The organism is Empedobacter sp. UBA2044 (assembly GCF_002333005.1).
Classification (GTDB): Bacteria; Bacteroidota; Bacteroidia; order Flavobacteriales; family Weeksellaceae; genus Empedobacter; species Empedobacter falsenii_B.
This window is the reverse complement of sequence record NZ_DDBA01000062.1, coordinates 1-51,906: the sequence shown is the minus strand read 5'-3', so window position 1 is coordinate 51,906 and position 51,906 is coordinate 1. Positions and strand designations below refer to the sequence as shown.

Annotated in this window: 54 protein-coding genes, 1 tRNA gene and 1 riboswitch; of the genes, 23 read left to right on the top strand and 32 right to left on the bottom strand. The window is 31.6% G+C overall.

Annotated features, from left to right (window positions below):
• Positions 1-104: 104 nt before the first annotated feature.
• Positions 105-2,513: a TonB-dependent receptor gene (locus B4E59_RS11430; protein ID WP_291053103.1), complete on the bottom strand. Its 2,409-nt coding sequence runs from the start codon at positions 2,511-2,513 to the stop codon at positions 105-107.
• A 302-nt stretch (positions 2,514-2,815) separates the two neighbouring features.
• Here B4E59_RS11430 and B4E59_RS11425 point away from each other — a divergent pair, with 302 nt between their 5' ends.
• From B4E59_RS11425 to B4E59_RS11400, 6 genes are all read left to right on the top strand, one after another.
• Positions 2,816-3,580 carry a Rossmann-like and DUF2520 domain-containing protein gene (locus B4E59_RS11425; RefSeq protein ID WP_291053100.1) on the top strand — a complete coding sequence of 255 codons (765 nt, stop codon included), beginning with the start codon at positions 2,816-2,818 and terminating at the stop codon, positions 3,578-3,580.
• Entirely contained in the window at positions 3,577-4,101 is a 525-nt protein-coding gene (locus B4E59_RS11420; RefSeq protein WP_286479257.1) for a KdsC family phosphatase, read from the top strand. The genes B4E59_RS11425 and B4E59_RS11420 overlap by 4 nt, the downstream gene beginning before the upstream one ends.
• Positions 4,102-4,112: 11 nt before the next feature.
• The gene (locus B4E59_RS11415) at positions 4,113-4,697 is read left to right on the top strand and encodes a Maf family nucleotide pyrophosphatase (RefSeq protein ID WP_291053095.1); all 585 of its coding nucleotides are present in this window, start codon (positions 4,113-4,115) and stop codon (positions 4,695-4,697) included.
• A gap of 75 nt (positions 4,698-4,772) precedes the next feature.
• Positions 4,773-5,339 (top strand): nicotinate (nicotinamide) nucleotide adenylyltransferase, encoded by a 567-nt coding sequence (nadD, locus tag B4E59_RS11410; protein ID WP_291053093.1) that lies wholly within the window; start codon positions 4,773-4,775, stop codon positions 5,337-5,339.
• A gap of 15 nt (positions 5,340-5,354) precedes the next feature.
• Positions 5,355-5,870 carry a hypothetical protein gene (locus tag B4E59_RS11405; RefSeq protein ID WP_291053091.1) on the top strand — a complete coding sequence of 172 codons (516 nt, stop codon included), beginning with the start codon at positions 5,355-5,357 and terminating at the stop codon, positions 5,868-5,870.
• Positions 5,845-6,285, top strand: coding sequence for a GNAT family N-acetyltransferase (locus B4E59_RS11400; RefSeq protein ID WP_286495147.1), 441 nt, complete (start codon positions 5,845-5,847; stop codon positions 6,283-6,285). The genes B4E59_RS11405 and B4E59_RS11400 overlap by 26 nt, the downstream gene beginning before the upstream one ends.
• On the opposite strand, the gene B4E59_RS11395 is transcribed toward B4E59_RS11400, so the two are convergent.
• From B4E59_RS11395 to pth, 3 genes are read right to left on the bottom strand one after another with little or no spacing between them, the layout of a single operon-like run.
• Positions 6,282-6,512 carry a DUF3820 family protein gene (locus tag B4E59_RS11395; RefSeq protein ID WP_038336390.1) on the bottom strand — a complete coding sequence of 77 codons (231 nt, stop codon included), beginning with the start codon at positions 6,510-6,512 and terminating at the stop codon, positions 6,282-6,284. The genes B4E59_RS11400 and B4E59_RS11395 overlap by 4 nt on opposite strands.
• Positions 6,512-6,925 carry a rhodanese-like domain-containing protein gene (locus B4E59_RS11390; protein WP_291053088.1) on the bottom strand — a complete coding sequence of 138 codons (414 nt, stop codon included), beginning with the start codon at positions 6,923-6,925 and terminating at the stop codon, positions 6,512-6,514. Before B4E59_RS11390 ends, B4E59_RS11395 begins: the two co-directional genes overlap by 1 nt.
• Positions 6,915-7,481 carry an aminoacyl-tRNA hydrolase gene (gene pth, locus B4E59_RS11385; RefSeq protein ID WP_291053084.1) on the bottom strand — a complete coding sequence of 189 codons (567 nt, stop codon included), beginning with the start codon at positions 7,479-7,481 and terminating at the stop codon, positions 6,915-6,917. The genes B4E59_RS11390 and pth overlap by 11 nt, the downstream gene beginning before the upstream one ends.
• Positions 7,482-7,593: 112 nt before the next feature.
• On the opposite strand from pth, the gene B4E59_RS11380 reads away from it, so the two are divergent.
• The 3 genes from B4E59_RS11380 to B4E59_RS11370 all read left to right on the top strand — a co-directional run bounded on the left by B4E59_RS11380 (position 7,594) and on the right by B4E59_RS11370 (position 11,277).
• A complete protein-coding gene (locus tag B4E59_RS11380) occupies positions 7,594-8,109 on the top strand; it encodes a TlpA family protein disulfide reductase (protein ID WP_221855624.1) in 516 nt (171 codons plus the stop codon).
• A gap of 184 nt (positions 8,110-8,293) precedes the next feature.
• Complete coding sequence (gshB, locus tag B4E59_RS11375; RefSeq protein WP_084106936.1) at positions 8,294-9,274, top strand: glutathione synthase; 981 nt, start codon at positions 8,294-8,296, stop codon at positions 9,272-9,274.
• A complete protein-coding gene (locus B4E59_RS11370; protein ID WP_291053079.1) occupies positions 9,271-11,277 on the top strand; it encodes a flavohemoglobin expression-modulating QEGLA motif protein in 2,007 nt (668 codons plus the stop codon). Before gshB ends, B4E59_RS11370 begins: the two co-directional genes overlap by 4 nt.
• Positions 11,278-11,315: 38 nt before the next feature.
• Here the strand turns inward: B4E59_RS11370 and B4E59_RS11365 are convergent, their stop codons facing one another.
• From B4E59_RS11365 to B4E59_RS11345, 5 genes are all read right to left on the bottom strand, one after another.
• Positions 11,316-12,602, bottom strand: a complete 1,287-nt coding sequence (locus tag B4E59_RS11365; protein ID WP_219033802.1) for an APC family permease — start codon at positions 12,600-12,602, stop codon at positions 11,316-11,318.
• Positions 12,603-12,671: 69 nt separating this feature from the next.
• Positions 12,672-15,059 (bottom strand): TonB-dependent receptor plug domain-containing protein, encoded by a 2,388-nt coding sequence (locus B4E59_RS11360; RefSeq protein WP_221855632.1) that lies wholly within the window; start codon positions 15,057-15,059, stop codon positions 12,672-12,674.
• A gap of 53 nt (positions 15,060-15,112) precedes the next feature.
• Positions 15,113-15,216: riboswitch (SAM riboswitch) on the bottom strand.
• Between the two features lie 58 nt (positions 15,217-15,274).
• A complete protein-coding gene (locus B4E59_RS11355; protein WP_114998715.1) occupies positions 15,275-15,874 on the bottom strand; it encodes an aminotransferase class IV in 600 nt (199 codons plus the stop codon).
• The gene (locus tag B4E59_RS11350; protein ID WP_221855634.1) at positions 15,858-16,817 is read right to left on the bottom strand and encodes an aminodeoxychorismate synthase component I; all 960 of its coding nucleotides are present in this window, start codon (positions 16,815-16,817) and stop codon (positions 15,858-15,860) included. The genes B4E59_RS11355 and B4E59_RS11350 overlap by 17 nt, the downstream gene beginning before the upstream one ends.
• A gap of 15 nt (positions 16,818-16,832) precedes the next feature.
• The gene (locus tag B4E59_RS11345; protein WP_291047797.1) at positions 16,833-17,594 is read right to left on the bottom strand and encodes a DUF2189 domain-containing protein; all 762 of its coding nucleotides are present in this window, start codon (positions 17,592-17,594) and stop codon (positions 16,833-16,835) included.
• Between the two features lie 72 nt (positions 17,595-17,666).
• On the opposite strand from B4E59_RS11345, the gene B4E59_RS11340 reads away from it, so the two are divergent.
• Both B4E59_RS11340 and B4E59_RS11335 read left to right on the top strand, forming a co-directional pair.
• Positions 17,667-18,239 carry a nitroreductase family protein gene (locus B4E59_RS11340; protein WP_291047799.1) on the top strand — a complete coding sequence of 191 codons (573 nt, stop codon included), beginning with the start codon at positions 17,667-17,669 and terminating at the stop codon, positions 18,237-18,239.
• A 109-nt stretch (positions 18,240-18,348) separates the two neighbouring features.
• Positions 18,349-19,182, top strand: a complete 834-nt coding sequence (locus tag B4E59_RS11335) for an alpha/beta hydrolase (RefSeq protein ID WP_291053075.1) — start codon at positions 18,349-18,351, stop codon at positions 19,180-19,182.
• A gap of 50 nt (positions 19,183-19,232) precedes the next feature.
• Here B4E59_RS11335 and B4E59_RS11330 read toward each other — a convergent pair whose 3' ends face one another.
• Positions 19,233-19,730 (bottom strand): GNAT family N-acetyltransferase, encoded by a 498-nt coding sequence (locus B4E59_RS11330; RefSeq protein ID WP_114998707.1) that lies wholly within the window; start codon positions 19,728-19,730, stop codon positions 19,233-19,235.
• A 32-nt stretch (positions 19,731-19,762) separates the two neighbouring features.
• On the bottom strand, positions 19,763-20,224 hold the full coding sequence (locus tag B4E59_RS11325) for a DinB family protein (RefSeq protein WP_038336414.1): 462 nt from the start codon (positions 20,222-20,224) through the stop codon (positions 19,763-19,765).
• A gap of 134 nt (positions 20,225-20,358) precedes the next feature.
• Here B4E59_RS11325 and B4E59_RS11320 point away from each other — a divergent pair, with 134 nt between their 5' ends.
• The 3 genes from B4E59_RS11320 to B4E59_RS11310 all read left to right on the top strand — a co-directional run bounded on the left by B4E59_RS11320 (position 20,359) and on the right by B4E59_RS11310 (position 22,645).
• A complete protein-coding gene (locus B4E59_RS11320) occupies positions 20,359-21,459 on the top strand; it encodes an Mrp/NBP35 family ATP-binding protein (protein ID WP_114998705.1) in 1,101 nt (366 codons plus the stop codon).
• Positions 21,460-21,474: 15 nt separating this feature from the next.
• On the top strand, positions 21,475-21,765 hold the full coding sequence (locus B4E59_RS11315; RefSeq protein WP_114998704.1) for a NifU family protein: 291 nt from the start codon (positions 21,475-21,477) through the stop codon (positions 21,763-21,765).
• 109 nt (positions 21,766-21,874) lie between these two features.
• A complete protein-coding gene (locus B4E59_RS11310) occupies positions 21,875-22,645 on the top strand; it encodes a DUF3108 domain-containing protein (RefSeq protein WP_114998702.1) in 771 nt (256 codons plus the stop codon).
• Between the two features lie 40 nt (positions 22,646-22,685).
• Here B4E59_RS11310 and aat read toward each other — a convergent pair whose 3' ends face one another.
• The gene (gene aat / locus B4E59_RS11305) at positions 22,686-23,318 is read right to left on the bottom strand and encodes a leucyl/phenylalanyl-tRNA--protein transferase (protein ID WP_114998700.1); all 633 of its coding nucleotides are present in this window, start codon (positions 23,316-23,318) and stop codon (positions 22,686-22,688) included.
• Positions 23,319-23,400: 82 nt separating this feature from the next.
• Positions 23,401-23,772, bottom strand: a complete 372-nt coding sequence (locus tag B4E59_RS11300) for a DUF3127 domain-containing protein (protein WP_019976879.1) — start codon at positions 23,770-23,772, stop codon at positions 23,401-23,403.
• Positions 23,773-23,888: 116 nt separating this feature from the next.
• On the opposite strand from B4E59_RS11300, the gene B4E59_RS11295 reads away from it, so the two are divergent.
• Positions 23,889-23,970, top strand: a tRNA-Leu gene (locus B4E59_RS11295).
• A gap of 413 nt (positions 23,971-24,383) precedes the next feature.
• Here B4E59_RS11295 and B4E59_RS11290 read toward each other — a convergent pair.
• The 14 genes from B4E59_RS11290 to B4E59_RS11225 all read right to left on the bottom strand — a co-directional run bounded on the left by B4E59_RS11290 (position 24,384) and on the right by B4E59_RS11225 (position 38,572).
• Positions 24,384-25,508 (bottom strand): GNAT family N-acetyltransferase, encoded by a 1,125-nt coding sequence (locus B4E59_RS11290; protein ID WP_291047809.1) that lies wholly within the window; start codon positions 25,506-25,508, stop codon positions 24,384-24,386.
• 46 nt (positions 25,509-25,554) lie between these two features.
• The gene (locus B4E59_RS11285; RefSeq protein WP_286495691.1) at positions 25,555-26,076 is read right to left on the bottom strand and encodes a DUF4833 domain-containing protein; all 522 of its coding nucleotides are present in this window, start codon (positions 26,074-26,076) and stop codon (positions 25,555-25,557) included.
• Between the two features lie 48 nt (positions 26,077-26,124).
• Positions 26,125-26,727 (bottom strand): hypothetical protein, encoded by a 603-nt coding sequence (locus tag B4E59_RS11280; protein WP_125349578.1) that lies wholly within the window; start codon positions 26,725-26,727, stop codon positions 26,125-26,127.
• 3 nt (positions 26,728-26,730) lie between these two features.
• Positions 26,731-27,369, bottom strand: a complete 639-nt coding sequence (locus tag B4E59_RS11275; protein WP_114998694.1) for a VTT domain-containing protein — start codon at positions 27,367-27,369, stop codon at positions 26,731-26,733.
• A 50-nt stretch (positions 27,370-27,419) separates the two neighbouring features.
• Positions 27,420-28,091, bottom strand: a complete 672-nt coding sequence (locus tag B4E59_RS11270; RefSeq protein WP_180905395.1) for a DedA family protein — start codon at positions 28,089-28,091, stop codon at positions 27,420-27,422.
• A 9-nt stretch (positions 28,092-28,100) separates the two neighbouring features.
• A complete protein-coding gene (locus B4E59_RS11265; RefSeq protein ID WP_114998692.1) occupies positions 28,101-28,466 on the bottom strand; it encodes a YraN family protein in 366 nt (121 codons plus the stop codon).
• Positions 28,467-28,475: 9 nt separating this feature from the next.
• Complete coding sequence (gene upp, locus B4E59_RS11260; protein WP_180905396.1) at positions 28,476-29,111, bottom strand: uracil phosphoribosyltransferase; 636 nt, start codon at positions 29,109-29,111, stop codon at positions 28,476-28,478.
• Positions 29,098-30,054: a S66 peptidase family protein gene (locus B4E59_RS11255; RefSeq protein WP_291047815.1), complete on the bottom strand. Its 957-nt coding sequence runs from the start codon at positions 30,052-30,054 to the stop codon at positions 29,098-29,100. Before B4E59_RS11255 ends, upp begins: the two co-directional genes overlap by 14 nt.
• Positions 30,055-30,135: 81 nt before the next feature.
• A complete protein-coding gene (locus B4E59_RS11250; RefSeq protein WP_291047817.1) occupies positions 30,136-32,652 on the bottom strand; it encodes a TonB-dependent receptor in 2,517 nt (838 codons plus the stop codon).
• Between the two features lie 466 nt (positions 32,653-33,118).
• Entirely contained in the window at positions 33,119-33,982 is an 864-nt protein-coding gene (nadC, locus tag B4E59_RS11245) for a carboxylating nicotinate-nucleotide diphosphorylase (RefSeq protein ID WP_291047819.1), read from the bottom strand.
• The gene (locus tag B4E59_RS11240) at positions 33,982-34,872 is read right to left on the bottom strand and encodes a hypothetical protein (protein WP_291053071.1); all 891 of its coding nucleotides are present in this window, start codon (positions 34,870-34,872) and stop codon (positions 33,982-33,984) included. Before B4E59_RS11240 ends, nadC begins: the two co-directional genes overlap by 1 nt.
• A complete protein-coding gene (gene nadB / locus B4E59_RS11235) occupies positions 34,872-36,437 on the bottom strand; it encodes an L-aspartate oxidase (protein ID WP_291053067.1) in 1,566 nt (521 codons plus the stop codon). The genes B4E59_RS11240 and nadB overlap by 1 nt, the downstream gene beginning before the upstream one ends.
• Positions 36,437-37,441, bottom strand: a complete 1,005-nt coding sequence (nadA, locus tag B4E59_RS11230) for a quinolinate synthase NadA (protein WP_291047825.1) — start codon at positions 37,439-37,441, stop codon at positions 36,437-36,439. The genes nadB and nadA overlap by 1 nt, the downstream gene beginning before the upstream one ends.
• Positions 37,442-37,453: 12 nt before the next feature.
• Positions 37,454-38,572 (bottom strand): C1 family peptidase, encoded by a 1,119-nt coding sequence (locus tag B4E59_RS11225; RefSeq protein ID WP_291047827.1) that lies wholly within the window; start codon positions 38,570-38,572, stop codon positions 37,454-37,456.
• Between the two features lie 126 nt (positions 38,573-38,698).
• Between B4E59_RS11225 and B4E59_RS11220 the strand changes: the two genes are divergently transcribed.
• Both B4E59_RS11220 and B4E59_RS11215 read left to right on the top strand, forming a co-directional pair.
• Positions 38,699-39,163, top strand: a complete 465-nt coding sequence (locus tag B4E59_RS11220) for a hypothetical protein (protein ID WP_286495705.1) — start codon at positions 38,699-38,701, stop codon at positions 39,161-39,163.
• A 159-nt stretch (positions 39,164-39,322) separates the two neighbouring features.
• Positions 39,323-40,678, top strand: a complete 1,356-nt coding sequence (locus tag B4E59_RS11215) for an orotate phosphoribosyltransferase (protein ID WP_286495706.1) — start codon at positions 39,323-39,325, stop codon at positions 40,676-40,678.
• 73 nt (positions 40,679-40,751) lie between these two features.
• Here the strand turns inward: B4E59_RS11215 and B4E59_RS11210 are convergent, their stop codons facing one another.
• Positions 40,752-42,203 carry a M20/M25/M40 family metallo-hydrolase gene (locus B4E59_RS11210; protein WP_291053063.1) on the bottom strand — a complete coding sequence of 484 codons (1,452 nt, stop codon included), beginning with the start codon at positions 42,201-42,203 and terminating at the stop codon, positions 40,752-40,754.
• Between the two features lie 95 nt (positions 42,204-42,298).
• Positions 42,299-42,976, bottom strand: a complete 678-nt coding sequence (gene trmB, locus B4E59_RS11205) for a tRNA (guanosine(46)-N7)-methyltransferase TrmB (RefSeq protein ID WP_291053060.1) — start codon at positions 42,974-42,976, stop codon at positions 42,299-42,301.
• A 135-nt stretch (positions 42,977-43,111) separates the two neighbouring features.
• Between trmB and B4E59_RS11200 the strand changes: the two genes are divergently transcribed.
• Together B4E59_RS11200 and B4E59_RS11195 are read left to right on the top strand one after the other, a co-directional pair.
• Complete coding sequence (locus B4E59_RS11200; RefSeq protein WP_125349592.1) at positions 43,112-43,525, top strand: hypothetical protein; 414 nt, start codon at positions 43,112-43,114, stop codon at positions 43,523-43,525.
• 180 nt (positions 43,526-43,705) lie between these two features.
• Positions 43,706-44,179, top strand: coding sequence for a DUF6702 family protein (locus B4E59_RS11195; protein ID WP_291053057.1), 474 nt, complete (start codon positions 43,706-43,708; stop codon positions 44,177-44,179).
• Between the two features lie 48 nt (positions 44,180-44,227).
• Here the strand turns inward: B4E59_RS11195 and B4E59_RS11190 are convergent, their stop codons facing one another.
• From B4E59_RS11190 to B4E59_RS11180, 3 genes are read right to left on the bottom strand one after another with little or no spacing between them, the layout of a single operon-like run.
• Positions 44,228-44,716, bottom strand: coding sequence for a D-alanyl-D-alanine carboxypeptidase (locus tag B4E59_RS11190; protein WP_291053054.1), 489 nt, complete (start codon positions 44,714-44,716; stop codon positions 44,228-44,230).
• A gap of 24 nt (positions 44,717-44,740) precedes the next feature.
• Positions 44,741-45,484, bottom strand: coding sequence for a D-alanyl-D-alanine carboxypeptidase (locus tag B4E59_RS11185; RefSeq protein ID WP_291053052.1), 744 nt, complete (start codon positions 45,482-45,484; stop codon positions 44,741-44,743).
• A complete protein-coding gene (locus B4E59_RS11180) occupies positions 45,484-46,386 on the bottom strand; it encodes a mechanosensitive ion channel family protein (RefSeq protein WP_291053048.1) in 903 nt (300 codons plus the stop codon). Before B4E59_RS11180 ends, B4E59_RS11185 begins: the two co-directional genes overlap by 1 nt.
• 178 nt (positions 46,387-46,564) lie before the next feature.
• On the opposite strand from B4E59_RS11180, the gene B4E59_RS11175 reads away from it, so the two are divergent.
• The 4 genes from B4E59_RS11175 to B4E59_RS11160 all read left to right on the top strand — a co-directional run bounded on the left by B4E59_RS11175 (position 46,565) and on the right by B4E59_RS11160 (position 51,633).
• The gene (locus tag B4E59_RS11175) at positions 46,565-47,866 is read left to right on the top strand and encodes an OmpA family protein (protein ID WP_291053045.1); all 1,302 of its coding nucleotides are present in this window, start codon (positions 46,565-46,567) and stop codon (positions 47,864-47,866) included.
• A gap of 111 nt (positions 47,867-47,977) precedes the next feature.
• The gene (gene tgt / locus B4E59_RS11170; RefSeq protein ID WP_291053041.1) at positions 47,978-49,108 is read left to right on the top strand and encodes a tRNA guanosine(34) transglycosylase Tgt; all 1,131 of its coding nucleotides are present in this window, start codon (positions 47,978-47,980) and stop codon (positions 49,106-49,108) included.
• Between the two features lies 1 nt (position 49,109).
• Positions 49,110-50,204, top strand: coding sequence for an LptF/LptG family permease (locus B4E59_RS11165; protein WP_291053039.1), 1,095 nt, complete (start codon positions 49,110-49,112; stop codon positions 50,202-50,204).
• Positions 50,205-50,382: 178 nt separating this feature from the next.
• The gene (locus B4E59_RS11160) at positions 50,383-51,633 is read left to right on the top strand and encodes a T9SS type A sorting domain-containing protein (RefSeq protein WP_286495714.1); all 1,251 of its coding nucleotides are present in this window, start codon (positions 50,383-50,385) and stop codon (positions 51,631-51,633) included.
• The last annotated feature ends 273 nt before the right edge of the window (positions 51,634-51,906 follow it).

Below are 51,906 nucleotides of genomic sequence, written 5' to 3'. Positions count from 1 at the left end.
TTTCAGGACGGGACAATTAATTCAAAAAAAAAGAGTTCCAAAAAATATTGGAACTCTTTTTCGTTTTAAGAATATTTAAATAAATGAAGAATACATTTTATTAATTAGAAACCAACTCCTCCTGATTGCTCAGATTTGTTTTGTTGAGCTTCTGCACGATTTCGTACTTTTCCACCGAAATTATACGTAAATCCGATGTTCATTGTATGTGCTTCCCAACGGAATTTTCCTGTTGCTCTATCTGGATTATACATTTCTAAACGTCCATAAAATGTTCTGAAAATATCACTTACACGTGCACTCAAACTTGCTTTTCCTCCCATAAATGTGTAACGCGCTCCTAAATCCATACGCCACATATCGCGCATTTCTCCTTGGATAAATTTGTATTTCCCTTGATACATAAAGAAATGTTGTAAACTGATAGCTTTCGAAACTTTGAATGTATTATTCATACGAGCTGTTAAACGATTTGCATCAATCTCGACAAAGTATGGAACTTTAACCCCATTTTCTTCTTTCTCTTGTTGAACAACCATTGTGTTATGTGTATAATCTCCACTGATATTAGATGACCACCATTTTGTTGGCACAAGATTAAATGCTAATTCAAAACCATATGCATCTACTTTATCATAGTTTAGATAATTCTGAATATATGCTCCATAAACTTCTTCGTTTCGTAAAACATTTCTAAAAATATTGTCTTTAATATGTCTGTAAAACACATTCGCAGAAATAGAATTTTTACCAATTCGTTGTAAATATCCAACTTCGAAATTATCTGTATATTCTGGTCTTAATGCTGGATTTCCGATACTTGACATCATTGGTGTCGACCATTCTGGCACTGGAGATAATTGCCCAATTCCTGGGCGATCAATTCTACGGCTATAATTTAATGACACTTGTCCTTTTTCGGTAACATCATATGTTAAGAAAGCTGATGGAAAGAAATCTAATTTATCTTGTTCAATTTTTCCTTCTTCATTTACATTAACAACGAAATCTCCTTTGTCTCTAAACTGTTCTGCACGTAAGCCTAACTGCATTCCAAATTTCCCAAATTTTTGACCATAATTTACATATGCAGAAAAGAAATCTCGTGTAAAATTAAAATCTGTACTTGGATTGTATGTTTCACCTTTTACAATTATTCTTCGGTCTGTTAATAAAATATTATCGTTATCTTCTCTTCTAAATTGTAATCCAGCCTCTATTTTTCCACCATCTTTGATTTGATTCGTATAATCTAAATTAACACGAATGTTATTTGTTCTATCATCACGATCTTCATAATATTTTACTTCATCTGGATAAAAATTATGCATGTTTCGTAAATCTACACTTTTAGCTCTAGAGAAAAATGCGTCCAAAACAATGTTGTGATCTGCTTTATCAAAATCACGTTTGAAATTCAAACTATAATCTTGACTTCTCCAATCTCCATCAAAATTCGAATTATTGGGATAAAACTCTTGTGTTTTGGTATTCACCATATCCGATCCAATTAATCCATTTCCTTTTCCAAACCATTGATTTGTATAAATCGTCAAAGCTGTTTTGTCGTTGATGAACCAATCGAAACCAATTTTACCTGCTTGGCTTTCGTCATTGTTTAAAATATCTATTGCACTTTTGAAATTTGTGTCAAAATTATTTAAAGAGCCATGAAATTCACTTGGACGTTTATTGTAACTATAATTTCCGAAAAAATTGAAAGAACCTGTATTTACATTTGCTGTTAACGAATTATTGAAACGACTTTTCTTCCCTTGCTCATAACCTGTACTCAATGCAACATTGTATCCTTTTTTCTTTCCTTTTACCATCACTATATTGATGATTCCAGATTTTCCGTCCGCCTCATATTTTGCAGAAGGATTAGTAATAATTTCTACACGCTGAATTTGATTCGAAGGAATTTGCTTCAATACTTGCGATGCTGATAAAGATGAAGGCTTTCCATCAATATAAATTTTCACATTTTCATTTCCACGTAACGATAATTCTCCTGTTTGTTGATCAACATTAACTGAAGGAATATTATTCAGAACCGATGCAGCGTCTGTACCAGCAGAAACTAAATCGTTCCCCACTTCTACAACACGTTTATCTATTTCATTACGATATTGTGAAGTTTGCGCACGAACAAATGCTCCTTTCAGTTCAACTGTTTCGGCTTTTTCTGCTTGTAAAATGATGTTACCTAAATTTAACTCACCTCCTTTTACTTCTGCAGTTGTTACAGATTGTTGATAACCAAATTCAGTAATCACCAAACGATAACTTCCGTCTTCTAAATCTGGAATCTCGAATGTTCCGTCTGCATTCGCATACACTTCATCGAATAATTCTTTTGAATCTGCTTTATAAATCTGAATAGCAGCCATACCAACCGCTTCATTTTTTGCATTTTCAATCTTTCCTTTCACAGGATGTTGTTCCTGCGAGAATCCGTAAATAGAGCAAACGGAGAAAAGAATAGCTAAAGTAAATTTGTTTAATCTCATAGTTAATATTTTTTTTCAATAGTACTATGTTTTACATAATACATAATAAGAGTTGTCCGTACTTTTTCCTAATTAGACGTTTAAAAAAATGTTTTGTTACAAAATATTTAAACTTTTTTTTAATTTTTCAAGTACTATGTTTTGCATAATACGTAAACCTAATCGTTGGATGATTTTACTAATAAGACGCAACAACTTCAATAATGTTACAAGAATTTTTAATTTTTTTTAAAATTTTTTTCCTCGACTGAAAAACTTACATTTATCATTCAATTAATATTAATCAAAAAATTGCTAAAACATTGAGTTCAATTGTCATATTAGGTGCGGGAAATGTTGCGTTTCACTTAACTCGTGCATTAATCGAAAACACTTGCAATGTTCGACAAATTTTCAATAGAACATTAGAACACGCTAGAGAAATCGGAGAAGCAAATAGAATTTCGTATACCGATAAAATTTCTGAAATAGAAAAAGCAGACATTTATATTATTGCGAGTGCAGATTCTGGAATCGAAGAGTTTTCTCATTATATTCCGTATGATGATGTTTTGGTTGTACATACTTCTGGTTCGTCTCCAATGTTTGTTCTGAAAGGCGATTACCGAAAAGGCGTTTTTTATCCGTTGCAAACTTTTTCGAAAGAAAGAACAATGCGTTATGATAATATTCCGTTTTTTATCGAAGCCGAAAATCCTGAGGATTTAAAGACGTTGAATGATTTAGGAAATCGAATTTCAAACGAAGTTCACGAACTTAATTTTGCAAGTAGAATGCAAGTGCATATGACAGGTGTTTGGGCAAATAATTTTGTCAATCATTTATATTATATCGCAGGAAATATTTGTGAGCAAAACAATGTTCCGTTCGATGTTTTGTTGCCTCTTATTCAGGAAACAGCAAATAAAGTAATCGAAATGAGTCCAAAAGATGCGCAAACTGGTCCAGCAAAACGTGGAGATCAAGTGATTATTGATCGTCATTTAGAGGCCTTACAAGATGATTCGAGATTATTACAGATTTACCAAATATTGACAGATTCAATCAAACGAGTTTACGAAAAATGATAAGTTATAAAGAAAAACTAAATAACATTAAAACCGTTATTTTAGATGTAGATGGAGTTTTGACAGATGGAAATTTAATTTTATTACCAACTGGCGAAATGGTGAGAACAATGAATACGCGCGATGGTTATGCAATGCAATTAGCCATCAAACAAGGAATACGAATTGCGGTGATTACAGGCGGAAGAGATGAAGCTGTTGTGAATCGTTTAAAATATTTAGGCTTAACAGATATTTACGTGAACAAACGTGATAAAGTAGAAGCTTTTGAAGATTTACTTTTTTCTTATGGATTAGATCCTGATGAAATCGCTTATATGGGCGATGATTATCCAGATTTGGCCGTGATGAATTTAGTTGGATTATCAGCTTGTCCTAACGATGCGTGTATGGATGTGCGCAAAGCTTCGGAATATATTTCACCAGAAAACGGTGGAAAAGGTTGTGTTCGCGATTTATTAGAACAAATCTTGAAAGTTCAAAACAAATGGTATAATGCAGAAGAAGTTGCTTCTGTATAAAAGAATTTGAAATGTTATTAACAGAAAAATTAAAAGATACCAATATCATTTTGGCATCACAATCGCCAAGAAGAAAAGAACTTTTAGCTGGATTGGGATTACAATTTTCGACAATTTCACTGGATATTGACGAAACATTTGATCGCAACGAATTCAAGAAAGAACAAATCACCGAATATCTTTCCGCTAAAAAAGCCAAAGCTTATACGAATATTCAACCAAATGATTTGATTATAACATCGGATACAACTGTTTGGGTAGAAGATGAATCGTTAGAAAAAGCTTCGAATAGAGAAGAAGCTTACGAGATGATTAAAAAATTAAGCGGAAAAACACATTCTGTTTATACATCGGTTACGATTCGTTCTGTAGAGAAAGAAGTTACTTTTTCGGACGAAACACAAGTAACTTTTGCTGATTTGACAGATGAAGAAATTTATTTCTACATTGATAATTACAAACCTTTTGATAAAGCGGGTGCTTACGGTGTACAGGAATGGATTGGTTATATTGGTGTGGACAATATGAATGGAAGTTATTTCAATGTAATGGGACTTCCTACACACAAGCTATATAAAGAATTAGTAAAATTCTAAACATATCATCCAGCTTCGGCTGGATTTTTTTATTCTACAATTATCGTATTTTTGTTTTTCTAAAAAATCAATTTTATGAAGGTCGGTTTATATTTTGGATCATTCAATCCTATTCATGTCGGACATTTAATTATTGCCAATCATTTTCAACAATTCACCGATTTGGATCAGGTTTGGTTTGTGGTTTCGCCTCAAAATCCATTGAAGAAAAAAAGTTCTTTAGCAAATGAATATGATCGATTAGAAATGGTGGAACTAGCCATTAAAGATTATCCTAATCTTCGTGCGTCGAACATCGAATTTACGTTACCGAAACCTTCGTACACAATTGATACATTAATTCATCTAAACGAAAAATTTCCTGAGCATAACTTTGCACTGATTATGGGTTCTGATAATTTGGATGGAATTTCAAAATGGAAAAATACCGAGATTTTAATGCGCGATTATCAATTGTTTGTTTATCCGCGTCCTGGTTATTCGCAAGAAGAAAATTTGGATAATGTCGAAATGGTGGAAGCGCCTTTGATGGAAATTTCTTCTACATTTATCCGAAATGCAATCAAAGATGGAAAAAATATCAAACCAATGTTACCTCCAAAAGTTTGGGAATATCTTGATGGAAGTAATTTGTATGGATGAATTTAATTTGAAAATGTGAGAATTTCTAATTTAATAAAATGGTTCGGTATTGTTTTTTTACCAATTGTATTTGTATTCATTATTTTCGGTTTAATAAAAGACATTACCAAATCTGAAAATGATTTTAAATTAAATCAAGGTATAATTTCTGAAATAGGAATAACAGAAAGAATTAGTAAAGGAACTTCTCATAGAAGCATTACAACAAAAACTGATGTATTCTATGTGAAAATTAAAAATGATAACAATAAATATTCTTATTTTGACAGATTTTCAAATAATTATCAATCAATAATACATGAATTAAAAATTGGTGACTTTGTAAAAATTTATAATGAAGGAATTGATAAAAATCAAAATACAATTTCTATCATTCAGTTAGAAAAAGGCAATCAAATTTTAATTTCAAAATCTATTCATAATAAAAGAAATTATTTTATCATTATAGCTTTTTTAGCATTTCTAATCTTATATGTAATAATAATTTATCGAAAATTAAAAAATCATGACAAAACAAGCTACTATAAATAATTTAGAAGAATTAGTTCATTTATTTGATGCGTATCGTCAATTTTATGATAAGGAATCTGATGTAAAAGCAGCGGAAAAATTTCTAGAAGCCAGAATTGTAAATGACGAATCGGTTATCTTTTTAGCTTATAACAAAGACGAAAAAGCAGTTGGTTTCGTACAATTATTTCCTTCATTTTCATCTACTCGAATGAAACGTTTCTGGATTTTGAATGATTTATTTGTTTCACCAGAATTTCGCGGACAAGGTTTTTCAAGAGAATTGATAGAAGAAGCAAAAAATCTGTGTCGCAAAACAGATGCTTGTGCAATGTTGTTAGAAACAAGTGTTACGAATGATATTGGAAATTCATTATATCCAAGTGCTGGATTTCAATTGCGTGATGATGCAAATTTTTATGAATGGGAAGTTTAACCAAATTGACGTTTCAATTCGTAGATAATATCTTCTAAACCATTTAATTTTATTTCATAAACAGTGGATAAAAGAATTCCTAATTTCCCTTTCGGAAAACCACCTTTACCAACAAACCATTCCAAATAAGAAACAGGTAAATCGCACAACAATCGCCCTTCGTATTTACCGAAAGGCATTTTAGTTGTGACAATTTCTTTTAATATTTCGGGACGAAATCCTTCCATTATTTTGTTACAGTTCCTTTGTACGTTGACATTCCATCTTTGAAATTCTTGGCATTTTTGAAACCTTTTTCTTGCATTTTTTCTGTTGCTAATTTTGCTCTAACACCAGATTTGCAATAAATGAAATAATTCTTTTTTGTATCTAATTTCTGAATTTCTTCTTCGAAATTTGGATTTTTCACGTCTATATTTACCGCTCCAGGAACATGACCTTCAGCAAACTCTTTAGGTGTACGAACGTCTAACAAAACATTCTTTTTACTCTTGAAATTAATTTCATTTACATTATCTAATGTCGAAGTTATTTCTTCTATTTTCGCTTCTTTTCCTTCTAAACTTGACGAATTGCTTGCACAAGAACCTAAAAAAAGTGTTCCTGCAATCATTGCAACTCCTAAAATTTTATTTACCATTATATTGATTCATTGTATTATCTAATCCTTGAAAAATAAACGACAAAACTGCATCAGCAGCCAAATTCAATCGTTCATTCATTTTTTCATTTTCTTCTGCCGACCAATCGCCTAACACATAATCCACTTGTTTACCTTCCGAAAACTCATTTCCTACACCAAAGCGTAATCGCGCATAATTTTGTCCGCCAACTTTATTTTGAATATCCTTCAAACCATTGTGTCCACCATCGCTACCTTTTCCACGCATACGAATTGTTCCGAAAGGCAAGTTCAAATCATCTGTAATGACAAAAATATTTTCTAACGAAATATTTTCTTTTTTCATCCAAAAACGAACCGCATCTCCACTCAAATTCATGTATGTATTTGGTTTTAACAACGTAACTGGACGCGCTTTATATTTAAACTGTGCTACTTCACCAAAATTTGATGGTGAAAATTTAGCATCAACTTTTTTAGCAACTTCTTCAACAACCTTGAAACCAATATTATGACGAGTATTTTCGTATTGAGCACCAATATTACCAAGCCCAATAATCAGATATTTTTGCATGAAACAAAATTACATCTTTTTGCAATGATTAGAAATAAATATTTACCTTTGCTTTAAAGTCTACTGAATTGGTATAGATTTTGTAAATACATGAAATCGATAAAAATTTATCATGAGAAAAATAATTAGCGTTTTAATATTATTTGTCGGAATTAATGCATTTTCGCAAAAAATTCCGTCAGTGATGAAAACTGAATTTCCCGCAACAGCTTTGCAAGATAGCGTAGTTGATTTAGAAGGAAATTCGGCGACCATCGAAAAAGTTTTTTCGAACTATAAAGGAAAAATTGTCTTGTTGGATTTATGGGCAACTTGGTGTGGAGATTGTATCAAAAACATGCCAGCTTTGAAATCTTTGCACGAAAAAAATCCTGACGTAACCTTTGTTTACCTTTCAATGGACAAGAATGAGGAAGCTTGGAAAAATGGTATTAAAAAATATCAGATTGAAGGTCAACACTTTTACTTAGGAAACAACTGGAAAGGCAATTTTGGCACAGGGATTGATTTAAATTGGATACCAAGATATTTGGTTCTTGATCAAAATGGAAAAATTGCAGATTATTACAGCGTAAAAGCTGATGATCCTAAAGTTCAAGAAACAATTGATCGTTTAAGAAATAAATAGTTTATAGTTTACCAACCAAATGGTGATTGAAATTAAAAAATCAATCACCATTTTCTTTTATTAATCATTAGAAATCAATATCTTTCATAGAATAAAAATAAATATTCTATAATTTTTTATAGATCATTTTTTGTATCAAACTTTTAGTTATTATTGCATTGATTTTAATACCCTTTTTATTTATATGAAAATATGCTTCGTAATGTATCCTTGGGACAAGGTTGAACCAGGAAAAGACACCACTATGCGAATTATTAAAGAATGCGTAGATCGTGGATTTGAAGTATCCTATTTAACAAAAAAAGATATCTCTATTGCCAAAGGCAAAGTTGTAGGAAACTGCAAAAAGATGATAACTACAGAAACAAATGATTGTGTTGAATTTTATCACACCATGAAATTTGAAAGTAGTATAAAAGATTTGACCGAATTTGACATAATTTTTATGAGAGCCGATCCACCAATTGATCCGCTTTTGTTGAATATGTTAGAATTAATCGAAGATAAAGTTTTCTTCGTGAATAAAATTTCGGGATTACGTAAAGCAAATAATAAAATATACGCCGCTTCTTTTGATGATGGTCTAGAAACAATTGTTCCTCAAACACTTATTACAAAAGATATTGATTTGATAAAATCGTTTGTAGAAGAAAATAATTTCGAGAAATTTATCATCAAACCTTTAGACGGAATGGGTGGTAAAGGTGTTATACTTTTCGAACGAAAAAATATTGGTAACTTAAGCTCGATTTGCGATTTTTATATCAATCATACCGGATATTCTCAGCCTATTATTTGTCAAAATTATATAGAAGGTGCAGAAAAAGGTGATGTTCGCGCTATTGTGATTAATGGTGAACCGATTGGTGCAATTATGCGTGTTCCTGCAGAAGGTGACCACCGTTCTAATATTTCGGCTGGTGGTTCTGCGATTAGACACGAAATGAGTGAACATGAGTTAGATTTATGCCGTAAAATAGGAAAACAATTAAATGAAGATGGAATTTATTTTTGCGGAATTGATTTGATTAACGGAAAAATGGTTGAGCTAAATGTCGTAAGTCCTGGAGGAATTGTTCCTCACAATAATGTAAACAATAACAACGAAATTCAGAAACAAATCGTATCGATGTTATTGGAGAAATATAAAGAATTTAAAGCATGAAATCCATAAGTATACAGCAAATTTTAGATAATATTGAGAACGAAATTGTATTTGAAGCTTATGCAGAAGACGAATCATTCAAAATAAAAATTGACGAATACATTCCTTACGTTTGTGCAGCTATTCACGATGGTGGACAAATGCGTGACGATATTCGCGAAAAATGTTTATTGAGTAATTATGAGCGTTGGTATGAAGAAGATCCACATACTGCTGAGTTTGTTGAGACTTTTCCAATCTTAATTCAAGGTTGCGATTCTCGATTTGAATACGATTTGAACCGTGGTCCAGAAACTGCTGTGTACGAAGAAGCTTGGGGAAAACAGGTTTGGAAAGAACCTTTGTCGGTTTCTCAAAAACAAAAAAGTATTGCAAAACATCACGCCTTTTATGAAGTTTTAGAAGCTTTAATCAACAAGCTTGAAACTAAATTTAAGTCATGTTTGGTTTATGATATTCATTCGTACAATTGGAAACGTTGGGATCGTCCGGTTCCTGTCTTCAACATTGGTGCGGAGCGAATTGACAACGAACTTTACGGAAACTATGTAGAAAGTTGGCGCGATGAATTGGCGAATATTGAGTTAGAAAATATTCACAATTATTCAGCGATTAACGATGTATTTTATGGACGCGGTTATTTGTTAGAATTTGTTACAAATCGATTCAAAAATACGTTGGTTTTAGCGACAGAAGTTTCAAAAATTTATTGTGATGAATTAACAGGAGAATCTTTTCCAGAAATTATTAACCAAATTAAAGAAGGTTTTAAATCAGCGATTCTTAACCACGCTTATGAGTTTGTAAAAACGGAAACAACGTACAAAGTAGGTTCTAAGCAAGTAAATATTTTGCACAATGAATTAGAATCTGACTTGGTTAAAATTGATAAACAATTGTGCCAATTGGTTCAGAATTTTGAATTGTTAAGTGTTATCAATCCGATCAATTTAGAATTTGAAAAGAAGAAATTTTTAGCTTCAAAATATACATACGAACCACAATTTAAATACAATCCGCTTAACATTGATCCATTCGAATTTAAACGAAAATTATCGAATATTAAAGTCGAAAAAATCAATGATATTAGTATTCAAAATATGTATGTTAACACGATTAACGCTTATTTTGATAAGGTCGATTTATTAGCCAATCTTGGTACGGATAAATTTTTATACAATTCGTTGCGTTACTTTGGCGAACCATCCAAAAAAGATATCGAAAACGCGAACTTTATCCTTTATTGTCCTGAATTTAGAATGGATAAACAAGGAAATTATACAGAGGAAGAAGTGGTTAATCTTTTTAGAAATGCTACGAATGATTATGGTTTCAAATTTGACATCGAAGTTTCGGATGATATCGCATCAAAAGCACTTGTAATCAATAGCAAGAGAAAAGTTGTGATTAAACGTGGCGTTAAGTTTGACAAACGTTTTACAAATGGTTTAATTGAGCACGAAATTGGAGTTCACATGGTGACAACCATGAATGCGTTGGATCAACCATTAAAAATCTTTAGTATTGGTTTACCTGTAAATACATTAACGCAAGAAGGTTTAGCGATTTTAAGTGAATATTATTCTGATTCTATTAATCATAGCCGACTAAGAGAACTTGGTTTACGCGTTATGGCAGTTCATATGTTGACAAATGGAAAATCATTCAACGAAACATTTATGACCTTGATGGAAGAATACAAAATGCAACCAGAAGATGCATTTTATCTGACAACTCGCGTTTATCGTGGTGGTGGTTTTACAAAAGATGCACTTTACTTGAAAGGTTTGAAAACAATTTTGAATTATGTCGATCAAGGACGTTCTTTGGATAATTTATTGATTGGAAAAACTTCAGTTGAATACATTGATACAATTGACGAATTAGTTGAACGTAAAATGATTAATAAACCAAAATATCATACCAAAATTTTCAAAAAACATCTTGAAAATCCAGAAATCAACCCTATTTTACAATATATTTTTAACGGAATAAAAGATTAAAAAATAAAAACCCACTCAAATTTGAGTGGGTTTTGTGATTAATTCTCTTTCTCAATTCTTTTATCAAAATAGAATAATACAATTCCTAATGCAATAATACCTAAACCAAATAAACTTTCTTTTGGTTTTTGCATCAAAACGAAATAACAGATATATAAACTAAATGCTAAAAATATAGCAGGCAAGATATAAAAGAATTTACTTTTGATAATAGTTAATTGATCTTGTTTGATAAAGAAAGCTGTACAAACTGCTAATGTTGCTAATATTTGTAAAACAAACGATGTATAGGTAAAAATCACTTCAAAATCTCCTGAAAAAATTAGCAAAATACTAATTGCTGTATGCACCCAAATTGCACGAACTGGAATTCTATTTTTGTTCTCTTTCGCCATAAAATTCCACAATTTATTTTCGCGCGCTGTGGCTTGCGTCAAACGAGAACCAATCCACAAATAACCGCTAATCGTCGCAATTAATTGTAAAGCAATAAAGCAACTCACCCATTTTACATTATTTCCAAGCAGATTACCGAACGAAATATTTGCAACATTTTCTTGTCCAGCCAAAGTTCCTGCTGATGCATGTTTCAAGAAAACATAATTTAGCAAAACATAAGAAATCGTGACAAAAATAACGCCTATAAATAGTGCTTTTGGTAAGTTTTGTTTTGGTTGCTCAATTTCTTCTACGATGTATGAAGCCGAATTCCAACCTGTATAAGCAAAAGTAACATAAACCAAAGACGTCGCAAATGCAGGAAGTAACAATTCATTTTTCCAAGTCGAATCAAAAACTACCGCATTTGGCTCAACTGCTGGAGCAAAATAAAAACCTAAAACAATTAAAACAACAATAAATACAACTTTTAGAATAGTAAAAATATTCTGAAATTTACTACTCAAATTTAGACTGAATGATTGAAAAACGGCAACAATCAAAATCATGGCTATTGCAAATTCTTTTCCTAAATCAAACCCGAAAACATTCAAGTATTTTCCCATTGCCAAAGCCGCTAAAGAAATCGGCGCTGAGAAACCAACGAATAAAGAAATCCAACTTGATAAATAACCAAAAACGGGATGAAATGTCCGAGATAAATAAATATAATCTCCTCCTGATTGTTTAAATTTTGAAGCTAATTCCGAATAAATAAATGCGCCAATCAACGCTAACAATCCTCCTATTGACCACAATAATAAGATAGAAGTTGTATTTTTTAAATCAGAAATTTGATAACCCAAACTGGTAAAAACACCTGTTCCGATCATATTCGAAATCACTAAAGCTGCTGCGGTTTTCCAACCAATTTTTGAATGTGCCATACACAAAAAAGTGCCAATTGAATGTTTGAATTTACATTAAAATTGACACTTTGAATATTTTATTATTGATTAAAATTTAAAACTTGCACGTGCAAAATAATACGCTCCTGTCATCCCCATTTGAACTGGCGCATACGGAAAAATTCCATAATAAGAATTCTCATAAACTTGCTTGTCTGGGAAAACATCAAACAAATTATTTGCACCAATTGTAAAGTTGAAATTCTTTGTAATATCATAACCAATCGAAGCATCCGTCACCGCTTTTCCCGTATGTTCTTGGATACTTCCCCAAGGATATCCATCTTTTGTCACTTTTCCGAAATACGTGTTACGCACCATAAAATTGAATCCAGAAATTGCATAATTCAATCCTAAAGTTGCTTTTGTTTTTGGACTTAATGATTCGATAATATTGACTTGATCAGGACCAAAAAATTCTTCCGTTGGAATTGTTAAAGCTGTTGGAAAATGATAACCGACAATTTTTGTTTCGTTGATATTTCCTGATAAACTTGCATTCAATTTTCCTCGACCTAAACGAGTATCATAGGAAATTACTAAATCCAAACCTTTGGTTTCTGTATCAATTGCATTCGTAAAAATACGCGCTGTCGCTACATTATATTTTTCTAAAGCAGGATCTGTGATATCAGAAGTTAAGACAATTCGGTCATCAACTTTTATAAAATATCCATCCAATGTGATAAATAATTTTGAAGTCGGACGAAATGTTAAACCTAAACTTGCATTGATTGATTTTTCTTCTTTTAATTTATCCAAACCAATTTCTTTCGACAATTCAGACTCATTTCGAATAATTCCTTTTGTTACCAAAACTTGATCACCATTATCATTCAAGAATAAATCGGTATACGAATTACTGAAATATTTTTGTTGTAAAGAAGGTGCTCTAAATCCTGTCGAAATCGCTCCACGAACCGAATATCCTTTTGCGTATTCATATCGCATCGCTAATTTTCCGTTGATTGTACTTCCAAAATCTGAGTAATTTTCAAATCGTCCAGCTAAATCAGCCGTAAAATCTCCAAATTTCAATTCTCCATCTACATAAGCCGCAACTGAGTGACGATCACCTTTTACAACATTCAATGGAGAAAACCCTACAAAAGATTCAGATCCAGAACCTGAATAAGACGCTTCATCTCCAGCTTCAATTTTATATTGTTCAAAACGATATTCTCCTCCAAACGCTAAACTAACATTTTGATTGATTCGTTTCGAAAAATCTAAATTGACTGTATTTTGTAAAAATTGATGTTTCCCAGCGTAAAAATCGGTTGGAGAATTTAAGCCTAATGATTGATTAATTGAATTTTCTAAATCATACTTGAATGAATTTAATCCAAAAGTATTGCTCAAGTCAACTTTCCATCCATCATATGAATAACGTAATCCTGTAGAATTTGAATAATCATTTACATTAGATTTTAACGTTGCTTGAAAACCATTTGGATAAATTTTTAACGCATCTTCAGACAATTCACTTGGCAATCTTCTAAAACCAAATCCATTACCTTGGCGCAACGAAACTCCTCCAAATGAATAAAAATCTAATCGATCATTAATCGCCGTTTCAGCATTTACAAAAAATTGTTGATTCTTGATTGCCGCATCTCCAATTTGAAATCTAAAATCTTTTCTCGAAAGCCCTAAAGCAGCAATTTTAGCGTCATCCACAGCTCTTGCTACATCTGGATCATCTGCAAAATCGTACGCGAAATTATCTCCAAAAATATCTAAATTATGATCTTTCGAGCGATTTGTTTTTTTACGTTCACTTACAACAGCCGAAAAAACAATCGAACCCGATTGTCCTAGTTTCGTTCCATAACTTCCGTTAAAATTGTACGTTTCTCCATCATTTCGAGAAGTCTGACCATACGTCAAAGACGCGTCACCACCTGGTTTAGATTTCAAAACAATATTTACAACTCCCGCAATTGCATCAGAACCATATTGCGCAGCCGCACCATCACGTAAAACTTCAATTTTATCAATTGCTGAAATCGGAATTGCGCCTAAATCTGTTCCTACAGAACCATTTCCAACTGTATTTTGGTAATTCACCAACGAAGTTGTGTGACGTCGTTTTCCATTAATCAAAACCAAAACCTGATCTGGTCCCATTCCACGCAATGTCACAGGATCGATATGCTCCGTTCCATCGGCAGATGATTGACGAACAGAATTAAAAGAAGGAATAACCACATTCAAAATATCATTCACACTCAATTGAGGAGAAGACGTTTTCAATTTCTCAACATCGATAATATCGACAGGAACTGACGAATTAACCACCGTTCTTTCTGATGTACGACCACCGATTAAAATAACTTCGTTAAGATTTGTTTCCTCCTTTTCAACTTCTTGAGCAAAAAGTGTAGATGCGCAAATAAATGCGAATGAAGCAAGTAAAAATTTGTTTCTTTTCATTTTTAATTATCATAAAACTTTCAAGAAACCAACAGATAAAAGTGAAATACTTTTACTCATCTTTCCCTCTAATAGGTTGGATTTAGCACCTTAGATTATAAGTCATCTGGTTGCTAAGGTTTCACAGGGCCAATCCCTCCACCTTTCTTGATAAGTTATGCAAAGGTAATGTTAAAAAATGAAAACGCAAACAATACTCTATCAATTTCATAGAGTTATTGAATTAACAACGAAATATCCAATTCTTGGCTTTCGTCTAAATTCATCATCGCATTGATTCGTTTGAATGATTTAAAATTAACTAAATCTGAAACTTTTATATTTTTCTGAATGATTTCGCCTGATTGTAACAAAGCTTCTCGCATTGTCCCTTTCAACAGAAAAGTTCGTGGCGTGATCCATTGAGAACCGTCAAAAAAAACAATATTCGAATAAATACAATCTGTAATATAATTTGATTTTACCAAGACCAAATCATCTGTTTTTGACTCTTTTAAATATTCATCAAAAAACCAACGATCTAAATATTTGTAGGAATAATCAATTTTATTTTCGATCTCAAAAAGTTGAATACTTTCAATGGGTTTGATTTGATACGATTGAAATTCTACCGATTGAATTTCACGATCATAAACAATTCTAACTTTATATTTTTCGTCCGTTAAATCTGTAGGAAACTTAATAATTTCGTCCAATAAAATCGGATTGATTTCAGTAAAATTATCATTTCTTGTTCGATCAAATCTCGCTTGATGAAATTCTAAATTTCGAAGTTGTTTGTTTACACAACAAATCGATTCAATAAATTGGAACATACACTTTTTGTATTAATTCTTCGTACTCTGCTTTTGCCTTACTTTTTGCTGTTATTCCTCCTCCACTCTTGAAAAATAATTCACCTTGATTATTTTCGATGAAACGAATCATCACAGCACTATCAAGATTTTCGCCATCAAAAACACCAAAAACTCCTGTATAAAAATTTCGATGATACTTCTCGGCTTCTAAAATAATTTCAACGGTTTTCTTTTTGGGCGCACCGCAAATAGAACCAGCAGGTAAAAGTTGATCGAAAATCGTTCCTAAATTTTGATAATAATCATCATTCAAATCGCCTTTTATCTCAGAACTCACTTGCAAAAGTGTTGCATCATTTGTCTTCACCTCATCCATGTAGCGATAATTTATCACCTCAACATTTTCGGAAACAAGACTCAAATCATTTCTGATTAAATCGACAATTGTTGCATGTTCGGCAGCTTCTTTTTCATCATTCAAAATAAGTTGCTTCGCATTTAGAATCGAGGCATCAATGGTTCCTTTCATTGGATTTGAAAAGATTTTTTGATCTTCAATTTTCACAAAACGTTCGGGAGAAAAACAAACAAATTCGTTTTTATATTTCAGTTTATATTTTGCTTCAGAAAACTGAAAAATTTCGTGTAAAGTCAAATCAGTTTCAATTTTTGTTGGAAGCGTTAAATTCGTTAAATATGAATTTCCAAACAAAAGATTATCGTGAACATAATTGAATTTTGGCAAATATTCGTCGAAAGAAATCGGGAATTTATTGAATTTAAAATCTTTCTGAAAAGATTCTTTTTTTGTTGAATCTACTTCAAATTTTATCTCATCAGGTAATTCATTTAACGGAACTACTTCTCCATTTTCTTTCAAAAAATCGATCATAAAAAAAAAGGGAACTTTTGCAGCTCCCAATTCATTCATTTTCGTAAAAATCGAATGCTTTGCTAACATTCGATAAAATTAATATTATTCTTGGTTTGTACCAAGTAGATCAATTTCTGTTTTTTCATCATCTGTCAAAATCATATCTTTTAACATAAAATAAACCATCATATAGCCAATTGGATAAGTTGCTAACGCACCTACATAACAAGCAATAGCTCCTATTGAAGCAACCAGACTAACAACAATAGCTATTAGAACCATCCACCAAAAATTCTTTTTTACGATTGCATAAGAAGTTTTCATTGCGTCAATAGCGCTCATATTTCCATAATGAATAAGATACGGAGCCAGATAAATACACGCTTGTAAGAACAATAAAAATACTGTCGCCACTAAGATGTATAACATACCAAAAAGCGATGAACCAATCATTAATGCTGGGTTTACATTTTCGGGATCATTAAACATAAGTGGTAAAAAAGAAAAAATAATGTATGGTAACATTACAACTATTGCGACTCCCATTACGATAAGTGTTAAAAGGAAATAGCTTCCTATATTTTTGAAACCTCCAAAAAAGTCACCTAGCTCTAACGACATTTTGTTTTCGGCACGTTCTGCACCAATCATAAATCCCATTATAAGTGGATACATCACAAAAAGCAATCCGATTATAGTGAAGGAAGTAAACATATAAATAATAGCTGCAACAAGAGCATAAATAACAAATGGCTGCCAATTATTTTGAAAAAGTTCTAATGATTGATTGAAATATTTCCCGATATCAAATTGGAATTTATTGTTTTTGTAATATTCAATTTTGTTGTAGTCTAATGTTTTCATCTTAACGTTGGTTTAATTGAAATTAATGTAAATTTGCTTGATTAGTAGAATAAAATTAATAATTGGTACAACATGAATGCAAACGATTTATTATCAATCATAAAAAATAGACGCTCTATATTTCCTCCGCAATACAATCAAGAAGAAATTACGCGCGAAGAATTGAATCAAATTTTTGATGCAGCAAATTGGGCGCCATCTCATAAAAAAACAGAACCTTGGCGTTTTGTCGTTTTAGAAGGGCCTGCAAAAGACCGTTTCCGCGAATACGTAAAGCGTGTTTATGTGCAAGGAACGCCAACAGATCAATTGAGCGACAGAAAAATAAATGCATTAATTGAGAAATGTGATAAGTCGAATAAAATTGTATTAATCAATTTTATCAACACAGAAAAAAATCCTGAATGGGAAGAATTAGCTGCTACTTCTATGGCAGTTCAGAATATGTGGTTAATGGCAAGTGCGCTAAAGATTGGTGCATATTGGTCTTCTCCAGCAAATATTATCGCCAATGTTGATGAGTTTACAACTATGGAAGAAGGTGAAAAATGTGTTGGTGTTTTCTATATGGGAAAATTTGATGGAGAAATCCCAGAAGCTATTCGTCAACCAATCGAAGATAAAGTGAGATTTTTAGAATATTAAAAATCTTCTGAAAATAATTTGAGAAAGACTACTATTTTTTAGTGGTCTTTTTTATTAAATAGAAAATCAACTCTTTATGATTTTTGTATATTTGAATAAATACTTTAATATGAAATACATGAAATCGATTTTTAACTACTTATTAGTTGTAATCTCTATTAGTTTTTTTACATCTTGCAAAAACTCTAATCTGCCTGTTTACAACGATCCAATCCCGAAACACGAAACATTTACAATTGATTCTAAAATTCTAAATGAAAAACGAGTTATTAATGTTTGGGTTCCAATAGAATATTCGACTTCTCAGGATTCGTTATCCGTTTTGTATATGCCTGATGGCGGAACAAAAGAAGATTTTCCACATATTGCAAACACATTAGATAGTTTGATTACTTCGAAAAAAATAAAACCAGTTATTTTGGTTGGAATAGAAAATATACAACGTCGCAAAGATTTGAGTCCACCAACTGAAAATGAAGAAGATAAAAAAATAGCCGATGTTGTGGGAGGTTCTAATGAATTTAGAAGCTTTGTCAAGGATGAGTTATTTCCTGAAATCACGAAAAAGTATCGCACTAAAAATAATAAAGGAATTATTGGCGAATCGTTGGCTGGATTATTTATTATGGAAACGTTCCTGAAACAACCCGAAATGTTTGATTATTATATCGCAATTGATCCTTCACTTTGGTGGAACGATCACAAAATGCTATTAAATGCAAAAAATGATTTAGCTAAATTTCCTTTAACTCCAAAAAAGTTATGGTTTGCAGGATCTGAAGCAAGTGATATTTTGCCTTATACAGATGATTTGAAGAATATTTTAACACAAGAAAAACTTCCAAACCTAAAATGGAATTATTCTCCAGAACCGAAAGAAGAACATGCTACAATTTACAGAGCAACTAAAGAAAAAGCACTGATTTGGAGTATTGGTAAATAAAATTTATCTGATAAACAAAAAACCCTCACTTCAAATGAAGTGAGGGTTTTTTATGCGATTCGTTTTCCTAAAATAGTTAAACTTCTTTCTATTCCGTCTAAAATTGCAATATTGGGATAATTTCCCCAATCTTCGAAACCAAAATGTTTGAATAGTTTTAAACTTGGTTCATTATGCGAAAAAATAAAACCTAAAATCGTTTTAATTCCAAATTCTGCTGCTTTCGTAATGCTATATTCCAACACTTGTTTTCCTAAACCTTTTCCACGTTGCATAGCATCTAAATAAATGCTAATTTCTACAGTTGCATCATAAGCTGGTCTTCCATAAAAAGATTGAAAACTTACCCAACCTACAATGTCTTTCAATTCATTTTCTACAACCCAAAGTGGTCTTTTTTCAGGTGAATGTTCTTCGAACCATTTTGCTTTACTTTCAACTGAAACTGGTTCTGTATCGGCAGTTACTAATCGCGAAGCTATTGTAGAATTATAAATTTCTGTTATTTTTTCTAAATCGCTTCGTTTAGCATCTCTGTATGTTAACATCTAAATTTTTAAATTTTATTCTCTTTTTGATTTTAAAAAGGAATATTCTTTTTCATCGCCATCATATAGCCCAAATGCATTGCTTCGTGAATATTGTTGTACAAAATTGCATCTTCAATCGATTCTAACGTCATACCAAAACTTGTTTTATATGATCGATAATACGATAGTTTTTCCGAACGATAATCCTTGAACATCTGCATTGGTGTACTTTCCAACATTTCCTTCAATTCTGTCACATCTTCTTCCGTTACTTCCGTATTTCCGATTGTTCCTTTTTTATACTTCTGAATAAACTGAATATCGACCAACATCCTATTATCGGTTAAATAATAATGGATCAATTGCTGTGTTGCCAAAACGTGAGCCGCATTCCAAAACAAATTGTTTTTATAGCCAACAGGTATATAAAGTAGTTGTTTCAGAGAGTGTTGTTCAAGCTCATCAATAATCTGTTTTCTTATATTCGTCAGATAAATAATATGCTCTTCCATAGTCAGATTTAAAGTTTAAATATACATCAAATTAAGTCTATTTATCAAATTATAAAGCAAAACAATTAAAATCACGTTTTTAGATTATTTAAAGTCTTTGATTCTTCGTAATTTTGTCTCATTAAAATTAAAAGATGGCTTACACAAGAGATCAAATATATCAAGTATTAGAAGAATTAGGTATTCGCAATTGGATGCGTAACGCTCAAGTGATGGGAAATGATATTATATTGGATATTGTTTCTCCTTCGCCTGCAATGCACGAACGCAAGCGTTTGGAAATTGCGTTGAAAAATGCATTTAAAGAAAATTTACCTGAGTCAAATCTTAAACTTAACATTTCTGTTGAAGTTGAAGAAAAAAATCCGAACGAAATCAAAGGTTCTGAATTGCCAGGTGTTAAAAATATTATCGCTGTAGCATCAGGTAAAGGTGGTGTTGGTAAATCTACTGTTTCATCAAACTTAGCAATAAGTTTAGCAAACATGGGATTCAAGGTAGGTTTATTAGATGCTGATATCTACGGACCTTCTATGCCAATTATGTTCGATTGTCAAGATGCTCGTCCATATTCTGTAGAAGTTAATGGAAAAACGAAAATAAAACCAGTAGAAGCTTACGGAATTAAATTATTATCAATTGGATTCTTTGCTGATACAGATCAAGCAATTGTTTGGAGAGGACCGATGGCTGCAAAAGCATTGAATCAAATGATTCGTGATGCACATTGGGGAGAATTAGATTTCTTATTAATCGACTTACCTCCAGGAACAGGTGACATTCATTTATCTATCGTTCAACAAGTTCCAATTACAGGAGCTGTTGTAGTTTCTACGCCTCAAAATATTGCATTAGCAGATGCAAAAAAAGGAGTTGGAATGTTCCAAATGGAAGCGATTAATGTTCCAGTTTTAGGAATTGTAGAAAATATGGCGTATTTTACACCAGAAGAATTACCTAACAACAAATATTATATCTTTGGACAAAATGGTGCAAAGAACTTAGCAGAACAAATTGGTGTTCCTTTCTTAGGCGAAATTCCAATTGTACAATCTATTCGCGAAGCTGCTGACGTTGGTCGTCCAGCTGCAATGCAAGAAGATACTGTTGTAGCTAATGTTTACAAAGAAATTGCACGTAACGCAGTACAAAGTTTAGTAGAACGTAACAATACTTTGCCTCCAACAGAAGCCGTTCGTATTACAACGATGGCAGGTTGTTCGGCAAAAAATTAAAAAAAGTAAAAGATCATGACTCCAGAAGAAAAATATTCAGAAGTTGAAAAGGCCTTAACTGAAATTAGACCATTCTTAAATTCAGATGGAGGCGATATCGAATTAGTATCTGTAGAAGATAATATTGTAAAAGTTCGCCTTACAGGTGCATGTATAGCATGTTCTGTCAACCAAATGACCTTAAAGTCTGGTGTTGAAATGACCATCAAAAAATATGTTCCAGAAATAGTTTCGGTTATCAATGTTTCAGATTTTGAAACTTCAACTGAAGCAGATCAAATATCTTCCTTAAAAGAAGAAAATTAGAATATCATTAGATTCTCATAAATTAAAACGCCTTTATATCAATTTATAAAGGCGTTTTATTATTTTTGGCAAACAATTTGAATCTTAACCTCAAAACCAAAAATTCAAAATGAAAAAATATATTTTATTTTTTACTTTTATTGTCCTTTCATTTGCATTGCCTTTAAATGCTCAAAACAACTACAAAGTTGGCGAAAATCTAAAATTTAGAGTTCATTATTCTGGATTGAATGCAGGTTTTGCTTCCATTGATGTAAGAGAAGCTACATTGAATGGAAAAAGCCATTATCACATCATAGGAAAAGGAACTTCAACAGGTGCTGTGCGTGCTTTTTTTAAGGTAGATGATAATTACGAATCGTATATTGACAAAACAGATTTGAAACCTACAAAATTTGTTCGAAATATTGTAGAAGGAAGTTACAAACGTCATCAAATCTATTATTTTGATCATGCCAATAGAAAAGCAAAAGTTGAAAATAAACGAGATGGAAAAGTTACAACAGAAACGATTCCTTACGATGCGCAAGATTTACTTTCTGCTTTTTATAGCTTACGTAATGCCAATCATACCACTCTTAAAACAGGAGATTATTTGAACGAAAATATTTTTCTTGGTGATGAAACGCTTAAATTTCGATTGAAAGTTTTGGGACGTGAAACCCTAAAAACAAAATTCGGAAAAATTGCAGCAATCAAAATTCGTCCGTATGTACAATCTGGTCGTGTTTTCAAAGAATCAGAATCGGTTACAATGTGGATTTCTGACGATGATAACTTAGTTCCGCTAAAAATAAAAGCGGGTTTATTAGTTGGATCGTTAAATGCAGATCTAAATGAATATAAAAATTTAAAATATCCTATTACTTTTACGAAGTAAATTGAAAAAGCGAAGTTCGAAATCCGAATTTCGCTTTTTTTTATTTCTCCAAATATTCCAAAAAAACATCACTCGGAATTTCCATTGCACCCAAACTCGCTAAATGTTCGGTATAAACTTGACAATCGATCAATTTATATTTCTTGTGGTATTTTGCAACAAATTGTATAAAACCAGCTTTGGAAGCATTGCTCACTTTCGCAAACATACTTTCTCCACAAAAAACATCGCCCATATCAATTCCATAAAAACCACCAACCAATTCGTCGTTTTGCCAAACTTCAATACTTTTAGCGATTCCCATTTCATGTAACGTACAATATGCTTCGATCATATCATTTGTAATCCACGTTCCGTCCTGATCTTTTCTATACGCTTGCGAACAATTTGTAATCACTTCTCGAAACGCTTTATTTTCTGAATACGTAAATATTTGATCTCGAAAAACTTTCTTCATCGATTTCGAAACATGTAAATTTTCTGGAAATAAAACAAATCGATCTTGTGGAAACCACCAAATAATTGGATCTTCTTCATTAAACCAAGGAAAAATTCCTTTCTGATAAGCCAAAATTAGGCGTTCTGGCGAAAGATCTCCTCCAACAGCTATAATTCCCTCGCTATTCACTTCATCGTAATCAGGAAAGATTAAATCAGAACTTAACCAATACATATCGTTTTGTGTATAATTTATATAAAATTAAAAAAACGTGTCCAATAAAGAACACGTTTAGTATTAATTGATGTTTTTTTACTTAGAATGGTAAATCATCATCATCTCCATTAGAAAAAGTATCAACTGGAGGCGCTGGTGCAAAATTATCGTAACCTTGAGGTGCTTGTGCAGCTGCATTCGCCATATTCTCAATTCTCCACGCTTGGATTGTATTAAAATATCTTGCTACTCCTTCTGGATTAATCCACTCACGACCACGAATATTGATAGAAACTTTCACTTCATCACCAGGTTTGTAAGCATTCAACACATCAGTCTTATCTTGTGTAAGCTCAATTAAAATATCTTGTGGATATTGTTCTTGCGTTGTAACAACAAATTCTCTTTTCTTGAAACTTGCAGTAATATTTTGAGTTTCAAATACTTTCTTAATTCTTCCTGTAATTTCCATTTTTGTAAAAGCTTTGTACAAATTTAGAATGTAAAAAAAGATTAAAAAAATTTTATTTCGAAATTTTGTTAGAAAGAAAACTTGTGTATATTTGCAATCCAAATCGGTGAGATTTAGCGGGCGTGGTGGAATTGGTAGACACGCTAGACTTAGGATCTAGTGCCGCAAGGTGTGGGAGTTCGAGTCTCCCCGCCCGTACAACAGCAAAGACTTTGAAAAATATTTCAAAGTCTTTTTTTTATGACTTATTACTTTATAATATTTTTTATAAATTTAGATAATTATTTGGTTACAAGTTGTTTGGTATGTATTCGAAAAGAAAAAGAAATTTGAAATCTGGAGGGAGAACTATCCCCATTTTTGAATTTATAGTGGTTGTAATTATCATCATTATTTTGATTTACTTCGCAGTTTTCTAAGGAAATTATTCTTCATTTTTTTAAACATTAATTTATAATTATTTAGAAGAAAAATAGAATCAAATCAAAGAATCTGTTAAGCAAAAATTTGGAGATTAGTTTGATGATGATGCTGAAGATAATGCGAAAAATTATCAGCCACAACCTTAATTGATATAGAAAATGGTTAGAATTTAGATTCTAACCATTTTTTTATGCTTCTATATCTTTATAAAATGTTTTTCTACGTTTATGGATAACCGGATCAAAGTTTTTCCATAATTGTTGCACTTTTGTATTCTCCTCTAGCAAAGGATTGGTCTCTAAAGTTTTAATTCCTCTCGCTATAAATCGATCATAAAGCTCTTTAAAAATCAAGGCGTTAACACCTTTATTTTGATAATGAGGATGAATTCCAATCAAATAAAATTCGACATGATCGTTCTTTTTTTGCGCTTGCATCAAATGCCACCAACCAAATGGGAACAATTTTCCTTTCGTTTTCTGGAAAGCTTTTGAAAATGAAGGCATCGTAATCGCAAAAGCAATCATTTTGTTGTTTTTATCTTTTACACATGAAATAAAATCGGGATGAAGAAATTTTAGATATTTCTTTTTGTAATGCTCAACCTGAAATTTTTCTATCGGAACAAAACTTTGCAATTCTGCATACGTCACATTCAACAAATCGAACATCTCATCTACGTAAGGTAACATTTCGTCAATTGTATCAAATTTATACGTATCTATTTCGTAACGTTTTTTGAGCATTTCACACAATTTATCCATTTGCTTTACCTTGCCCAAATTGGCAATATCAATAGAATATTCTAACCACTCGGCTTTTGGTTGATAACCTAATTCTTGCAAATATATTGGATAATATTCGTAATTATATAAACCGATCAAAGTGGCAACTTTATCAAATCCTTCTGTTAATAATCCAGCTTTATCCATATTCGAAAATCCCATCGGACCTTCTATATAACTCAGTTTATTATTTTTAGCAATGTTTTCAACAGTTGTTAATAAAGCTTTTAAAATGTTGATATCATCTTTAAAAACTAACCAACCAAACCGAATTTTAGTCTTTCCAAGTTCTTTTACTTCGGTCCAATTAATAATCGAAACAATTCGTCCAACGACTTCTTTTCCTTTGTAAGCTAAAAAATAGTTAGCTTCAACCGTCTCAAAAATTGCATTATTTTTATCAAAACTTGCGAGTTCATCTTTCTTTAAAGAAGGCACCCAATACGGATTATCTTTATACACTTCAAAAGGTAAATCGACAAATTTCTTCATTTCACTTGGCGTATTCACCTCTCTTACTTCGATCATATGCTATTAAATTGCGTCTTACAGATTCTAATTTAGGGAGATTTTTTTAGAGAACAATTTTCTCTTCTACAGATTTTCCGTTTTTATCTTTTCCGTAAAATAAAATATAATCAAGCTTTACGGAGATTCCAGCCGTTCCTTTCTTCTGTTTTAAGAAAACACGATTCAGTGTTATCAACTTGTTATTAACAGTTGTTTGAACAATTGGATTTTTTTGAGAATCAAGCTTAAGCGTTAATTTTTGAGTTGGATAAGAAACCAATGTCAACTGAAAAACATTCTTTTCAATTTTCTTAATATCTAAACCATATGCCAATTTCTTTTGTATAGAAGTCAAGGGCTTTTTTGAACCATCTTCAGCATAAAGAATGCGATAAATATCAACTGGATTGTTAGCATCTAAAATTCCTTTGCTCGAAAAAAGTGCATCGTAAACAAACGTATTTTTATTGTCGTTGTGTTGAATGTAAAATAATCTATTTTCTGATTTTGGAGGAACAGGATAACCTTGTTGTGCATTTACAACAAAAGAAAAAAGGATAGAACAAATAATTAATAGGTTTTTCATTGATTGATATTTTTAAAAATAGAAGATAGGAATTATTTGAATGATTATCTAAATCCAAATAAAAAGTTTCGAAACTTTAACTTGTTCAATATTATTTTGATCAAGAAAATCTTGCGGAAATTTGATTAAATCTGAAATTGGAATAATTTCATCATTCTGAATAAAATTATATTTACCATGACCAGTTTGATATTTAGAACTTTTATTAGAAACTTCGTGATTGATTTCAATCATTTCATCTTCTAAATCAATAGTAATTTCTGTTTCTTTTTCTACAACTAACAAAGCCTTTTTATTCCTGAAAAAATAAATTTCGCGCTTAGATTCCTTTAAGAGATGATTGTAAGTATTGACAACTGGAATGGTAAAAAAAAAGAATAGTATCAAAAAAATCATTCCAATAATTATGTTAGTTAAAATGAAATCTGTCACAAACAATAATTGATAAGCTATAAATAAAAAAGTAAGACAAAGAATTGCAAAAAGAATCATATTAAAAACTGAAATATAGCTTAAAAAACCAATTTTGACGCGAATAACTTCATCATTTTCGTGTTTATATTCTTTTTGAGACTCAATGATAAATAAAATAATTGGTAAAAAGATTATCCACAAAAGTAAGATGATGAAAATCGAATTTTCTGTACTCATTTTTTATTTTTTTATTTTCTCTTTGACGAATTCTACAATAATTGGAACCAAAGAAAACACAATAATTGCCATTACGACAATTTCGAAATTGTTTTTGATAAATGGAATTGTTCCAAGGAAATAGCCAGCCAATGTAATCCCGAAAACCCAAATTGTTCCTCCGATAAAATTATATTTGATAAATGTGCCATAATGCATTTTAGAAATCCCTGCAACGAAAGGTGCAAGCGTTCTTACAATCGGAACAAAACGTGCAATTACAATGGTTTTTGAACCATATTTTGTAAAGAAATCTTCGGTCTTTAGTATCGCAGAATCTTTAATAATTCGTTTACCGAAAATTTTAGTTGTAACTAATTTCGTTCCTAAGGTTTTCCCAATCGTATAATTGACTGTGTCGCCTGCAATTGCCGCGATCCAAAGTAAACCTAATACAATATAAATATTGAGTTGAGCTGGAAAAGCCGCAGCTAACATCCCTGCTGCAAATAAAAGCGAATCGCCAGGTAAAAAAGGCATGACAACCAAACCTGTTTCGATAAAGATTAAGAGAAATAAAATCAAGTAAAACCAATGTTGATAATCATTCAAAATGGTTTCTAAATATTTATCGATATGTAGAATATAATCTAAAATTTCCATGATTTAAAGGTATAAAAAAACTCGACCGAAGTCGAGTTAAGTTTTTATAGTTATTCTTGTTCAGCTACCTTTTTTTTGCCGAACTTTTCTTTGATAATTTCCACTAAAATTGGAAGTACAGAAGCGATTGTTATTCCTAAAATTACTTTAGAAAAATTATTTTGAACCCATTCTATATTTCCTAAAAAGTATCCAATAAGTGTTAAACCAACAACCCATAACACGGCTCCAATCACATTATATGTAATGAAAATAGAGTATCCCATTCTCCCAATTCCTGCAACGAAAGGCGCTAAAGTTCTTACAATTGGTACAAAACGTGCAATTACAATGGTTTTTGAACCGTATTTTTCGTAGAATTCGTGCGTTTTATTGATATGTTCTTCTTGGATGAAATTTTTACCAAAAATCTTAACTTTAGTTGCTTTGTAACCAACTTTCTTTCCGATGGTATAATTCAATGTATCACCGAGTATCGCGGCCACCAAAAGAATTGCAATCATAATCCACACATTCATATCATTTGTTTCTTGTGCAGCTAACATCCCTGCCGCAAACAACAATGAATCTCCAGGTAAAAAAGGCATCACAACTACACCTGTTTCCACGAAAATGATTAAAAATAAAATTGCATACAACCACAAACCATATTCATTTGCAAACTCTGCTAAATGTTGGTCGATATGCATAATAAAGTCAAAAAGACTCATAAATACTTCCATAAAAGTTGATTAAATTTCCGAAGCATTAAATGCATTTTTGATATGATTTACGCTCCAAGATTGTTGTTTTTTTAAAAGTGCTAAAATATCAAATCTTACCTCAGAAATAAAATTATTTTTCTGAATAAAATCATCTGCGGCAAGAATTAACAATTTCTTCTTCTTTGTGTTAATAGAACTTTCTGGCTCCGCAACATAATTTGAAGTACGACTCTTAACCTCTATAATAACAATCTCATTTTCAAATTGAGCAATAATATCGATTTCGGCTTTTCTGTAAAAATAATTTCGAGCCAATATTTTGTATCCATTTTGGATTAAATAATTAACGGCAAAATCTTCTGCTTCTTTTCCGAAATCGTAACTAATACTCATTCAAAAAAATTATTTTGTTCCGTACAAACGATCTCCAGCATCACCTAAACCTGGAACGATGTATCCATTTTCATTCAATTTTTCATCCAAAGCAGCCAAGAAAATTGGAACTTCTGGATAAACATTTTGTACTGCCTCCACTCCTTCTGGACAACCAACTAAACAAGCCAAACGAACAGATTTCGCTCCTTTCTCTTTTAGAATTTCGATTGCTTTGATTGCAGAACCTCCTGTTGCTAACATTGGATCAACCAAAATCACATCGCGAGAATCTAAATCTGTTGGGAGTTTACACAAGTATTCAACTGGTTGTAATGTATCATGATCGCGGTAAAGCCCAATATGACCAACTTTAGCGGTAGGAATTAATTGATGAATTCCTTTTACCATTCCCAATCCTGCACGTAAAATTGGAACGATAACCATATCATTTCCTTTTAATTTGTAACCGATTGTTTTGGTAATTGGCGTTTCAACTTCTACTTCTTCAAGCTCGATGTTACGTGTAATTTCGTAACACATCAAACCTGAAATTTCGTCTACTAATTCACCAAATTCTTTCGTTGTTGTGTTTTTATCACGCATTTGCGTAATTTTTGCTTTTACCAACGGGTGAGAAATGACTGTTAAATTATCTTGTTTCATATATGTTTGTATAATGATGCAAAGTTACATTATTTGAAGTAACATTTAACTGAACTTTTGCACCCATTTTTAGCGCAACATTGTGTCCTGTATGTCCTGCAGGAAATCCGAAAGCGATTGGAATATTTATTTTTTTTGTAAAACTATGAATGACTTCATACGTTTTTGGATCGAATGGATGATTGTAGTTTTCAGCATTTTCTTCTTCCGTATCCATGTGCGTAAAGTTCCCTAAAATAATTGCGTTTACATGAGTAAGAATTCCGTTTCGTTTAAGATTCATCAACATTCGATCAACAGCATACCAACTCTCAAACCAATCTTCTAAAAATAAAATCTTATCCGTAGGATTTGTAATCGCAGATTCGCTCCCTAAAAGTGAATAAACAATCGAAAGATTTCCTCCTATTAATTCTCCATTTGCTTCGCCTAAATTATTGTAAGCATGTGATTGAATTTCGTAATTAATTTCATGTCCAAATAGTACTTCATAAATACTTTGATAGGATGTTGGATGATATTCGGTATTTGCTAATTTTTTTGCTGTAACCGCGTGTAAAGTTTGATATCCTAATCGATTAAAATGATTGTGAAAAACAGTGATATCAGAATAACCAATGATCCATTTTGGATTTTTAGTAAACTTCGTTAAATCAAGTTCATCAATAATTTTCACAGAACCATAACCTCCTCTAGCACACCAAATCGCTTTTATCTCATGGTCATCTAATGCCCACTGAAAATCTTCTGTTCTCATTTCATCTGTGCCTGCATATCGATAACCAAAATCATATTCGGCATAAATATTTTTCCCTAAAACTGGAACTAATTTCCAAGATTTTATGAGCTCAATTGTTTCTTCTAATTCTCCTTTGAGCATTCGCTTTGCAGGAGCTACTATTGCTATTTTATCCCCTTCTTTTAAAAAATCAGGCTGAATCATTTTACAAATTTTCATCAAAGGTAAACACAAAAAAAAGACGAACTATAAAAGTTCGTCTTTTTATTATTTATAAAATTTATCTTAGAAATTATATGTAACACCTGCATTCCAAGTTCTACCTAATCCCCAGAAGTAACCATAACCATCTTTACGAGATAAGTATTGATCATTGAATAAGTTTTTAATGTTACCTCTGAATCTAATTTTTTGAGAACCAAATTTAAATTCATAGGTTGCACCTAAATCAACAATTGCATATGGTCTTAAAGGAACATTTAAATAATCATTGCCTTTAAGTTCTGATTTTACAATATCAACTACATTTACATTTTCATATAGTCTCGCGAAATAGTTGAAATCAGTATCAAAAGATAATCCTTTAGCTACATTTACTTTCGTACCCATACCAAATGTAAATTGTGCAGCATTACCAACTTTTACACCATCTAAATTAACAGGTTTATTGTCAATAACAATTGAGCTACTATTTTGATCTTGGATTCTATAATTAGCATTACCATCATATTTCCAATCTCCATATGAAGCATATCCTCTAATAGTCCAATCTCTATTAACTTTTGTATTAAAATCTATTTCTATACCTTTATGTAATTGAGTAATTCCTGTTAATAAGAAACGTACATCTTGTTGAACAAAATCCTCACCAACATAGTATCCATTTGCTGTATAAGAATCTGCACGATTTTCCCACTTAGTATAATAAGCATTAATATTAACATTTAAGTTTCGAGTCATATATTTATATCCAGCCTCTAAACCTAAGATCTCTTCGTTATCAATTGCTGGATCGATGAAACTAACTGTATTTTGCATAAAAACATTATCTAAGAATGCTTGACGAGAATATTTACCAGCGTTAACAAAAATTTTGTTTTCTTGAGTAATATTCAATGCTATACCTCCTTTAATGTTCCATCCAGTTTTATTGCGAACTTTAGATTTTGCCTCTCCATTTTTATAAGAAACAACTCCACTAACAACATCTTTGTGGTCAGCGTTATAATTCCAACGGTCAAATTTTTGGTAAGACTGATTAGAAATAGCTCCTTGAACAAAAGCAGAGAAGATGTCATTAGAATACTCTACTTGTCCAAAACCACCTTGATAGTTAATTTTTTCCGAGTTATCGTAATTTACACGATCTTCTTTATCAGCTGAATTAAATAAAGAAGCCCATGGTTTCGCTTTATATGTATTAGTTATTAAATTGTTTGATCTATTTTTGTTATTTTCTTGACGACCATTCAATCCTAAATAATTTACAACCTGCTGGAAGTGATCACCTTCATAGAAACGCACATCTGCTCCTACGTTAAAAGCCCAACCTGTTTTTGTATCATAGTTGAAGTTTGTTACTCCTCCGTACCATAAATGATTATTAACAGAAGCTCTCAAAACCATCCCTTTAGAAGATGATGAAGATGTTCCTGAACCAATACCTCCAGCAATAGTTTTATTATATCTTTCAACCTCATTCCAGTTAATAGCCCCGTCTTGAGTAAATACATTATAGCCATCTTGAGATAAACTAAATAATCCTCTACCTAAATTACCTGTTCCTCCACCACGTCCCATAGACGCATATAAAACTGTAGATAAAGATGCATTTTCATTAATTGTCCAATCCCAGTTTAAATTTGTTACTGGTTTGTGGTAATAATTTGTTCTTAACGATAATGGTTCTCCATTGTAAAAACCATAGTTAGAATTACCTTTACGACCAGTCATATCATAACCTGGAGTGTTTACAGATCCATTTTTATTATAAGTTGTCGTTAAAGGCTTAGAGTAATTTTGATCATGCTCTTGTGGTGCTCCAAATAACATCCAGTTGAATTGGTGACGATCATTTGGTTTGTACCCAACAGACACAAAATATGATTGTCCTTCTCCTCCTGTTCCACGTGCATATTTACGATGAGCAGTCCAATAATCTAATAAAATAGAAGCTCCCCATTTACCTTTCATTCCTGTATTATACCCTACAGTCGCTTTTTGGTAAGAGTCATTTCCAGCTACATAACGAACAAATCCTCCTTGTCTTAATTCGGTTGCTTTTGTTACAATATTAACTGTTCCACCTACTGAAGAAATAGCTAATTTAGAAGAACCCAAACCACGTTGAACGTCAATAACGTTTGCAACATCAGTCATAGAAGACCAGTTTGACCAATATACATTACCATCTTCCATACCATTTATTGGCTGTCCGTTTAATAAGTAAGCTGTATTTGACTGATCGAAACCACGTAAAAACATTTTAGCATCTCCAAATCCAGAAGCTTGGTCAGCCACATAAACAGACGGAGAATTTTTCATGATTTCAGGAAATTCAACATTACCAACTGCTTTATCTTGAATTTCTTCTCTTGTGATAATTGTATTAGCAACTGGTGTTTTACGATTTTCCGCAACATCAATAACTCCTTTACCAATGATTAATGTTTCTCCTAAAGATACGTTTTCGTCCTGTTCAACCTTTGTAGAATCTGTTGGTTCAACAACTTGGGCGAAAGATAATGATGCCATTAAGGCAAAAGCTCCTACAAGTAAAAGCTTAGTTGAGTTTAACCTCATCTTTTGAAATAGTTTAAAAGTTTACTTTCGCAAAGTTCTACACTTTAAATGAGATTATTGTTAAATTATGGTAAATTTTTAAACTTTTCTTGAATAACTTAAATATTAATTATCATATCAATAAAATCCCCCCCTTAAAAACAAACAATAAACTAAATTACATGAAAAAAAATTGAAGATTTTTAAATATTTTTAAACATTTAATCAAAATTTAACATAATAAAAACATTAAAAATTAACATTTTTTTCTTGTTTTAGATTGTTATTTTTCATTTTAAAAAGAGAAAAGTAATTAAAATTTCACTATTTAGAATCAGTATTAATAAAATATTATCCAATAACTTTTTTATTTATAAGCTGATACTAATAAATTTTCAAAATAAATTATTCAAATACAATATAGCTAACGTTAAAATCTATTATTTAGTATTCTTACTACAACAAAAAAATTAAAATGTTAAAGAAATCAAGCCTTAACAGCTTTTAAACTCAAGTCAAAGTTGGGAGCGGAATGAATAATCGCACCAGAAGAAATAAAATCAACACCCGTTTCGGCAATTGCTCGAACAGATTCTTTTGTAATTCCGCCCGAAGCTTCCGTTTTTATTCGCCCATTTATATATTGAACCGCTTCTTTCATCGTTTCAAGATCAAAATTATCCAACATAATAAAATCTACATTTGCATCCAAAGCTTCTTTTACCTCATCCATATTACGCGTTTCCACTTCTATTTTTAAATGTAAATGATGTTTTGACAAATAATCTTTGGTTTGCGCAACCGCTTTTGTAATATTTCCACAAAAATCGACATGATTATCTTTTAACATCACCATATCGTATAAACCAAAACGATGATTCTCTGCTCCTCCAATTTTAACTGCCCATTTTTCGATCATTCGGAAATTAGGTGTTGTTTTTCGTGTATCCAAAATTTTGGCATTTGTACCGCTTACCAATTCCATCATTTCGTGCGCATAAGTTGCAATTCCAGACATTCTCTGCATACAATTCAACGCTAATCGTTCGCAAGTTAAAATTGATTGTGAAGATCCTTTTACTTTGAAAGCAACATCTCCAAATTGTACTTTATCGCCATCATTTATATATTGTTCTATTTTTAAAGATGGATCAAACGTATCAAAAATAATTTTCGCTAATTCAATTCCAGCAATTATTCCGTTATCTTTCACTTTCAGTTCCGCTTCTTGAATTGCATCATACGGAACCGACGCTAACGTTGAATGGTCGCCATCGCCAACGTCTTCTAAAAAAGCTTGACGAATAAAAAGTTGTAATTTTTCTTGTGTGATATATGGAGGAAAATTCATTATCTATATGTTAAGGATGCAAATTTTGATTGATTAAATTCTTTCTTGGTTTTGTATTCGTAATACTCGGCCCAAGTACCATTTTCTTCGCGCACAACCGTAATCAACACTTGTACTGAAGGATCATTTTCGAAGAAATTTTTGATCTGAAGTTTATATTCTTTGTCATCAATTTTACCTTTTGTAATATCTATTGCTCCAGATTTGAAAGCCGCATCAAAAGCGGTTGCATAAGGATCGATAGAAGCCATTTCGAAAAGATTAGAAAACTTTCCTAAATAATATTCCCGACTTCCGTTATTACCAAAAGTTGTTAAATTAAATTCTTTATCAATTCTTACTTCAATCGTTTCTTCATCAGTTTTTAAAGTAAACAATACACGATTTTCCGAAGGGAACTTCTCAAAATCATTATTTTTTTCTGCCGATTCGTAACGTAAAGGCATTGTATATTTCATTGCAACTGCTTTTCCATCAACTCCTTTTGCAGGAGTTATTTTTAGATTAGCTCGCTCCATTTTATTATTCAACAAAACTAAACTAGACAATGCTACACTATTAAAAATTGGATTCGAACCATCAGTCGAGACATCTCCAAAATTACCATCTTCATTAATTTTAAAACCTAATTTAGATTGAGCAGTTTCGATATGAAGATAATCAGCAATATTAGAAAAGAATGAAATTTGAGTTTGAATATCTTGATTCAAATTTTTGTTCATACATGCTTGTAGCTCGCTATTTTCTTTTAAATTTTCACAACCAAAATACACAACCGCTTTCTTGGCTTCTTTACCAGAAGTCAAACTTACGTTTTGTTTTTCTTTCGAATTTTGAGCAAAAGAAAAACTCATTGCAAAACATGTAACGAACAGATATAACTTCTTCATTAATTAAAATCTTTGTTGTAAAAAGTTCCTCGATTTTCTTTTTGATTGATACTTTGCTCAATGATTAAATGTACGACATCAACCAAATTTCGAAGTTCTAAAATTTTAGGTGAAACAATCGTAAAATAATAAATTTCGTTGACCATTATCTCAATTTCATTGATACGATTTTGTGCAATTTGCAAACGATTATCGCTTCGTACAATTCCGACCAATTCGCTCATCATCGCTTGTAATTGTTTGCGTAAATAAGAAATCAATACTAATTCTTCTTGCACTTTCATGCCTTCTTCGTTCCATTCTGGAAACTCAAAATTATAAATCGAAAATTGATTATCATTTAATAAATCGACCGTTTTTAACGCTGCACGATGACCAAAAACCATCGCTTCTAACAACGAATTCGAAGCCAAACGATTTGCACCATGTAAACCCGTATTAGAACATTCGCCAACCGCAAACAAATTCTCGATAGATGTTTTTCCTTCTAAATCGACGTCAATTCCACCACACAAATAATGCGAAGCAGGAACAACCGGAACCAATTCGGTAAACATATCGTAGCCTTCGGATTTACATTTTTCGTAAATATTAGGGAAATGTTCCAAGAATTTTTCTTTCTCTAAGTGTCGACAATCAATATAAACATAATCATCTCCGCGCAATTTCATTTCATTATCAATCGCACGCGCCACAATATCACGAGAAGCCAATTCTTCACGTTCATCATATTTGTGCATAAACAACTGGCCATCTTTCGTACGCAACTTCGCACCAAAACCACGAACTGCTTCCGAAATCAGAAATAACTGTCCATCAAATTCGCTGTAAAAAGCCGTTGGATGAAACTGAATAAATTGCATTCCCGAAACGGTTGCTTTTGCACGTCGAGCCAACCCAATTCCATCTCCTGTTGCAATAATTGGATTCGTCGTATTTTTATAAACATGACCAACTCCGCCTGTTGCTAACAAAGTTACTTTGGCTAAATGTTGTTCAACTTTATCTGTATTCAAATCTAAAATATATGCACCAAAACATGTTGTTTTCTGTGCTATATCACGATTCAAATGATGTTCTGTAATCAAATCTACTACAAAATGATGCGTAAAAACCTGAATATTTGGATATTCTTTGATCGCTTCTAACATCGCGCGCTCAATCTCCCAACCTGTCACATCTTTATGATGAACAATTCTGTTTTCGGTATGTCCACCTTCACGACCAAGGTCATAAATTCCTTCGTTATTTTTATCAAAACGAACGCCCCAATCTATAATTTCATTGATACGTTCTGGTGCTTCTTTTACGACAACCTCAACCGCTTCTAACTTACACAAACCATCTCCTGCACGAAGCGTATCTTCGATATGTTTCTCGAAACTATCTTTCTCGAAATCGCTCACAACAGCTACTCCGCCTTGCGCATATTTCGTATTGGTTTCGTCTTTATTTGCTTTGGTTACAATGGTAATTTTCGCATCAGGATTTCGAATCGCGATTTTCAACGCATACGAAAGTCCAGCAATTCCAGAACCAATGACTAATACATCTTGAATAGCCATTATTTGATTTTTTCTGATAAATCTAACATTCTATTAATTGCAGCTAACGCTTTAACTCGCAATTCTTCTTCTATTTGAATTTCTGGCAATTCATATTTCATGCACAGATATAATTTTTCTAATGTTGATAATTTCATGTAAAAACATTCAGAACAATTACACGATTCATCTTGAACTAATGCTGGAATTAATGTTTTATTCGGAGCAAGTTTTTGCATTTCGTGTAAAATTCCTTCTTCCGTTGCCACAATAAATTCTTGTGCATCATTTTCTACCACATAATCTAATAAACGAGAAGTTGAACCAATAAAATGTGCGAATTTCAATAAATCTTCTTGCGCTTCTGGATGCGCAATTAATTTTGCATTTGGATGATCAGCCATTTGTTGTGCAATTCTTTCCAAAGAAAAAGCTTCGTGCACGATACAAGCTCCGTCCCACAAAATCATTTTACGATTACAAACTTGATTTAAGTATCGACCTAAATTACGATCTGGCGCAAAAATAATTTCTTGATCTTCTGGCAACGAATTAATAATCGCTTCCGCATTAGAAGAAGTAACAATAATATCTGATTCCGCTTTAACACCCGCATCACAATTGATATAACTCACGACAATCGCATTTGGATGTTGCTCACGCAAACCACGTAAACCTTCTGCCGAACAAGAATCTGCTAAAGAACAACCCGCTTTTGTATCGGGTAAAACAACTTTTTTAGAAGGGTTCAAAATCTTTGCAGCTTCTGCCATAAAATGAACACCACAAAAAACAATCATATCAGCTTCAGTTTTTGCAGCAGCACGCGCCAATTGTAACGAATCACCTAAATAATCTGCTAAATCCTGAATTTCTCCTGACTGATAATAATGCGCCAAAATCATTGCATTTTTCTCTTTGCGTAATTTATTGATTTCCGCAATTAAATCAGTTCCTTTTGGAATTTCAACATCCAAATAACCTTTATAATCTAACTTTTCTATCGCTTGTTCTAATGTATTCATTTGTGAGTGATTTTATTTTATACCTAATTGCTTTTTCACTTCTTTTGACAACGCATCTTTGTGCACTGTAAAAGCAATTGATTTCATTCTGAAAAATGGTTTCGACATATAAATGTGTCCATTATTTCCTAAATCTGTTGTTCCCCAAGAATTTTTTACATCATAATATTGATTTCCCAATTGATCTTTCAAAATTCCTGTAATATGCATTAAATGGTCATCTTCTGTCGAATAATCTTCAAAAGCAGCTTGACGCTCATCAGCAGAAACCCATTTTTCAGGTAAAATCTGAACAAAATAATCTGATTCTAAACCTTCTGAAGGCCAAATTGCCATTCCATACTTTTTAGAAAATGTTTTTTCAGAAACATCTGTATCAAAAGCCGCTGTATATCCTTTATATAACGCTTCGTCCAAGACTTTCATGTATTCATCTAATGGTAAATTATAATATGAACCATTTGAAAAATTATCTGGCACTTGCAAAATAAATTGTGAATAATAAGGCGCTTGCTGAAAAGATGTCAAGGTTACATAATCATCAGGATTTATTTTCAAGGCTTTTGCAAATTCTTGTGGTGTATATTCTTTTCCTTCGAACTTGAATTTTGTTGGAGGAACACCTAATTTATCATTCAATTTTTGATCAAATTTTGATTTCCAATCTGCTGTTAAATATTTTTTAGGATTTTTTACAATCGAATCTAATCCAACTTTCAAATCTTTTACCAATATTTCGTGGTTATGCTTCACATCTGTTCCATTCGCAAAACCTGCATAAACTTCGTTTGGAACTAATCCATTTTTACGAACCGAATTTAAAACATCATGCGACAAACCTCCTTGACTAAACTGTGCTTTTCCTTGACGGTAAACATAATTGTATGCTTTTTCTGGATAAGTATATCGTACATTGTACATTTCCGACAAATCGACATCTTTTCCTGTCAATCGTTTTACTTCTGATTCTAAAAAAGAAGTTGTAGAAAATGACCAACAAGTTCCCGTTTTTCCTTGCGAAATAATTGGAAGCGCAGTGTTGTTAACTAATTCTGTAAATTTGAAAGGCGTTTCTTGTGCCGAAACCAACATACTTACAAAAGCAATGCTGGCAACTATATATTTTTTCATTTGTGTTTTGTATAGATTTCAAAAGTAAAGTTATTTTATGAAGTTTTATTATAAAATGTAGAACGAAAACTTCTTTTCTGAATTACATAAAAATTATATTTTTACGTAAATATTTAATTCTTATAAATGAAAGAATATATTAGTAGAAAATATAATAGTTTTTATAATGTGCTTATTATAATTGTTTTAAACATATTAATTCTATTTACTTCAGTAATTATTTTCACTTATTTAGACGAAATAATTGCAAAAAATAAATATGATGTCTTGATTTTTTGTATTTCATTTATACTAATTTTATGTGTTTTTATTCGGATTAATTATCAGATTAATGAAATAGTGTTAGATAATAACATTAACCAACTTACAATTAAAAAGGTATTTTCAAAAAAAACATTTAATCTTAATGAAGTTCAAGAAATTAATCAATTTGTACTTCCATATTTAAATTATATCAAAATAAATAACAAAAAGTTCTTTTTTATATCAAGAGCTATTGATCCTTTTGGTGATAATTTTACATTTAATAGCGAAGAAGATTTAGAAAACATAAGATGCACTATTGATTCAATAAAAAATAACATTAATTAAAAATTTTCATTTATTTTAAATACATAATATTTCACTTTTAGAACAAATTATAAATCAAATTAGTATAAATATTCAATTTTTATACATCTAAAAATTAATTTCCCTTAAAATGCCATAAATGACTCAAAAACCTATTAACTTTGCTCAAACATTACACAGATGCAACCAAGAGAAGATTTTTTATTGAAAGCTTACGAGCTGGGAATTATAAAATTTGGAAATTTTACTTTAAAAAGTGGTATAGAATCTCCTTTCTATGTCGATTTAAGACCTTTAGCTTCGAGTCCACAATTACTAAAAACTTTAGCAAATAACTTATTAGATTTAGTTGAAGATGTAGAATACGACTTGATTTGTGGTGTGCCTTATGCAGCTTTGCCAATGGCGACTACAATGAGTTTAACATCGAATATTCCTTTGATTATCAAACGTAAAGAAAACAAAGGTTACGGTACTAAACGTATGGTAGAAGGTGTTTTTACGGAAGGACAATCTTGTCTTTTGGTCGAAGATGTAATTACTTCTGGACAATCTTTATTAGAAACAATTGATCAAGTTGAGCGCGAAGGTTTACGTGTAAAAGATTTGGTGGTTGTTTTAGATCGTGCGCAAGGTGGATCTGAAAAATTGAAAGAACAAGGTTACAATGTGAAAACGTTATTTACAATTCACGAGGTAATCGATATTTTACATAAATATCACCGTTTAAGTGATGATGAAGCGAAAAAAATCAAAGACTTTTTAGCTCTACCTCCAGAAGCGGTTCCTGCAAAACAACGTATTGCATTGGAAAACAAAAAAATTGTACATCCAGTTGGAAAACGTTTGGTTGAATTAGCATTGAAAAAACAATCTAACTTAATTGCTTCTGCAGATTTAATTACTTCTGAAGAAATTACAGATTTCGCTAAAAAGGTTGGTGATCATATTGTTGCGTTAAAATTACATTCAGATATTATTCAAGATTTTTCGGATAACTTAATTGTTGAGTTGAAAAAAATCGCACGTGAAAAAGAATTCTTATTATTCGAAGATCGCAAGTTTGGAGATATTGGAAATACGCAAGAATTACAATTTAAGAAATCGATTTACAAAATTTCTGATTGGGCAGATTTAGTAACTGTTCATCCAATTGGAGGTTTAGAATCATTAAAAGTTTTCGAAAATACCGGAGTTATCACAATTGTTGAAATGTCTTCGAAAGGAACATTGACTGATGATTATTACTTTACAAAAGCAATTAATGTTTCGGAACAATCTGGAAATGTTTTAGGAGCTGTTGCACAACGCCAAATTCCTGATAACTTGTTATTGTTTACGCCTGGTGTTAATATTTCTTCGACTGGAGATAGCAAAGGACAACAGTATAATACGCCAGAATTAGTTTTCAAAAATTACCACACAGACTTTATGATTGTTGGTCGTGGAATTTACAAAGCTGCTGATGTAAAAACTGCGGCAAAAGAATACCAAACGTTAGGTTGGGTTTCTTACCTACAAAGTTTGAATGACTAAGATTTAGATAAATTTCAAAAATATAAAAGCAAGCTATTTCAGCTTGCTTTTTGTTTTTTATTTGGTAAGAAATCTACTTCAATATAAATTTATGCGAAACACTATTTCCATTATCATCTTGAATTGTTGCGACATAAAATCCTGCTGATAAGTTAGAAAGATTTACACTTCCATTAGAATTTTCAGTATTTATCGTTTTAATCATTCGTCCTGTTGCATCAATAATTTTAATCGAAATTTGAGACTCAAAATTTAATTGATAATTCAATGTTTTGTTTGAAACAAAAATTTTAGACGAATTTTTATCAACATCATTTGTTCCTAAAGTTGAGGTTTTAGCAGCTTCAACCACATATTCAATTCCTAATTTCGTAAATTTTGCTGCGTGTGTAGACGTACTTCCCATAAACGCATAAGTATCTCCGGTTGTGTGTATATTAGGATTATCTTCTCCCATTTTAGCTTCAAAAGGTAAAGTTGCTGCAAAACCATTTTCGTACCAACTAAAATGATCTGAACATCCGTATCCACATTGTGAAGTATCATATGTGAATTGGTGTAAACCTGTTTTATTGTATTCGTCCATCAATTGCATCAAAAACGAATTGAGATTCGCATCACAATAAGCATCCGTCATCAAAACAACATCCTTTGCAGAACCTTTGTAATTCGTCATATCAAATTGCACATAACCTATTACATTTTTATTCTCCGAAGCATATTTTTTTGCAATTTCTTTCGACCCTACTAAACCTATTTCTTCTGCTGCATAAGCCATAATTTCGGTAGTTCGTTGCGGTTTGAAATTATTTTTTAACAACACACGCAAAACTTCTGTAATTGTTGCAATTCCAGATGCATTATCATCTGCTCCTGGTGCAAAAGTTTGATTTGCATTCCAACCAACAGTCGAATCGGCATGACCTCCAATAATCACAAATTCATCTTTCTTTTCAATTCCATTAAAAGTCAAAATCAACGACTTCATTGGCGTATTCACATGATCAACGATTCTTACAAATACGTCAGTTCGTCCTGCATCAGCAATCATTTTCACCCAAACTTCTTTCAATTTAAGAACCGCATTATTTGCTTCTTGTCGTGTATGATAACGCGTTTTGAAATCTTCTAACATCAAAATTGTTTTCTCAATTTCTTTGACATCAACATCATTCAATGCCGTAGTTATAAAAGTTTGTTCTGATATTGTATAATTGAAAGGTGCTTTTTTCTGAGATGGCTTTTCTTGAAGTGATTGTAGTGCATCTTCTTTCGAATTTCTAAAAATATAACCATGTCCATGGGCAAATTTCCCATGTAAACTTTCAGCAATTTCTGGATGAAAATAAATAGCAGAAAAATTATTTTTTGAAGAAATTATTTCAATAGAATCCGCATGATTTTTTTGTAAAAAAGCGGCATTCTCAGTCTCCATTGTCGCAAAAATGAAATTTTCTCTGGATTGCGCAAAAGAATAAAGCCCATTCAATAAAAATGTGGTAAGTAGTAAAAGTTTAGTTTTCATAAAAAATCATATTAGTGTAAAACAAATATATGATTAATAAACTTTTATCAAATTTATTTCAAATAAAAAAATCCATCAAAAGATGGATTTTTTTATTAATATTTTAATTGAAATTTTATATAGGTAATCTTTTTACCTTCTTCCAAAAATTTCGATTCATAATATGTTTGTACAGCTGTTACAATTGCTGGAATATCCGAATGATCTGGGTGATAAACATCGTGTGTAGAACGAATCACTTCGTGCCCTTCGATGTGAATAACACCATGTGTATATCCGTGTAAAAATTCAGAATCCGTTTTTAAATTAACTGTTCCTTCAGGTTTTAAGATGGTATTGTAACGTCTCAAAAATTCAGGATCTGTTAAACGATGTTTTGTTCTTCTGTATTTGATTTGTGGATCTGGGAAAGTAATCCAAATTTCACTCACTTCATTTTCAGCAAAAAGATGATCGATAATTTCGATTTGAGTTCGAAGAAATCCAGCATTTTCAATTCCTTCATCCAAACAAGTCTTAGCACCACGCCAAAATCTTGATCCTTTAATATCTACTCCGATAAAATTACGATCCTTGTCACGACGCGCCATTGCAACTGTATATTCTCCTTTTCCGCACCCAAGTTCTAACACAATTGGTTTGTCGTTCTTGAAAAATTCTTTGTTCCAATTTCCTTTTAATGCAAACTCGTTAATTGCCTCTTCTCGTGTTGGTTGAACAACATTCTGAAAAGTTTTATTTTCGTTAAATCTTCTGATTTTATCTTTTCCCATTTCGGATATATTTTGCGCGAAATTACGAGATTTTGATTAATCTAAAAAACTGTTCTGAAAACACATAAATATCATCAAATAGTATTTATGTAAAAAGGTTTGTTATTTTTGTATTGAAAAACTAAAATTAGAAAAATGGATTTTATCAAACAATTTCATAGTGGCTGGGCTTATCTTGTGATTTTGATGGGCGTTATCTTTGTGATTTCAACATTAATTTATGCGATTTCTAAAAAAGATACAAACGCAACAATTAAAAAAATCGGGTTATTTACAACCATTACTTTTCACGTTCAATTATTACTTGGATTAGTCTACTATATTATGATGTTTTCTGCTTTGGAACCATCAGGAATAATGAAAGATTCTGGCTTGAGATTAACTTTTGTTGAACACCCTATGATGATGATTGCAGGTGTTGTTTTTATGACAATTGCGAATGCAAAATTGAAACGATCTACAACTGTACCAATGAGCGTTGCAGTCTTTGCAATTATTGGTTTAGTTTGTATTTTAAGTAGAATTCCTTACCATGTTTGGTTTGCTTAAAAATTTAGAATAAATTCATAGAAAAGAGTATTAAGTTATTAATACTCTTTTTATATTTTTATGTGATTTATAATTTTTTTATTCTAATTTCGTTATTAACAAGTCGCTAAAGCTTTCTTTTAAATTTTAAGAATCTTTGGCACTCGATTTGAAATAGACTTGTACAAACTAAGAAATAAAATGAAATATATAAAATATCTATTCTCTTTGCTTTTGGTTTTAGTAACTTTTAACCTAAACGCTCAAGATTTTCATACAGCAAATATCAAGGTTGATTACGAACAAGAAACCGGAACTTTAAATATCACTGCACGTTCATTTACCAATCAGTTGGAAAAAGCCGTTGGTGCAGATGTTTCGAACAAATCTAACTTCGAAAACAAGTTGAAAGCGTATGTAAATAGTAAAGTTGATGTAAAAGTAAATGGTAAAGCTTTGGGAACTTCTTATTATGGTTATCAGGTAAATGATAAATCGACACGAGTTTTTTTTAAGTTTGATAAAATTTCTAATATCAACTCGATAGAACTAAAAGTGGCTTTGTTGACAGATATTTTTAATGATCAGCAAAACATTGTAACTTTTGATGTCAAAAATAAAAAAGACACAAAAGTATTAACAGGAAATAACGACACCGTAAAGATGTCTTTCTAATAAAGCAAAAGCCTTCCGAAATCGGAAGGCTTTTTATTTCAAATATGCTTAATAATTATCTCTAATAATTCGTAATAACTTTTCGTTCTCATTTCGAATCCAAGATAAATCTTTGATCGAATTATTATTCATCAAACTAAAAATTAACGTTCTTCCAGATTTCGTTTTCAAATAACCACTCAACGTTACATTATTGTTCAACGTTCCTGTTTTGGCATAAATATAAGGTTGCGCCGAATCTTTGTATCTATTTTTGATTGTTCCCGTTTTACCACCGATTGGGAAAATAGAAAACAAACGTTGCTCAGGAAATTCGTTATACATTTTCCCTAAAACCTGTGCAAAACTTTGTGGTGTAAACAAATTATAACGCGATAATCCCGAACCGTCAAACCACTCTGGTTGTTGTTTCAAATCATTCAACAAATATCTTTTCGAAAAGGTAATCGTTTCAGAAGCGCTCAGTTTTCCTGGTAAAGTACTCGAAGCTAAAATCAATAAATGTTCTGCCAAAAAATTATCGCTATTTTCCATCATTTCGCGGTAAACATCATCTGATTTCTAACTATAAAACACTTTCGGATTATTGACCATTGGCGTTTTGACCATATCAACAGGTTTACCCAAAATTTGCGACAACGATTTTTCTATTACCGTTTCATTCACAATAAAAGGAACTTTTTCTGTTCGTTTTTTATTGCTGATATAAAATTTATTGTCATAGAAATTCCTCGGCTCTGGCATTTCTCTAATTTCTGTTAATTCTTCAAAATATGTTGGAAATGTTTTGATTGAACTTCCATTTTTCGAAATTGAAACTAAATTTTCATGAATCGGAAACTGACTTCTTTCTGGCGCATAATCTTTTCTAAAATCGTCCCAAGTCCAACCTGGTAAAAAAGATTCTTCGTCGAAATTATTCCAATGAAAAACAATTTTAGAACCATTACTTTTCAAGAAATCTAACGCTCGTGTATTTTTATATTTTGGATGCAAAAAAGTTGGATCTCCAGTTCCTTCGATATGCAATTCGTCACCAATCAACTGATATTTGAATGCAGGAATCGAATCATTTAACATTTTCATCGCTGTATACAACGTAAAAATTTTGGTGTTAGAAGCTGGAATAAAAAATTTGTTTCCGTTATAATTATAAATTTCTTCTTTCGTAATTGGATCATATAAATAAAATCCCGTGAATTGAGTGGAATAGAAATCAGAATTGAGATATTTCTCAATTAATTCGGTCTGCGCAAAAAGATGCGCAGACAAAAAAATTGATAATATGGTAAGTAAATACTTCATTAATCTTTGTTCTCGAAAGGAATTGTTGACGAGTTCGATTCGTTTTTAATAATCATTTCTGTATGTGGATAAGGCATCGAGATATTGTTGTCGTCTAACGCATATTTTACCGCGCGATACAATTGCCAATAAGCTGTCCAATAATCGCTATTTTTCACATAACAACGCACAGCCAAATTCACAGAACTTGCAGCAAATTCTAGAATCTCAACCGTTTTAGATTGTGTATCATCAACCAATTCATTTTTCTCTAAAACATTCAACAAAACTTCGCGCGCTTTGTCAAAATCATCATCATAAGAAATACCAACATTTACATCTAATCGGCGATATTCTTTTACAGAATAATTGGTAATTGGATTGTTAAATAAATTCCCATTTGGCAAAGTTATGATCTGTCCTTTTGCAGTTGCAATTACTGTATTTAGTAAATTTATCGACTCTACACTTCCTTCATTTCCTTGCGATACGATATAATCTCCAACTTTGAAAGGTTTGAAAAGAATAATTAAAATTCCTGCTGCAAAATTTGATAAAGAACCTTGCAAAGCTAAACCAACTGTTAAACCAACACCTCCTAAAGCTGCAACAAAACCAGAAGCATTAAAACCTAATCGCCCTACAACAAAAGTTAATACAATAGCTTTGAATAATATATTAAGAATTGGAATTAAAAACGTGCGAATTGATAAATCGACATTTCGTGCAACCATTCTTTTTTCGATTAACTTGACAAGTTTACCTGTTACCCAAAAACCAATTATTAAGGTTAATAAAGCAGAAACTAAGCTCCATCCAACTTCAGAACCCTTCGTTAATAACCATTGTGTAAAGTTTTCTAAATCCTTAAATGGTGTTGTTATTACATCTTGCAAACTATCTACTTTGTCTTGCTCTTGCATAATTATTCTTTTTTATTAGTAATTCAGTTGATAAAATTAGTTCCAATCTAACATCTTTTCAAAAAAATAGAAAAATTATCATTTTTTTTAACTAATTTTAATAAATATGAATATTGGTACAATATTCGTTAAGAACAAATTACAACTTAAAAAAGGCTATAATTAAAAATTAAAATCTATGAACATTATTGAATTAGTAAAAGGGTATATTACCCCAGATTTGATCTCGAAAACTTCATCAGAATTAGGTGAAAATGAATCGGGAATTTCTAAAGCAATCAATGCATTTATTCCTATTCTTTTAGGAGGTGTTTTAGAAAAAAAGAATTCTACTACAGGCTTATTTCATACCATCAAATCTTTTGGTGCATCTCGTGGATTAGCAAATATTTCGACAGAACAAGAAACGCCAGACACGATCAAAGAATTAATCAATGTTATTTTTGGTTCGAATGCGCAACCAATCGTTTCTAAAATTGCTGAATATGCAGGGATTTCGACAGGTTCATCTTCAAAATTATTAGACTTAACAGCTTTAACAACCTTTGGATCCATTGGAAAAGAAGCCGAATTTAACAATGTAACAGAAGCTGATTTCTTTTCATCTTTAGGAGGAATTAAAGATAAAATTTTAGGATTAATTCCAACTGGTTTAGGACTTGGAGCTTTAGGTGTAGGAACAATGTTTAATGATGCGCCTAAAATCACTGAAACAATAGATCTTGCAAAAGATCATGTAACTGAAACTATTACAGAAACAAGAAAAGTAGTTGATGTAGAACCGGAAGAAAAACCTTATGTAGCGCCAGTTGATGCTTACGCAGAAACTCATAACAACAATGGTGGCGGAGGTTTTTGGAAATGGTTAATTCCATTGATCCTACTTGCTTTAGCAGCCTTTTTCTTATTAAAAAAATGTAATAAAGACGAAGAAAAAACAGTTGTTACAGAAGAAACTGAAATTGTAGTTGATTCATTGAATACTGATTCTCTAAACGCTGCGCCAAAAGAATTATCTGATATTGATTTAGATGGTGTTGCTTTGAAAGGATACGCAAATGGATTAGAAGATCAAATTATCAAATTTATCAAAGCGCCAGATTTTGCAACAATGACAGAAGATCAATTGAAAGAAAAATGGTTCAACTTTGATAATGTCAACTTCGTTTTTGGTAAAACAGATCAATTAGAGCCAGGTTCTGAGGTTCAATTAGATAATGTTGCTGCAATTTTGAAAAAATATCCAACTGCAAAAATCAAACTTGGAGCATACACAGATAAAGTTGGTGATGATGCGAAAAACAAAGTAATCTCTCAAAAAAGAGCAGATTACTTAAAAGCTGAATTAACAAAACGTGGTGTTGGTGCGCAAGTTATTGCTGCCGAAGGTTACGGAGAAGAATTTGCAAAAGTAGCTGAAACAGCTTCTGACTCAGAAAGAGCTTCTGATCGCAAAATGTCATTACGTTTCACAAAATAATCATTTCATAAAATTTCCAAATAAGGGTAAAGGCTACTTTATCCTTATTTTTTTGTTATTTTTTTCGAAACCAACTCGCAACAAGCTAAACAATTAATATCTTTGCACACTATGAAATTTTCAATCGATAAAAAAGACGAATTTTCTAAGGCAAGAGCTGGTGTTGTAGAAACCGATCATGGTAAAATCGAAACACCTATTTTTATGCCAGTTGGTACGGTTGGTACAGTAAAATCTGTTCACCAACGTGAATTAGAAGAAGATATTAAAGCCCAAATCATTCTTGGAAATACTTATCATTTGTATTTGCGTCCAGGAACTGATATTTTGCACAGAGCGGGCGGATTACATAAATTCATGAATTGGCAAAAACCAATTTTAACGGATTCAGGAGGGTTCCAAGTGTATTCTTTGTCGACAAGTCGCAAAAAATCTGAAGAAGGTGTGCGTTTTAAATCGCATATCGATGGTTCTTACCATATGTTTACACCAGAGAAATCAATGGAAATCCAACGTTACATCGGAGCAGATATTTTTATGGCTTTTGATGAATTAACAGGAATTCCTGCAAAATATCATGATGCGAAACGTGCCATGCATGTTACAAATCGTTGGTTGGAGCGTTGTAGAACTTGGTTAAACAATAATCCTGAATATTACGATCACAAACAAACGCTGTTCCCAATTGTACAAGGAAACGATTTTAAAGATTTACGTCAAGAATCAGCAAAATATATTGCAGATTTCGGTGCAGAAGGAAATGCAATTGGTGGATTATCTGTTGGTGAACCAGAACCTGTGATGTACGAAATGACGGATATCGTAACAGAAATTCTTCCACAAGACAAACCTCGCTATTTAATGGGAGTTGGAACACCTTGGAATATCATCGAATGTATTGCTTTAGGAGTTGATATGTTCGACTGTGTTATGCCAACTCGTAATGCGCGTAACGCCATGTTGTTCACGTGGAATGGTGTTATGAATATGAAAAATGCAAAATGGAAAGATTGTTTTGAACCATTAGACGAAAACGGGACTAGCTATGTGGATAGTTATTACACAAAAGCCTATGTTCGTCATTTGTTCAATGCCAATGAAGCATTAGGAAAACAAATTGCATCTGTTCATAACCTTGCGTTTTATTTAGATTTGGTAAGAGTTGCAAGACAGCATATCTTAGCAGGAGATTTCGCTCAATGGAAAGAACAAATTGTTCCACAATTAAAACAACGTCTGTAGTTTGAAAATAATTGATAAATACATCATCCGAAACTTTATCGGAACCTTTATCTTCATGGTTTTGATTTTGTCTACTATCGCCGTAATTGTCGATCTTAGTCAAAAATTAGGACGTATTAATGATAGTGGTTCTACTGCATATTCTGCATTAACCGAATTTTACCCTTATTGGTCAATTTGGATTATCAACACCTTTTTACCGATTGCTGTTTTCATCTCCGTGATCTATTTTACATCGCGTTTAACGATGCAAACCGAAATTGTAGGTGTACTTTCGGGTGGAATTAGTTTTTATCGATTTACCCTTCCTTATGTTTGGGTGGCTATATTTTTAGCTGTTTCAGCCTTGGTTGTTGGAAACATTGTTTTGCCATGGGCTAATATCAAAAAAAATAAATATGAGTATGTTCATATGCTCAGCAACTCAAAAAAGGAAGAATATTACAAAAGGCAACGCATAGGTTCACAAATTTCCCCAAAAGAATATGTTTTTGTGGATAGTTATGATAGAACAGAAAAATTAGGAAGTTCTTTTGTCTACCAAAAATTTGATTCAACTGAATTAAAAAAACAAATCATTGCCTCAAGTTTTAATTGGAACGACAAAGATTCTACATATGCATTGATAAGTGTTTATACAAGAGAAATAAACAAAGATCATACTGAAAAATTAACGTACGAACCCAATACAAATATAAAATTGCCCGCTTCGCCAGACGAAATTTTACCAGAAGAATATGTTGCTGAAACAATGAATACCTTCGAATTGAATGAATTTATTCAGAAACAAAAAGCAAAAGGTTCTGCCAATGTAAATACATACGAAAATGAATTAAATAATCGTTTGAGCGGTCCATTTTCAACTATTATTTTGACACTTTTGGCTCTATCGCTTTCATCTAAAAAACGTCGTGGAGGAATCGGAATCAACCTTGCTGTTGGTATTTCATTAGCATTTGTGTACATTTTCTTCTCGCAAACAACGTCTACGTTTTCCGAAAAAGGATATGTTTCACCATTTGTAGCCTCATGGATACCAAACATTGTCTTTGGACTACTCACCTTATTTTTATATTTCAGACGAGCTCGTTCATAAAATATTTCAAAAATCCAGTTTCGAAAAGAACTGGATTTTTTATTTGATATTAAACCAATTATATTTTTAATTAAAAGAATATTTTTTTTATTCAATTGATAATAAGTAACTTTAAAATATTCTAAATTAATTTCTTAGATTTAAAAAAAGTTGAAGTGTAAAACTAAAATCAATTGATATGAAAAAAAATTTACTCCTTTTATTTTTAATCCTTTCGGTTTCTATTTTTTCACAAGAAACATTAAATACAATGTTTTATAATGTGTTCAAATTTCCGAATTCACTTCCTCAAAATCGTCAATTGATCTTAAGAGATATTTTAGACGAATACAAACCAGATTTATTTATGATTTGTGAATTAGTAACAGAAAATGGCGCTGATTTAATCTTAAATACATCTTTGCAAAATCAACCTGATAAATTTGCTCGCGCACTTTTTGTGGCTGATACAACGAAATTAGATGATCCGTTACAAACAATGGTTTTTTATAATACACGTAAATTGACGTTGGTTAATCAACAAAAAATCCCAACAGTTTATCGCGACATCAATCAATATTCTTTTCAATTAAATATTACTTCAAACGATCCCATTCATTTAGAAGTTTTTGTTGCGCATCTAAAATCAAGTACAGGACCTGCAAATCGTCAAATGCGTTTGGAAATGGTGCAAGAAGTCACAAAATCCTTGAAAAAATTAACGCAACCTAATACATATGTTCTTTTTGCTGGAGATTTTAATTTTTATAATTCATCAGAACCAGCTTATCAAGAAATTATCAATCCGGCAAATGCTATTTTGATGATTGATCCATTAAATGCACTTGGAAATTGGCAAGACAATCCAGCTTTTAGTTATTTACATACACAAAGTACACGCGTTTCTAACATAGGTTTTGGAAGCGGAACTAATGCAGGGGCAAGTGGCGGTTTGGACGATCGCTTTGATTTTATTGTGATGAGTGAAAATTTCAAAAACAGCTCACGTTTTTCTTTTATAAACGATAGTTATAAAGCGTATGGAAATAATGGAGATTGTTTGAATAAAGACGTTAAAGATCCTGATTGTACGGGCATTTACTCTCAAACTCTACGAACTAATTTGTACAATATGAGTGATCATTTACCTGTTGTCATGCAATTTAAAATTCATGAGAATTTGAGCACAAAATCAATTGAATCAAAACCTTTTATCTGGTTAAAATCAGCAAATATTACGAATGATAAAATTATAATTGGTATTGATAAAACACAATTAAATACTCAAAATAATATACTTTTCATTTACAATTCAGTTGGACAAAGTGTACAATCGGTTCGTATTAATAATCAATCAAATATAACGATTGATTGTCAAAGCTTAGCTTCTGGAATTTATTATATAAAAACAAAAGAATCGAACGAAATTTTAAAGTTTATAAAAAAATAATATTTTTATAAACAATAAATCCAATATGAAATATTTTATTCTGATACTTTTTACATTTCTCTTATTTAATTCTTGTGAAAATGAACAGATAATTCACTCTAATTTAATTAAAGAAAGTGAAAAATTTTTCGAAAAAAGAAATATAAATTCTAAAGATTTTAAAACCCTATTTTATATCAAAAAAGGTGATGATTATGCTCATTATGTTTTAAAATATTATAAAGTACCCGTTGTGCATTTTAAATAATTTGAGTTTTTAGATTATTAATATTT

What these genes read in the sequence shown, in the direction of transcription:
- B4E59_RS11280 (WP_125349578.1), bottom strand. Translation starts at nt 26,727, where the DNA reads ATGAGTACAGAAAATTCGATTTTCATCATCTTACTTTTGTGGATAATC.
- B4E59_RS11360 (WP_221855632.1), bottom strand. Translation starts at nt 15,059, where the DNA reads ATGAAAAGAAACAAATTTTTACTTGCTTCATTCGCATTTATTTGCGCA.
- B4E59_RS11180 (WP_291053048.1), bottom strand. Translation starts at nt 46,386, where the DNA reads ATGCAAGAGCAAGACAAAGTAGATAGTTTGCAAGATGTAATAACAACA.
- upp (WP_180905396.1), bottom strand. Translation starts at nt 29,111, where the DNA reads ATGAAACAAGATAATTTAACAGTCATTTCTCACCCGTTGGTAAAAGCA.
- B4E59_RS11250 (WP_291047817.1), bottom strand. Translation starts at nt 32,652, where the DNA reads ATGAGGTTAAACTCAACTAAGCTTTTACTTGTAGGAGCTTTTGCCTTA.
- B4E59_RS11370 (WP_291053079.1), top strand. Translation starts at nt 9,271, where the DNA reads ATGAAATCCATAAGTATACAGCAAATTTTAGATAATATTGAGAACGAA.
- B4E59_RS11210 (WP_291053063.1), bottom strand. Translation starts at nt 42,203, where the DNA reads ATGAAAACTAAACTTTTACTACTTACCACATTTTTATTGAATGGGCTT.
- B4E59_RS11290 (WP_291047809.1), bottom strand. Translation starts at nt 25,508, where the DNA reads ATGATCGAAGTAAGAGAGGTGAATACGCCAAGTGAAATGAAGAAATTT.
- B4E59_RS11225 (WP_291047827.1), bottom strand. Translation starts at nt 38,572, where the DNA reads ATGAAAAAATATATAGTTGCCAGCATTGCTTTTGTAAGTATGTTGGTT.
- B4E59_RS11310 (WP_114998702.1), top strand. Translation starts at nt 21,875, where the DNA reads ATGAAAAAATATATTTTATTTTTTACTTTTATTGTCCTTTCATTTGCA.
- B4E59_RS11380 (WP_221855624.1), top strand. Translation starts at nt 7,594, where the DNA reads ATGAGAAAAATAATTAGCGTTTTAATATTATTTGTCGGAATTAATGCA.
- nadB (WP_291053067.1), bottom strand. Translation starts at nt 36,437, where the DNA reads ATGGCTATTCAAGATGTATTAGTCATTGGTTCTGGAATTGCTGGACTT.
- B4E59_RS11220 (WP_286495705.1), top strand. Translation starts at nt 38,699, where the DNA reads ATGAAAGAATATATTAGTAGAAAATATAATAGTTTTTATAATGTGCTT.
- B4E59_RS11270 (WP_180905395.1), bottom strand. Translation starts at nt 28,091, where the DNA reads ATGGAAGTATTTATGAGTCTTTTTGACTTTATTATGCATATCGACCAA.
- B4E59_RS11275 (WP_114998694.1), bottom strand. Translation starts at nt 27,369, where the DNA reads ATGGAAATTTTAGATTATATTCTACATATCGATAAATATTTAGAAACC.
- B4E59_RS11215 (WP_286495706.1), top strand. Translation starts at nt 39,323, where the DNA reads ATGCAACCAAGAGAAGATTTTTTATTGAAAGCTTACGAGCTGGGAATT.
- nadA (WP_291047825.1), bottom strand. Translation starts at nt 37,441, where the DNA reads ATGAATACATTAGAACAAGCGATAGAAAAGTTAGATTATAAAGGTTAT.
- B4E59_RS11200 (WP_125349592.1), top strand. Translation starts at nt 43,112, where the DNA reads ATGGATTTTATCAAACAATTTCATAGTGGCTGGGCTTATCTTGTGATT.
- B4E59_RS11430 (WP_291053103.1), bottom strand. Translation starts at nt 2,513, where the DNA reads ATGAGATTAAACAAATTTACTTTAGCTATTCTTTTCTCCGTTTGCTCT.
- B4E59_RS11185 (WP_291053052.1), bottom strand. Translation starts at nt 45,484, where the DNA reads ATGAAGTATTTACTTACCATATTATCAATTTTTTTGTCTGCGCATCTT.
- B4E59_RS11315 (WP_114998704.1), top strand. Translation starts at nt 21,475, where the DNA reads ATGACTCCAGAAGAAAAATATTCAGAAGTTGAAAAGGCCTTAACTGAA.
- B4E59_RS11320 (WP_114998705.1), top strand. Translation starts at nt 20,359, where the DNA reads ATGGCTTACACAAGAGATCAAATATATCAAGTATTAGAAGAATTAGGT.
- B4E59_RS11335 (WP_291053075.1), top strand. Translation starts at nt 18,349, where the DNA reads ATGAAATACATGAAATCGATTTTTAACTACTTATTAGTTGTAATCTCT.
- pth (WP_291053084.1), bottom strand. Translation starts at nt 7,481, where the DNA reads ATGCAAAAATATCTGATTATTGGGCTTGGTAATATTGGTGCTCAATAC.
- B4E59_RS11160 (WP_286495714.1), top strand. Translation starts at nt 50,383, where the DNA reads ATGAAAAAAAATTTACTCCTTTTATTTTTAATCCTTTCGGTTTCTATT.
- nadC (WP_291047819.1), bottom strand. Translation starts at nt 33,982, where the DNA reads ATGAATTTTCCTCCATATATCACACAAGAAAAATTACAACTTTTTATT.
- B4E59_RS11265 (WP_114998692.1), bottom strand. Translation starts at nt 28,466, where the DNA reads ATGAGTATTAGTTACGATTTCGGAAAAGAAGCAGAAGATTTTGCCGTT.
- nadD (WP_291053093.1), top strand. Translation starts at nt 4,773, where the DNA reads ATGAAGGTCGGTTTATATTTTGGATCATTCAATCCTATTCATGTCGGA.
- B4E59_RS11395 (WP_038336390.1), bottom strand. Translation starts at nt 6,512, where the DNA reads ATGGAAGGATTTCGTCCCGAAATATTAAAAGAAATTGTCACAACTAAA.
- B4E59_RS11350 (WP_221855634.1), bottom strand. Translation starts at nt 16,817, where the DNA reads ATGTTAGCAAAGCATTCGATTTTTACGAAAATGAATGAATTGGGAGCT.
- B4E59_RS11340 (WP_291047799.1), top strand. Translation starts at nt 17,667, where the DNA reads ATGAATGCAAACGATTTATTATCAATCATAAAAAATAGACGCTCTATA.
- B4E59_RS11240 (WP_291053071.1), bottom strand. Translation starts at nt 34,872, where the DNA reads ATGAAGAAGTTATATCTGTTCGTTACATGTTTTGCAATGAGTTTTTCT.
- B4E59_RS11345 (WP_291047797.1), bottom strand. Translation starts at nt 17,594, where the DNA reads ATGAAAACATTAGACTACAACAAAATTGAATATTACAAAAACAATAAA.
- B4E59_RS11415 (WP_291053095.1), top strand. Translation starts at nt 4,113, where the DNA reads ATGTTATTAACAGAAAAATTAAAAGATACCAATATCATTTTGGCATCA.
- B4E59_RS11400 (WP_286495147.1), top strand. Translation starts at nt 5,845, where the DNA reads ATGACAAAACAAGCTACTATAAATAATTTAGAAGAATTAGTTCATTTA.
- B4E59_RS11420 (WP_286479257.1), top strand. Translation starts at nt 3,577, where the DNA reads ATGATAAGTTATAAAGAAAAACTAAATAACATTAAAACCGTTATTTTA.
- B4E59_RS11390 (WP_291053088.1), bottom strand. Translation starts at nt 6,925, where the DNA reads ATGGTAAATAAAATTTTAGGAGTTGCAATGATTGCAGGAACACTTTTT.
- B4E59_RS11190 (WP_291053054.1), bottom strand. Translation starts at nt 44,716, where the DNA reads ATGATGGAAAATAGCGATAATTTTTTGGCAGAACATTTATTGATTTTA.
- trmB (WP_291053060.1), bottom strand. Translation starts at nt 42,976, where the DNA reads ATGGGAAAAGATAAAATCAGAAGATTTAACGAAAATAAAACTTTTCAG.
- tgt (WP_291053041.1), top strand. Translation starts at nt 47,978, where the DNA reads ATGAAATTTTCAATCGATAAAAAAGACGAATTTTCTAAGGCAAGAGCT.
- B4E59_RS11300 (WP_019976879.1), bottom strand. Translation starts at nt 23,772, where the DNA reads ATGGAAATTACAGGAAGAATTAAGAAAGTATTTGAAACTCAAAATATT.
- gshB (WP_084106936.1), top strand. Translation starts at nt 8,294, where the DNA reads ATGAAAATATGCTTCGTAATGTATCCTTGGGACAAGGTTGAACCAGGA.
- B4E59_RS11330 (WP_114998707.1), bottom strand. Translation starts at nt 19,730, where the DNA reads ATGTTAACATACAGAGATGCTAAACGAAGCGATTTAGAAAAAATAACA.
- B4E59_RS11285 (WP_286495691.1), bottom strand. Translation starts at nt 26,076, where the DNA reads ATGAAAAACCTATTAATTATTTGTTCTATCCTTTTTTCTTTTGTTGTA.
- B4E59_RS11175 (WP_291053045.1), top strand. Translation starts at nt 46,565, where the DNA reads ATGAACATTATTGAATTAGTAAAAGGGTATATTACCCCAGATTTGATC.
- B4E59_RS11355 (WP_114998715.1), bottom strand. Translation starts at nt 15,874, where the DNA reads ATGTTCCAATTTATTGAATCGATTTGTTGTGTAAACAAACAACTTCGA.
- B4E59_RS11255 (WP_291047815.1), bottom strand. Translation starts at nt 30,054, where the DNA reads ATGATTCAGCCTGATTTTTTAAAAGAAGGGGATAAAATAGCAATAGTA.
- B4E59_RS11195 (WP_291053057.1), top strand. Translation starts at nt 43,706, where the DNA reads ATGAAATATATAAAATATCTATTCTCTTTGCTTTTGGTTTTAGTAACT.
- B4E59_RS11325 (WP_038336414.1), bottom strand. Translation starts at nt 20,224, where the DNA reads ATGGAAGAGCATATTATTTATCTGACGAATATAAGAAAACAGATTATT.
- B4E59_RS11365 (WP_219033802.1), bottom strand. Translation starts at nt 12,602, where the DNA reads ATGGCACATTCAAAAATTGGTTGGAAAACCGCAGCAGCTTTAGTGATT.
- aat (WP_114998700.1), bottom strand. Translation starts at nt 23,318, where the DNA reads ATGTATTGGTTAAGTTCTGATTTAATCTTTCCTGATTACGATGAAGTG.